We start from the raw sequence: 57,671 nt of genomic DNA on the forward strand, positions 1-57,671 counted from the left end.
TCAACATACCAATTTCTTTAAGTGCGCCTACAAGTAAAAGCACACCTACAAAAAACAATAATGTGTCGTATTCTATATCGCGAACAAAATCGATTATGTCTTTGTTGATGTCTTTTTTGCGCATTAAAAATTGCGCCACTAAAAACATCACTGATAAGCCAAACAAAAAGGTGAGTAAAGGCGGTACGCTGTAAACTACACTCAGCATAAGTGTGCTCACTACGGTAGATAAAAATATAACAGCAATGGTAATGTCGGTTTTTTCGATGCGGGTTTTACCTGCACCAGCAAACTCAACACGCCCTTTCATACCGATAGACAGTAACCCGGCTAGCAGCATAACGCTTGCAAGTGCTGGCGCTATAAGTAGTAATAAATGACCTATGGTTACTTTGCCATCTAAAAATATCATCAGTGTGGTTACGTCACCTGTAATTAGCGATACTCCACCTGAGTTAACCCCAAACACAATAAGCGTGGCGTATTTAATGAGCTTTTTAGGTTCAAGTTTTAACGACATAACAACCGCGAGCGATATAAGCGTAGCTGTTACGTTGTCTGAAATCGACGAAAACAAAAATGCAAAACCACCCACCAAAAACATGAGCTTTTTTTCGCTAATACTTTTTGGCATAACACGGTGCACAATATTTTCTATAAACCCCTTTGAATTTAAATACGCGACAAAGGTCATTGCAGCCATTAAAAATAGCCATAACGAGGCAATCTCTAAAATATTTTCGTTTAAAAGGTGTTGAATCGTATCGGGGCTTTGCCCGTGAAGTGGGTATATAAAAAGAAGAATCCAGCAAAGCGTACCAAAAAACAGCGTGGTTTTAGCTTTATTAACATGGATTATATCTTCTATAACGATCAGTAAAAATGCAATCGCTATCAGGGTTAGAATAATCGAGGAAACCATGGTAGTTAAACAACCTTTGATATAGTTTTAAAGAACACACAAATAACATTCCATTTCATGTGCCTATTTTCGGCGCGAATTTTAGCACTGCCTCTATGCAAAAACTATTATTAAATGGTCTTAAAAACGAATACTATATACAGACAAGGTTAATTAAAAATACGTAATAATGAGTCTTCTAAAAGAACTCAATAATAAAATACTAGGATGTTGTAACCTCTTATGATCCCAGCTAAAAAGCTACTAAACACCATAACTGAACATTGGGGTGTACTAGAGCTATTATTTAAACGTTTTAAAATGGCTGACTTTAGCCTGAAAGACGTACAAAACGCCATTAAACAAAAACAGCCTACTTGGTCAAACGAGCGTATTTATAAAGAAACAAATCGTTTGTTAAACCAAGATATTTTAATTCCGCTGGCTAAATCCTCTCAGCTTGAGATAAATCGTGCCATTGCCGATTTTGCTACTTTTTTACTGCAAGAAGAACATTTAGGTTTAGCGCAAGAAATTAGCGTATTAGTCGACGACCTCGCACGTTTAGGTAATCGCCTAGATAACGCTGGCGAAATAGAAGACTTTGACGATTTGCGCCGCTTTAGCCGTATTATGGATGATCGGGTGCGTAAAATAATGAAGCTCTACGCGCACAACGAAAACGCCATTTTAAATCTTGTTGAGCAAGCTAAATCTAATAATGCAGTGCAATCGCTGCAAAAGCGTTATAAAGCGGTAATAGAAGCCTTTGACGAATACATAGAGCCCATGCTTGAAATGGTTGATATTCGCGGCGAATTTCATGCGTGCTTTACCCTCATTGAAGAACAAATAAGTAAGCAAATTATTCATATTGAGCGATCGGGTAAAGCCTACAACGACAAACGAATGCTGGAGCAATTACGTACCCGTATATTAGAAATGCATTTAGTGGGCAGAGAAAGCTTACGTAAAAGTGCCGATATGCTTATGCCGCTGCGCGAAGAGCTTCGCCGTAATAACTTAATAACTCGCCAAGCAGCCAAAGTACTTGGGCTTGTGCGTAAAAATGGCGTAGACAACATGCTAAGTGCTGTGCAGCCACATTTTGTAAGCGACGCGCAGCGATACTCGCTTGGTCAGCAACGCCATATTGTGGCTTACATGGCAAGCTTGGTTGAATTTGAACACGAAGAATACCAATTGCCAGATCAACAAGACGTGCCTGCATTTGTTACACCTAATATTCCTGACTACAACGATGTTAAAACCAGCTTTGCTAAGAGCTTTAATAAAAAACGTAAAAAGCCGCAACCCTTGTTGCAATTTTTAGATGAAAGCTACCCAGATCTCGATGCCGACGAAATGCTATTTTTGTATCAAAAATTAGTCAGCGACAGCGATATTAAAATAATTCAAAGCGATGAAAAAGCCCGCGTAAAAATTGCCGGTCAACACTTTTCTTTATATCCATTTAATTCAGAGCCTCAGCCAGATCCAAAGGCAGGTAAATAAACTATGACACACATAAACTTAGACGAGCTAACCCATCTACAAGCCATTAATAAAAAATTAGTAGCGGGTTATCACATTTGTGAGCAAGACAACGTAATGTGGCAAGAGCTTGACCAACACATAGAAGACTACACCGCCCTATTTACCGCTTTAGGTAACGATTTAAAACGCGACAGCCGTGGCTTTTATTATTTTGGTAGCGACGAAAGCACACCCAATATGGGCAAAATATCTCGCGCTATCGCGCTCACTATTTACATTTTAATTGAACACTACGCCAATACGGGTAAAGACCCAATGCGCGCATTGTTTGACGACGTAAACGATTTAGAGCTTATGCAAACGCTGGTGCAAATTAACAAACATTTGTTTGATCAGCTTGAGATATTTTCAGGATCTGATTTGCGCAAAGACGTTTATCTGCGCATGGTGCGCTTAGGTTTAGCCCGCGAAGTAGAAGGCGGCTTTATGCTACAAGCGCCAATTCACCGCTACATAGATGCACTCATGGAAGTAAACGAAGAAACCTACATTACAGAGGACGAGGAATGAAAAATCTATACGGACTAAGTAAACTCGCCCTACTTAACACCGCAGGCTATGCAAAATGTGTGATCCCGCTTGATAAAAGCAGCTCTATTTGCGCGCCCAATAACACAGGTAAAAGCTCGGTTATTAACGCCCTGCAGTTTCCGCTTATTAACGATTTACGCTTAACAGAATGGGACGGACACGATTTAGATGAAACCCGAAAGTTTTATTTTTCATCCGATCAGTCGTACATTTTACTAGAAGCTAACTTGCCTCATGGCTCGGTAGTAATAGGCGTTGCGGGACTTGGTAAAATTGCCGGTTACGCGCATCAGTACTTTTGTTATCAAGGAAAGCTTGATTTAGAGCAGTACACGCAAGGTAAAACTATTATTAAATTTACCAAGCTGTTCAACCATTTAAAATCGCTTAATTACAATCCTATTGAGCTTAAAGCACAAGAGCTCAACGCGCTATTGACTGGCGGCGCAACGCCTTTTGACGGCGACATAAACCTAAAAATGATCCCGCTTAATAATGTGCAAGACTCTTCTATTTATAAAGAAATATTTAGACGTATTCTTAACTTACACAAATTAGGCGCAAGCGACGTAAAACGCTTTATGCTACGCGTGTTTGAACGCCATATGTCGAACTCTAAGGTCGACTTTTATGAAGTATGGCGCCGCTCGTTTGATAAAGTAAATCGCTCAAAACGCGAACTAAAAGCCCTTGAGTCAATGCAAGAGCCAATAGCCGCGCTTGAATCAATGCTTGAAAACCAAACCGTGCTTAAAGGTAAATTAGCGGCGTATGCACCTAAAATTGACCAAGCACTGATTGATTTTAATACTTATCAAGAGTCGCAACTTAATGAGCTGGGTATAGCGCTTGAAGATATAGAGCACGAAAAACACGAGTTTGAGCAAAAGCAAAGCCTATACGTACAGCAATCGCGCGACATAGAGCGCAGACAAACACAAATTGAGCAGTGGTTTTTAGATTACGATGCGCTTAAAAGCGAATTTGAACTGGTAAATAAAGCCACCCTTAAAACCAGCCTGACTCAGTTAAAGCAAGATTACGAGTCGCTTTCGCACTCTATAACCAGCGCACAAGGGCAAAGCCTACACACGCTTGACTACCGCATTAGCGAAACACAAAAACAAATTAAGAGCTTAAAGCTGCAACTTAAAAACCTTGAGTTTAATTTGTTTACCCGTATGCGCGAAGATCTCTCGTTAAAAGAAGTAGAAGAAATATCGCGGATTTTAAACCCTGATATTCTCTCATTTGCGACCACCACTAATGGCGATATAACCATTGATGACGAAGATGCGTTTGGTGAATTTTTATCGCTACTTAGCGAAAACGTTAAAGGCGGTGTACTAACTCTGCCAGGTGCGAGCATTAAGCTTAAAAAGCTCTCGCCTGTGCAAATGCAAAGCGGCGAAAACAAAGAGCAATTAACCGCTCAGCTCAGTGCACTTGAGCATTCACTTAAAGAATTTAAACAACAACGCGATGTTGCAGCAAACGTTGCCGACAAGCAAAAAGAAAAAGACGCGCTATACGATGAACTAATGAGCGCTGAGAGCGCCCTAAAACGCTTAGAACAGTTTGATATAATGCAGCAGTCGGTTGAAGCGCAAGCCATGCTAAAAGAGCAGTTATTAGCTGAGCGCGAACAAGTTGACGACTACCTGCAAGATATTCAAAAAAATAGTGGCTCAATTGCTGACAGACGCTCGTTAATTAAATCTAAACAAGAGCAAATTAATCGCCAAACTGAGCGCTTACGCCAAGTTAAGAGCGAGCGAATTGATCACACTCTTGATTTATACAGCGGTAAAGTAACCCCGTACATGATTGATATTACAGTCGACTTTGATAACTTAAGCGACCTTGTTCATCATTTTAATAAAGACTGCCAAGAGCTGCGTAATTTTGACATAAACGTACGCAACACTTATTTGCATGTATATAACGCGGGTATTACTAAATTCGACAACGAAAACGACGAATACACTAAATACCAAAAGCTAATAAGCGCCTTTCATAATATTGATAACGAACGCGATGCTGTTGAGCGCCAAGCTCGCGTTGCGCTTACCGAAGTGGCTGCGACCATTAAAGGCTTGCGAGAAGATTTAGACCGACTTCGCCGCGAAATGAACAGCTTTAATAAAGGCATAAGCCAGCACCGTATTTCAAATCTGCAAGCGTTTAAAATTAACGTAATACCGCGCAAAATGCTGGTTGATAGTATAGATACCATTATCAGCACGTCGCATCAGTTTGAACAAGGCGACACGCTTGATTTACTTAGCCAAGAACCGTACAGCGAAAGTGCGGTAAACGAAGCGAAAGATCACTTAATTAAACTCGCCTCAGATAAAGCGGGCTTAACACTTACCGATTTATTTGATATTCGATTTGAAGTGGTTAACCGTGCAGGTGAAACAGAGCACTTTGAAAAAATAGACTCAGCCGGCTCAAACGGCACACGTATTACGATTAAGTTATTGTGTGGCATGTTATTTATTCGCTACTTATTAAGCGATCAAGAACAAAACCTATACCGTATACCTATTTACATAGATGAAGCGGCCGACATTGACCCACAAAATCAAAAAGCAATTATAGAAACCGCATTAAGCTTTGGTTTTGTGCCTATATTTGCCTCAGTTAAGCCACAAATAAGTTGTGACTACATTGTGCCTATTCGTTCAGTAAAAGACGGTGCACAAAACTGGGTAGATGAAAAAGATTGGATTGAAGTTGAACATTAAACTTTTACTGATGACTAATTAACAGAGGTTAATTAGTCATTCAGCCATAGGGCGTGTTGATCTTTGTGGATTGAAATTTGTTCAATTTAGGGGCAATTTAATCGCAGCGTGAGGTTTGTAACCTAGTGGGCTAAGTAAAAACCGAGCAATAAAGAGTTAATTGCCCCTAGGCAGAACCCTTCGCGCAGCGCATGTTTGGCATTTATGCTGCGTTATCACCTATTTATGGGGAATAACCACACTACATAGGCTCTGCCTTGCCCAAATACCAAACATACTGCTGCAAATTCAACCACGAAAGGTCAACACGCCCTGACAATTAGACTAATATTTAGGACGTTTAAATAATACACATTTAAACTATGTGTGTTATTTTAAATTAATGCATTTTATTGGAGCAAACGTAATGAAAAATATACTTATTGTTGCAGCGCTAGCACTTCTTACAGCCTGTACACAAACCCCAGATTGGGATTACGATAAATCAGCTAACTTTAGTAATTTTAAAACATTTGCTTGGGTAGAAAACGCCAGCCTAACTAAAGACACAAATAACTATCAAATTAATGGCCTGATGGAAAAGCGTGTTCGCACTGCCGTTAACGCAGAGCTGAGCCAAACATTAGGTATGAGCTTAGTTGATGCAGCGCAAGCTGATGTACTTGTTAACTATCATGCATCGGTAGACAAAGAGCTTGAAGTAGACAACTTCAATATAAACTACCGCCCGCATTGGGGTTATTGGGGTACTGGTTTTCAACGCGATACAACTGCGCGTGAATACGAAGTGGGTACGTTAATTATTGATATTGTAGACCGTGAATCTAACCAGCTTGTATGGCGCGGCGCAAAAGAAGGCCGATTAAAGAAAAATCAATCGCCAGAACAACGTGAAGCATCAATTAATAAAACAGTTAGCGAAATATTAAGTAACTTCCCGCCGCAAAAGCAGCAGTAAGTTAAAATTAGCTATAAGTAAGTTTTAAAAGAGCTCACAGTACGTGAGCTTTTTTGTGGGTGTGTATTTTTGGAACTTTTAAAATAAAGTAATTACGAGCTACGCCCGTCACGTCAGCAAGCTGCACGTCTACAAAAAACACCGCGTCAAACTTTACCTGTAGGCGCTAAGCTTGCTTGCGCGAGAAGCGCAGCTTCTAATTACTTATCTGTCTCCAATCTAAATTACGAGCTACGCTCATCACGTCAGCAAGCTGCACGTCTACAAAAACACCGTGTTAAAGTTACGATTTATACTTATGCAGTAACTCAAGCGGTATATGACAGTAATCATCAGGGTGATTAGTTAAGCGGTCTTGATGCTCAGGATCGCTTGGCACGTAGTTAGTTAGCAGCTCTACCCCTACCACAATTTTATCGGCATCACTTCGCTGGCTTATATAATTGCTAGCGACCTTTAAATGATCTTGGCTTTTGCTATAAATGGCAGTGCGATATTTAGGGCCTACGTCATCCCCTTGTTTGTTAACGCTATACGGATCAATAATCTCAAAAAAGAAGCCAAACAGCTCGTTTAAGCTAACCTCTTTTGTACTAAATATTACTTTTACACACTCAGCATAACCGTCGTATTCGCCTTGTGTATTATCGTTTTTTCCATTAGCCCGCCCTGCTTCAGTACTTATTACACCAGGTAAGTGCTTTAAAAATTCTTGCACGCCCCACAGGCAGCCACCAGCAAAGTAAATAGTATCTTGTTGTTTTATATTCATAATAAATGTGACCAAGTTTGTTAGATGCATTAACTTTGCAAATGATTATCAAATGCAGTTTTTAATGAATTAATGTACAATCGCGCCAAAATCGCAGTTGTTTAATTGAATTATTTTATCACGCCTTAAAAGTGTGTTCTGAATTTAATTGTTACCGTAATTGCATATAAAAAAATGAGACACACAACATGAAATGGTCACCGCACTTTATACTCCCAGCACTGCTATGCAGCGCGAGCAGTTTTGCCTACGGCGAAGCTGTAACTGATAAAACTGAAACATTACCGGCAATCGAAAAAATAACGGTTGAGGCATCGCCCACTGCAAACACATTACCTGTAGGTACATTTGACTCTCCAGTATCTAATTTAGAGTATGACCCACGTGTTGATTTGCAATCACGTAATATGGCTGAAGCGCAAGCCGATGTAACTATACGTGGTGGTATTTTTGAAAATACCGGCTTTAGGGTTGGCAGTGCTACTTTACTTGACCCACAATCTGGCCATTACTTTGCTGAAATTCCTATTGCACCGCAAATGCTTACCGGCCCTTATATTTTAACAGGCGCAGACAATGCGCTTAATGGTGCTAATAGCTCTGTAGGCACTGTATCATTTGGCTGGAAACCAATTAGCACGGGCGGCAGTGTATCGGTAGGTACTGGCACAAACGATTTTAACTTACAAAGCTTACATGCAGGTGTAAGTATGCCCCTTGAAGGCGCAAAGGATTGGAAGCTTGGTTTTGAAGGCGAGATTTCTCACTCACAAAGCGATGGCACAATTGATAACGGCGATCACGACTTTACGCGTGCATCGGGTCGCGTTCAATTAGCTGGCGCTGATTCTCAAACAGATTTGTTTTTTGGCTCACAAGATAAGTTTTTTGGTTGGCCAAATTTGTACACTCCATTTGGCGTTAACGAAACAGAAGAGCTAGAAACCCGCTTATTAATGCTAAACCATAAGCAAAATTATGCGCAGGATAGTAACTTTGAAGTGTCGGCTTATTACCGCACACACAACGATCACTATATTTACTCTCGCGAAAACCCCAGTGCATTTGAAGCATTTCATAAAAGTGAAGTTAAGTCGTTAGGGCTATCAGGTCGCCATGCTCAAAGTGATGTATTTGCTGTAAATTACTCAGCGCAGTTTATTGACGATTCAATTGAATCGACCACGCTTGAAAACAATTTTACCTCGCGTAACTATTATAAAGTGAGTGTATTGCCAGAGTATAAAATGGCACTTGAGGGCAATAAACAACTTACATTTCGCTTAGGTGCTGCGTTTGACGATACAAATAGAGACGACTCTGAACTGTCACTTATTGGTGATATAACGCTTAATACACAAAACAGCAAAGGTTTTGAGCGCACGTTTTATTTATCGTACGCAGAGGCAAGCCAAGTAGCAGGCTATACCGCCATTGGCGGAAGTGATTCAGGCGGGTTATTTAGAAGTAATTACACCCTTGAGCGCGAAACGACTAAAAGCCTAGAGCTAGGTTTATTAGTTGATGAGCAAACTTGGCAACTTAATTCGGCTATTTTTTATCGTAAAGATGACAACTTAACCGATTGGACGTTTAATTTTGACTCAAGCTCTGCGCGATTTGCAAACCCTGTAGATATAAATACAACGGGCATTGAGTTCTTAGCAACTAAACACTTTGAAACAACCGAAATTGTAGCGAGTTACACCTACCTTCATAAATCAGAAAATTACGGTGCGGCAGATATTGATGCTAGTTTTTACGCATTAAACTTTCCTGATCACCGCCTAACACTCGGCGCAGTTTGGAATCCTACTGATATATTGCAGTTTAGAATAGATAACGAGTGGCGCAAACAGCACGAAAATGCGCTGCGCGGTAGTGACGACGATGCTTTATTTACCCATTTAACGTTAAAAATTACGCCGCCAATGCTAAAAAACTTATTTATTACTTTAGCAGCAGATAACTTATTGGGTGAATCGTTTGAAGAGATACCTGGTACACCAGGGCGAGGTGAGCAATATACGTTAAGCGCAACGTATCGTTGGTAGAATTGAGCTATCACATTCAAAGACCTGTTTATTTAAAACAGGTCTTTGAATAAATATTTAGCAAAGAATAAACGACATACTAAATGTTAAGAGCTTTGATTACTCAGCTTATATTGAACCAGAACGACATTGTCTTTTTCTTAGTTCATTATCAATTTGTAAAGGGCGACTAAGCTCATCTGTAAGAACCTGCGAAACAACCGTACCGGTTTCAACTTCTTGTATCCAGATTGATATTTTATCCCCTTCCCTTTTTCTATTTAGCATGTAGCTTTTATCAGAATCTAAATTAACGTTAAAATTAACAAAAGCTTCTTTTTGACTATTTAAAACATCAGGGTTTGAAACACTCGCCTTTACCCATAAATCATGCTCACCACTGATATACTGCTTTGGTTCAGCCCATTGTGTAGGTTTTTTGTTAAAGCACATCAAGTGGACATATTCTAGATCTACTCCCTGCTCTCTTTTAAAGTTTTCGAGTCTAAAGTGGCCTTCTTTAATATCGGTTTTAATGGGTAAGTTTGAACAACCTAATAAAGTCACACCTAATGTAAATGCTGTAAGTAAATTTTTCATTTTTCTTTCCTTTTAAAAATTAAGATTGAACGAAATCACCTATAAATGAGATTTATAAAAAGTATCTTACAATTTCCTATATTAGCAACAAAATTAAATATGTCTAATATTTCGCCATTAAATAAATTAACGACTGCTTTTAATAACCTTATGAAGATTTTTATTAATAATATATTGTAAATAGATGTGTATTAAAAACGAGGATTAAGTTAGCTCTTCAAGCTCTGTAATAAGCGCTAGAGCTTGTGCATTTGTTGACCCGCACACATCAAGCGTGGCGCTAAAATCACTACATACTTTAGGTCGGCTTGAATCACCAAATAACTTACATAAATTACGTTCATCTAGCTGAATACAGCGCTCTCCGGCCTTTTTACCGTTTGGCATTCCTGGTATTGGGGAGCTAATACTTGGCGCAATACAGCATGCACCGCAGCCTAATCTGCAAGTCATTGATTCTGTTTTCATAATATCCTCTGTATAAAAAACACTTACTTTTATTCCTTTTTAAGAACGTAATTAGCCACACGCTAAGTTGCAATACACATATGTAATGCTTTGTTACATCTTAAAACGCCTTGTAAACACTTTATTGCGTATTATTGCTCTGTCACCACCAATTATGAAGGAATGCCTTGTGGCTACTACAAAACAAATAATACTCCCAATTGCAGTTTTAGCAGGCGGTATTGCTTTAGCTTTCGCCTTTATGGCCATGAAAAAGCCACCAGAAGAAAAGCCTGAGCAAGACATTCGACCTTTAGTTGCGACCCAAAGCATACTCTTAGATTCTATAACGCTCGATGTTAAATCGTACGGCATAGTAAAACCAAAAGATCGTACCGAATTAATAGCACAAGTAAGTGGGCAAGTTATTTTGGTGTCAGATCAATTTGTTGAAGGCGCGTTTGTAAAGCAAGGCGATATTTTAGCACGAATTGATGCAAATGATTACGAGGCTGACTTTATCGAAGCGCAAGCAGGTTTAGCTCAAGCAAGCTCAGCACTTGAAATAGAACGCGCACAAGCGCATGTAGCGAAAGCAGAATGGGAACGTATTAAATCCGACTCTAGCGATGCTATTGCATCAGAGCTTTATTTACGTAAACCACAACTGGCCGAAAAGCTCGCGCGTTACCGCTCTGCTCAAGCAAGTGTTAAACGTGCAAGCCGCAACCTTGAACGTACTTATATTAAAGCCCCGTACGATGCCATTATTAACGAGCGCACAATTAGCTTAGGTTCAGTAGTAAACCCAGGTAATAGTTTTGGTGCATTGAGTGCAACCTCAGTTGCAGAGGTACGTTTACCCGTTGCCGACCAAGAACTGCAATATTTAAAAAATGGCGGCGTAGGCTCAAATGTTACATTTAACGCAGAATACGCGGGTAAGCAAACAATGTGGCAAGCCAAAGTAATTCGCACCGAAGGTGTGGTTGATCAAACAAGCCGCATGAGCTATTTGGTAGCACAACTGGCAACACCTTACGGCGATAAAACGCGCCCTCTTCGTTTTGGTTCGTACATTAATGCTACCATTGAAGGTCGCCCGCTTGATAACGCAATTATTGTTGCGCACCACTTAGTTAAAGATAATAAAATTGTAATTTTAAATGACGATTTAACATTATCGTTTAAAACTCTCAATATTATACGCGAACAAAACGGCATGATTATAGCCAGCCAAGGGCTAAAAAATGGCGAGCAAATTGTTACCTCAGCGCTTGAGTATCCAACTGAAGGTATGGCAGTAAAAGTTGAAGATATTGCGCCTGATAAAACTGATGTAACTCAACTTGCGCTGAAAGAGGAATAATCATGAACACTCGTGAAACAGGGTTAATAGCATGGTTTGCCCGAAATCCCGTTGCTGCCAACCTACTAATGATATTTATATTAGTGGGCGGTCTTTTAATGGCGATGACCATTCGCAAACAAATGTTCCCACAATTTGAAAGCAACTGGATAAGCGTACAAGCAGTTTATCCTGGGGCTGCCCCGCAAGAGGTTGAAGAAGGAATTACGATTAAAGTTGAAGAAAACCTTGAAGGTCTTGAAGGCATTAAACGCCTAATTACCTACTCTAATCGTGGTTTTTCTCAAGCGTGGATTGAAATAGAAGAGCAATACAATCCACAAGAAGTACTTGATGAAATTAAAGTACAAGTTGATTCAATAAATACCTTTCCTGCAGGAATGGAACGCCCTGTTGTTCGCCGTGATAAGTTTGAGCAAGAGGTAATGATACTCGCGCTTTATGGCGACATGAGTAACTACCAGTTAAAAGAGCTTGGCAACGATATAAAAGATGAGTTACAAGCGCTGCCTCACGTTAACCTGGTTAATTTTAACGGCGGTTTAGAGTACGAAATTGGTATAGAAGTCAGCCCAGATAAACTGCGCGAATATGGCTTAACATTTAGAGATATTGCAGGCGCTGTGCAAAGCTTTTCGGCAAATATGTCGGCGGGGCAAATACGCTCTGAAAACGGTTATATTTCGATGCGTGTAGAAAAACAAGCCTACCGTGGCTTTGAGTTTGAAAGGCTCCCACTTATTACCCTTGCTGATGGCGCACAAATTTACTTAGGCGATGTTGCAACTATTAATGATGGCTTTGAAGAAGGCTTACAGTATTCAAAATACAATGGTAAAAATTCACTCTCGTTTGAAGTTAACGCATCAAAAGATCAAGACATTACCGATGTAGCAAAAGTCCTTAAAAGCTACATGGCCACTAAAGAGCCACTTTTACCTGCAGGCGTTAAGCTCTCCCCTATTGTTGATTTAACCTACTACCTTGAAGGTCGACTCGATATGATGGTCGATAACATGATTTGGGGTGGCTTGTTAGTAATGATAGTGCTGGCACTATTTTTACCGCTACGCTTAGCATTTTGGGTAATGATGGGCTTACCGGTTTCGTTTTTAGGCGCCTTTTTGTTTATGCCTATTGGCTTTTTAGACGTAACTATTAACCTAGCCTCTCTTTTTGCCTTTATACTTGTACTCGGGATTGTTGTTGATGACGCCATAGTTGTGGGCGAGTCAGCCAGCGCCGAAATTGAAAAGTACGGCCACACTCTTGATAATGTTGTACGTGGTGTTAAACGTGTTGCGATGCCAGCAACCTTTGGTGTACTAACGACCATTGCGGCATTTTTACCACAAACAATGGCAACAGGCCCTGGCGCTGCTTTTTCTAAGGCAATTGGTGGCGTTATTATTTTATGTTTGATTTTTTCACTCATAGAATCAAAGCTTATTTTACCTGCGCACATTGCAGCAATGAACCCACGTAAACCAAATCCTAAAAATCTATTACACCGCTTACGTATGGTGATTGATAGTGGCTTAAAAGGCTTTGTGAACAACTACTACCTTCCTTTTGTTGGCCGCTGTATTCACTATCGCTATACCGTAATTGTTGGCTTTATGTGTTTGCTTATTGTAAGCGCAGGTATGTTTGCAGGTGGTTTAGTTAAATTTGTACCAAACCCTAAAATACCGCACGACTTTCCGCGTATTGATATAGAAATGAACCTTGCTTCGTCTGAGCAAGCAACGCTTGAAACCGCACGTAAAATAGAAGGCGTTTTGTTAAAGGTCGATCAACAATTACAAGAGCAATACGGTAAACCGATGATCCGCGATTTATCGGTAAGTCTGCGCGGCAGAACGCAAGCAAACATTATGGCCATTTTAGTAGAGCCTGATTTGCGTCCTATCGACACCTTTGCCCTAAGTGCATTATGGCGCGAACAAATGCCCGCTTTACCTGGCGTTAAGACCATGACCATTCAAGACAGTATAATGAATGGCGGTCGAGATGATGGCGACGTTAGCTTTAAACTTGAAGGCAAAAATGCTGACGAACTAAAAGAAGTGGCAGGTAAATTAAAAGCCAAATTACAAACAATCGAAGGTGTTGGCGACGTAAACGACTCAATGCAAAGCGCCACTGACGAAGTACAACTTGATTTAAAACCACTCGCTTACAGCATGGGTTTAACGCTTGCTGATGTCGCATCGCAAGTAAGCTTTAGTTACTACGGCTTAGAAGCGCAGCGAATATTGCGTGAAGGCGAAGAAATTAAAGTCATGATCCGCTACCCAGAAGACGAACGTAACTCAATAAGTGACATTGCAAGTGTGCGTATTATTACACCTACTGGCGCTGAAGTTCCGCTAAGTGAAGTAGCCGAAGTTAAACTAGTTGACGGTGTAAACCGTATTCGCCGCGAAAACTCTAAACGTACTGTAAACGTATGGGCTGCGGTAAATACCGACCAAGCCGAACCCTTTGCTATTGCAGAAGAAATTCGTGATGAATACTTACCTACACTACTTAAAAGCTACCCTGGGGTTACGAGTGATGTAGCTGGGCGCATTCAAGAAGAGATGGACAGCGCCTCAGAGCAGCTTCGTGATTTTGGTATATCAATGATGATTATATTTGCGTTATTAGCGATTCCACTTCGTTCTTACTCGCAGCCACTTATTATTATGTCGGTTATTCCGTTTGGTGTAGTTGGCGCTATGTTTGGGCATATGATTTTAGGTATGACCATGAGTAGCTTATCGATGTTTGGGATTATTGCTGTAGCGGGTGTGGTTGTAAATGACTCCCTCGTTATGGTTGATTTTGTAAACAAAGCACGCGCCGAAGGTGTCGCAACTAAAGACGCTGTAATGCAAGCCGGTGCACGTCGCTTTAGAGCGATACTACTGACTTCAATCACAACCTTTATTGGGGTAATGCCAATTATTTTTGAAACGAGTTTACAAGCTAAAATAGTTATCCCAATGGCCGTATCACTTGCCTTTGGTGTGTTATTTGCCACCGTAATTACACTGATACTTATACCGTGCCAGTACGTTGCGCTAGAAGATGCTAAGCGATTAGTACGTAAAATGCGTGGCAAGCCGCCACTTGTAGATGCCCAACCAGCGCCTACTAATAGCTAAATTAAGTAATATCCCAACCAAAAAAGCTCGGCATACTCTATGCCGAGCTTTTTATTTTTATCTTAAAAATGATATTCACCTATTTCCTTCTATTACTTATTTTTTAGCACATAGACTCCATCAAAAGTCCTAATAATTGAGAGAAATATTGCTCGTTTTTTATCCCTAATACGTTATGGTATTTAAATAATAAATAAACATAATAAAATTAAGGAACAGCCATGAATACCTCGCAATCAGATCACATCCCTCAAGAAGCCTTTGATTGGTATGACGAATACGCACACGGTTTAATGGACCGACGTACGTTTATGAAAAAACTCGGTGGTTTAGCTGCGCTTGGTTTTTCGATGGCTGTACTTACATCAGCGCTATTACCTAATTACGCGCTTGCTGAGCAAGTCTCGTTTAATGATGACGATATTACGGCAACGTACGAAGAATTCGATTCACCAGACGGATATGGTAAGGGCAAGGGATATTTAGCCGTACCTAAAAACGTAGAAGGTAAGCTCCCTGTTGTACTTGTGGTACACGAAAACCGTGGATTAAACCCTTACGTAAAAGATGTAGCAAGGCGCTTAGCTAAGGTAGGCTTTATTGCGTTTGCACCCGATGCGTTATTTCCACTAGGTGGCTATCCTGGTAACGACGATGAGGGTCGTGCTATGCAAAAAACAATGGATCGCGCTAAAATTCAAAACGATTTTGTAGCCGCTGCACACTTTTTAAAATCGCATGCTAACAGTAATGGGAAGCTAGGCGCTGTTGGTTTTTGTTTTGGTGGTTATATTGTAAATTACTTAGCCGCTGTAGATAGCAACTTACTCAGCGCCGGCGTGCCTTTTTACGGCACTCCTGCAAGTGAAAGTTTACGTAAAAATATTAAAGCGCCGTTAATGATTCAATTAGGCGAGCTGGATAAACGTGTAAACGCATCGTGGCCACAGTACGAGCAAGATTTAAAAGCCAATAACGTTGAATACACTATGCATATGTATAAAGGGGCAAATCATGGTTTTCATAACGACTCTACAGGTCGTTATGATAAAGACAATGCTGAGCTTGCATGGCAGCGTACTATTGAGTTTTTTGATAAAAAGTTAAGCTAAGTTAGCGAATAAAAAATAATGCCACCTGCTCAAAGTAGGTGGCATTATTAAAAAGTGCTTAGTTATTTTTGCTTTAAACTTTTTTGCTACGCATAACTAATAACGACAACAAAACGAGCAAATAAATACTCAAAGAGCCACCGCTGCTAGAGCCATCTTTATTTTCGACTTTTGCTATTTTCTCTTCTTTAACACGTGTTTTAAACCTTGCTAGCTCTGCATCTAAATTAGCGGTCATATCTGTAACAGCGAGATTAAAACCTTCTGCCGACTTTTCAAATAACGTTTCATCAATACCTATTGCGGTTGTTCTTTTTTCAAGCTTGCTTATACCAGGCGCTCTAAACAGCATTTTTCTACTTTTAATGTCAAAAACAGCTGTATCCACAAAGGTTTGAATTGTATTTTCATTCCCCGGAATAACGTACATACCCACTATCGTCCAATAAAGTAAGGCGGCATTATTTTCATACGATTGCGTAACTTGATCATAAGAAACCAGTGCCATTACATCTACATCGTAAAGCCTCCCGACTTGCTCGAGTGTTGCAAAACCTTCACCACCCTTTAAATAGGTGCTTGGTATAACTTCAATGCGGTCAATATAATCATATTGTAAAAATGACTTTTTTACTTTTTCGAGCAGTTCGACTTGGTTTTGGGTCTCTAACCCGTCTGGCTGCCAGTTTTTAGAAGGTACAAATGCAATTCCGACGGTAACAGGGAGTTTTAAAACAGGTATTTCAGGTTTATAGGTAGAGCGGCTTTGTTGATCAGGATATAAGAAGTCCATTAAGCTACTAGATTGTGTATTTTTACCTGTATTGTTACTCACAAACGAACTACAAGAAGCAAGTAAGACCGCCATCAAAATGATTATATATTTATTAAATTTCATATTTATTCCTTTTTATTTTTAATTTAATTCAGTTACATGTCAAAGCATATCTAAGGCCTAGGGAAGTAAATAATCTTTCCTTAATTAGCTCAGTACGCTTTTATCAATAATTCCTTTATTTACCAACTGCTGCAGAATAGCTTGGGATTTTGCTCTGCATGCATCACGTAGTAAACGTACGGCAGGCGTTATTGACTGCCTACTTGGGCAAATAAGCCATAATTCGCCATTAGTGTGTTGATAACCTGGCAAAGCAGTAACCACCCTATCATTGAGTAAATCATCGGCTATATCGAGTGCTGACTTTACTGCTAAGCCTTTACCCGCAACACACCATCGCCTCACTAGGTCACCATCGTTAGACGCGCGCCGACCATCCATTTTAACTTTATATTTTGTCTCGCCATCGGTGAATTCCCACGTGTTATTTATAATATCTTGCAGTTGATAAAATAAGCCTTGGTGATTAGCTAAGTCGTCTGGATGTTCAGGAGAGCCATTTTGTAATAAATATTCTTGAGTTGCACATAATAAGCGCGGTACGTTGCAAATTTTAAAACCGTAAACGCTAGCGTCACTTGGCGAGCCATAACGAAGTGCTATATCAACTGAATCACGATAAAAATCAATATTACTGTCACTTATATGCGCTCGGAGGCTTAACTTAGGATAATTATCCATCAGCTCATCAATCCATGGGATAACTAAATTTCGCCCCAAATCGGATGAAAGAGCAACACGTAATTCGCCTTCAATTTCGTCATGCTCACCTTTGAGGTTATGCTTTGCTTGCTCAAGTATTGCTAAAGCTTGTTCGCACTGAGGTATATAGCGCTCCCCAGCGGCTGATAACCTTAAATGACGTGTAGTACGTACAAACAGTTCACTGCCCAGTGCTAACTCAACACGCTTAATTACCGCGCTCGCAGTTGCTGTGCGCATATCTAATTTAGCAGCTGCAAGCGTAATACTTCTAAACTCAGCTACTTTTAGAATAAGTTTTAAATCTTCTATGTTCATATTATCTATATATATTTGATAATGTTTCAATGATTATGATGTTTATTAAATGCAAAGCAAGCGCTATTATCAAATCCGTAAAATATTCTTATTTAAAACTGATTGGTCACTATTGAATTATTTAAATTCAAACCAATTAATAACAACTCGCTCAATTTATTTATTTGGAAAAATAATGACTCACCCAATTATTAGTGATTTAGAAAAACGCTACACAACTAAACGTTACACAACTAAGCGTATTCCTCAAGATGACCTAGACGTAGTATATGAAGCTATGCGTCTTTCTCCTTCATCAATTAACTCGCAGCCTTGGAAGTTTGTTGTAATTGAATCTGATGAAGCAAAAGAACGTATGCATACTACCTTTGCTAATAAGTTTCAATTTAATCAGCCTCATATTAAAACAGCGTCGCACGTTATTTTATTTGCTTACAACCCTAAATATACACGTGACGATTACGCACAAGTAATTGATGCAGACATTAAAAACGGTCGTACTAAAGCAGAAAACCGCGAACAATCATTTGGTGCTTTCGCGTTTGTTGATATGAATACTGATGAGCAAGGCAATAACGCAACGTGGACTAAAGCGCAAACTTACATAGCGCTTGGTAACACAATGCATGCAGCAGCACGCTTAGGTATTGATTCAACTCCTATGGAAGGCGTTGATGCACAGCTTATTGGTGAAGTTTTTGAAAAAGAGCTAGATGGTTACATTTGTGATGTAGCATTAGTACTTGGCTACCATGATGACGCTGAGGATTATAATGCTAAATTACCTAAATCTCGCTTAGCAAAAGAGCAAGTTATTCAGGTTTTATAATTTTTCAAACCAAGCAGCTGGTGTATGTCAGCTGTTATTTTTCGCTTATACATTTATAAATACAAATCATATTCAGTCAAGGATCTAAGCATATTACTCTGTACTAATGTGCTGCAATAACTGTTAAGGCCACCTTAATATGGTAAGAAAAAGTATTAAACAAAAAATACAGCTATAAAACAATTGCATTACAGTGAAGGAAAACACATCGTCGGTTACAGTCACTATACCGTATCTAGATAGTGTCCAGCCATAACGAAAAGAATGCAATAAAGGCAACCCCACCATAAGTAAAAGTACCACGCTGTAAAATTGATTAATCGTGCTTAAAATCGACAGTTCAGCGAACAACATTAAGGGTAAACTGATACACAAACCAAATAAAAACACACCCGCTATTCTTTTATTAGAGCAGCTGGTCATTCGTAATATTTTTTTAGCCTCAGCCTCTTTTTCTATCGCATCATTATAGTGTTTTAATTCGTTTTCTCTTTTTAAAAATTCAGCCATTAATGCATTGAAATTCTCAGTGTATTTATCTTTATCTATATTAGCTTTTACATCGAACAATTCTTCAAGTGTATAGTTAGAATAATCTATTTTAATGGGGTAATTCCTTATAGAGTACTGTTTATAGCGGCTACAGAAAGTGCAATTCCTTCGCTAACCTTCTTAAATAACGTCAATAAAAACAAGTGACTATTACATTTCAAGTGCAAGTTAGACCCATAAAAAAACACGCAACAGATGCGTGCTTTATAATATATCTAAGGCTGACAAAATAGTAATTTAACCTACTTTAAGCTGCGCAGCTTGAATGTATTGCACGAGATCTTCAATAGAAACCACGGTCATATTATGCTTATTAGCATAATCACTCACTTCAGGTAAACGTGCCATTGAACCATCGGGGTTGGTAAGTTCGCAAATTACACCAAATGGTTTTAAGCCTGCAAGTTGCATTAAATCAACCGATGCTTCGGTATGACCACGGCGAACTAGCACACCGCCAGTTTGTGCTTTTAAACCAAATACATGGCCAGGGCGCGATAAATCACTTGGTTTTGCATTATCGGCTGTAGCAGCTTTAATAGTAGTCACTCTATCAACGGCAGATACGCCGGTTGTAACACCGTGCTTAGCTTCAATAGTGACAGTATAAGCGGTGTTATTTTGACTGGTGTTATTGGTTACCATTTGCGGTAGGTCGAGCTGTTTAATACGCTCCTCTCCCATGCATAGGCATACAATACCACTGCCTTCGCGGATCATTTCGGCCATTTGTGGGGCCGTTAAATGCTCAGCTGAAAAAACAAAGTCGCCTTCGTTTTCGCGGTTTTCGTCATCAACAACAAGTACGCCTTGCCCTTGCTGTAATGCAGCAATTGCGCTTTGTACACGGATATGGCTTTCGCCGAATTGAGTAAGTAGAGACTGAATCATCATTATATTCCAAATAAAAAATAATAGATTCAGGACACAGAAAGGCATGGCAAAGCCATACAAATAAAATCGTATGGATTAAACCAAAACAGCATTAAAAATGCTCACCAAAAAGCTACGTTTTGGTGTACATAAATAAGCTATATTCTCTTTCATCCGGACTCTAACCGTCGGCTCTGGCATCTCACCAGATCTGCTTGACCTTTACTTAACCTATTTAAACACTGTAAAAACAAGTTAAATAAAGCGCTCGCGGGCTCATTTAAGTTACAAATAACATTAAACATACCGCCGGTGGGGAATTTCACCCCGCCCTGAGAATTAACAGTAAGCGTTAGCACTTACTGCAAGCATATTATACGCCTGTATTTACTTGTTTTTCAAAACTAAATGCCATAAATACTACGAAAGTTGAATGTTTACCGATGCACTGTTTACTATACCTTCATTTATATCAGCAATAAGCGAACACATAGCACCGTTAACTAAATTTAAGTTAGGTTGAACGTGCCCTATGTCAGCATCAAAAATAACGGGAAATAAACACCCGCCTAATGCAACATCAAGCGCATGACGATAGTCAAAGGCATCATAATGACTTTGTGTAATTTCACTTCGCCCTAAAACCAAGCCATTGATGTCGTCAAATATGCCCGCTAATTTTAATGACAGTAAAAATCGTGCAACCGTGGTAGGCGTTAGCTCTGAGTTTTCGAGGTATAAAATAAGCCCTTCGGGTGCACTGTCCTTTTTAAATTCATGCAGTGCTAAAAATGGTGAGTCGAGCAATAAGCCGACTGTATCTAAACATCCACCAAATAAGCGGCCTGACATTTCTATGGTGCGTTTATCTGTATAGTTTAAACATTGCCATTTTGTGGGCTCACTAGGGCTTAGTAATTCATTCGGGTTTTGTGCGTAATTAGGCTTGTTTTTTTGATATAAAGAAGAAGGCCCTTGCTCAAATTTACTACCGGCTTCGTAAGTAAGAGTTTCGAATATTTGTAGGCTATACGCGTTTTTTTCATCTGGATGGAGCTGCATAAGGTTAGCGCTGTGAAGTGTTGCCCATTGGCACTTAGCGGTGAGTGCACATGCAATCGTGCTCACATCAGAAAACCCAACTAGCCATTTAGGTTTGGCTTGTTTAATCGCGTTAAAATCAAGTAGTGGCAATACCTCCATTGCCAGCTCACCACCCATTGGCGGCATAATGGCATCTATTTCATCATCTAGTAATAAACCCATTAGTTGCTCGGCATGGGCTTTAGCATTAAGCTCATTACGTGGTCTGTTTTGGCGTAAAAACTCCCCCTCTACAACCTCATAGCCACGGTGCTTTAATCCCTCTATCACAATATCTAATCGCCCGTGGTATTTTTCTTTTAGGCCTGATGACAGCGAGCAAATTGCAATTTTAGAGCCTACTTTTAAAGGCGCTGGGTAAAGAATATTAGCCATGGGTGTTCCTTTTTAATAAAGTGATTATGTACCTATATCAACACGTACACTCTTTATACAATATGAATGTATAAATGAGCTAATGCTTTGAGGTCAGCAAAATAATAATACCAATTCCATTAAGTATGTGATCTGAATTTTACGCCGAAAAAACAATTCAGTTCTAGGCGTAAATTGATGTAAATGGTTGTTCCCTTTACGAAATTAACAACAAATAAATGGGTTATTTTAGCAAGTAAAATAGATCAGCTATTTATTGGAATTGGTATAAGTTTTAATATTAAATTTCAGGCATAAAAAAACCGATGTAATTACATCGGTTTTTATTTAAAACGTTAAAGTGAGTTATACGTTAAAGATACTCAACTTCAATGATTTCGAACTCAACAATACCTTTTGGTGTTTGAATAGACACTGAGTCGTCCATTTGTTTACCAATTAAGCCACGCGCTATAGGTGAGTTAACAGATATTAAGTTATTTTTAATATTTGCTTCATCATCGCCTACAATACGGTATTTTACTTCAGCATCGGTTTCTACATTTACAATAGTCACCGTTGTACCAAAAATAACTCTACCGGTATTTGGCATTTTAGTTACGTCGATAATTTGAACATTTGAAAGCTTAGCTTCAATTTCTTGAATACGACCTTCGCAAAAACCCTGTTGCTCACGTGCAGCATGATACTCAGCGTTTTCTTTTAAGTCACCATGTTCACGTGCAACCGCAATATCACTTACGATTTTAGGACGGGTAACTGTTTTTAATTCGTTAAGCTCTTTACGCAGTAAATCTGCGCCACGAACTGTCATCGGAATTGATTGCATACTTTTCTCACTTAACACCAAGGCCCTAGTTGGCCTTGGCACATTTCCTTAGTTCAATCGCAGGTGTAGCTCTTGAACTGACGTCACTTTACTGCGGTCATCTGCTTTGTTAGCAGTACAGTTAGCGAATGCCGCGTTCAAGGTTGTCGTATAGTTGGTTTTATTTTGCAATGCACCACGACGTAACACCTTCGAATCTTCGATCGCTTGGCGACCTTCGGTGGTATTAACAATATAGCTGTACTCTTTATTCTTAATATAATCAAGAATATGCGGGCGGCCTTCATATACTTTGTTTACACGTCGTACTTCAATGCCAGCTTCTTCAAGAGCTTCTGCCGTGCCACCAGTTGCGTCAAGTTCAAAACCTAAGTCGGTCATGATTTTGGCTAATTCAACAATACGTGGCTTATCGCTATTACGAACAGATAATAACGCGCGACCACCGCGTGGTAAAGTATTGCTTGCACCTAATTGTGCTTTTGCGAATGCTTCGGCGAAAGTATCGCCAACACCCATCACTTCACCTGTTGAACGCATCTCAGGACCACGGATTGGATCCACACCTTGAAACTTAGCAAACGGCAGTACAACTTCTTTAACGCTGTAGTAAGGAGGAATCACTTCTTTAGTAATACCTTGGCTTGCTAAAGACTGACCAGCCATACAACGTGCAGCTACTTTTGCAAGCGCTACACCCGTAGCTTTTGATACAAACGGTACAGTACGTGCAGCACGAGGGTTGACTTCGATTAAGTACACTTTGTCTTCTTTTACTGCAAACTGTGTATTCATCAAGCCAACAACACCAAGTTCAAGCGCCATGTCGGTTACTTGCTTGCGCATTACGTCTTGCACTTCTTGTGATAAAGAATGTGCTGGTAATGAACAGGCTGAGTCACCCGAGTGAACACCCGCTTGCTCAATGTGCTCCATGATACCGCCGATGATTACTTGCTCGCCGTCACAAATTGCGTCAACGTCAACTTCAATCGCGTTATCTAAGAAACGGTCCAGTAATACAGGTGCTTCGTTTGATGCTTGTACAGCTTCGGTCATGTAGCGACGTAAATCATCTTCGTCGTATACAATTTCCATTGCACGACCACCTAGTACGTACGACGGGCGAACAACGAGTGGGAAGCCAATTTCAACTGACTTAAGTAAGGCTTCTTCAGTTGAAGTTACTGTTGCGTTTTCTGGCTGAAGTAAGTTTAAACGCTCAACAAGTTGTTGGAAACGTTCGCGGTCTTCTGCACGGTCAATCGCATCTGGTGAAGTACCAATGACTGGCACACCATTAGCTTCAAGCTCACGCGCTAGCTTAAGTGGTGTTTGACCACCGTATTGTACGATAACGCCTTTTGGCTTTTCAACACGTACGATTTCGAGTACGTCTTCAAGCGTAATTGGTTCAAAGTATAAACGATCCGAAGTATCATAATCGGTAGATACCGTTTCAGGGTTACAGTTAACCATGATGGTTTCATAGCCGTCTTCACGAAGCGCAAGCGAGGCATGTACACAACAGTAATCAAACTCAATACCTTGACCGATACGGTTTGGACCACCACCAATAACCATGATTTTATCACGATCAGTTGGGTTAGCTTCACACTCTTCATCGTAAGTTGAGTACATGTAAGCTGTGTCTGAGCTAAATTCTGCAGCACACGTATCAACACGTTTGTATACTGGCACTATGTTTAATAAATGACGCTTTTTACGAATTTCAGCTTCAGATACACCTGCAATTTCTGCTATACGCGGATCTGCAAAGCCTTTGCGTTTAAGTTTACGTAGGAAGTCAGCATTTAAACCCGCCATGCCTACTTTCGCTATTTTTGCTTCGTCTTTTAAAATATCTTCTATTTGAACTAAGAACCAACGGTTTACTTTAGTCAGCTCGTAAACATCATCAACGCTCATGCCATGGCGCATTGCATCGGCAATGTACCAAATACGCTCAGCGCCTGGCTCGCGTAGTTCGCGGATGATTTTTTCTTTTGCTTTAGGGTCATCAAGTGCCACTATTGGGTTAAAACCTGTAGCGCCTACTTCAAGACCCCGTAATGCTTTGTGTAGTGACTCTTGTTGATTACGACCAATTGCCATTACTTCGCCAACTGATTTCATTTGCGTAGTTAAACGGTCGTTTGCACCGGCAAATTTTTCAAAGTTAAAGCGAGGAATTTTTGTAACAACGTAATCGATTGAAGGCTCAAAAGACGCAGGTGTTTTGCCACCAGTAATGTCGTTTTGAAGTTCATCAAGCGTGTAACCTACAGCTAATTTTGCAGCAATTTTAGCAATTGGGAAACCCGTTGCTTTTGATGCTAGTGCAGATGAACGTGATACACGTGGGTTCATCTCAATGATAACCATACGGCCATCTTCTGGATTAATACCAAACTGTACGTTCGAACCACCGGTTTCTACACCAATTTCACGTAATACTGCCATAGAGGCGTTACGCATAATTTGGTATTCTTTGTCAGTTAGCGTTTGCGCTGGTGCAACAGTGATTGAATCGCCAGTGTGAACACCCATCGGGTCAAAGTTTTCAATGGTACAAACAATAATACAGTTGTCGTTTTTATCACGTACAACTTCTGTTTCGTACTCTTTCCAACCAATTAGTGATTCATCAATCAATAATTCGCTAGTAGGCGATAAATCTAAGCCGCGTTCACAAATTTCTTCAAACTCTTCTAAGTTATACGCCACACCGCCGCCGGTGCCGCCCATAGTAAAAGAAGGCCTGATAATACATGGCAAACCAATGCGCGTTATGATGTCTTTGGCTTCATCCATAGAATGAGCAATCTCAGCACGTGGACATTCAAGACCAATATTTTTCATTGCTACGTCAAAGCGTTCGCGGTTTTCTGCTTTGTCGATTGCATCAGCCGTTGCACCAATAAGTTCAACGCCGTGCTTAGCCAATACACCGTGCTTGTCTAGTTCAAGTGCACAGTTTAATGCTGTTTGACCACCCATTGTAGGCAGTATTGCATCAGGCTTTTCTTTTTCAATGATTTTTTCTACCACTTCCCAATGAATGGGTTCGATGTATGTTGCATCGGCCATATCAGGGTCTGTCATGATAGTTGCAGGGTTTGAGTTAACTAATATAACTCTGTAGCCTTCTTCTCTAAGTGCTTTACACGCTTGAGCACCAGAGTAGTCAAATTCACACGCTTGACCAATTACAATTGGGCCTGCGCCTAAGATAAGAATGCTTTTTATGTCGGTACGTTTTGGCATTATTACTCCAGTTAAATTAGTGTTTACGCGCTTGCATCAAATCGATGAAGTGGTCAAATAATGGTGCTGCATCGTGTGGACCAGGGCTTGCTTCAGGGTGACCCTGGAAGCTAAACGCAGGTTTATCTGTACGATGAATACCTTGAAGCGTTCCGTCAAATAACGATTTGTGCGTGGCACGAAGCGTACTTGGCAGGCTTGACTCTTGCGCTGCAAAACCATGGTTTTGAGCTGTGATCATAACTACATCGCGGTCTAGGTCTTTAACTGGGTGGTTAGCGCCGTGGTGGCCAAATTTCATTTTTTCTGTTTTAGCACCTGAGGCAAGGGCTAATAACTGATGACCTAAACAGATACCAAAAATTGGTGTGTCGGTTTCTAAAAAGGTTTTAATTGCATCAATAGCGTAAGTACATGGCTCAGGATCGCCAGGGCCATTAGATAGGAAGATACCATCAGGGTTTAAAGCCAGTACGTCAGCGGCAGAGGTTTGCGCTGGTACTACTGTAAGTTTACAACCACGGTCTACAAGCATACGTAAAATATTACGCTTTACACCGAAGTCGTAGGTAACAACATGAAACTTTTCATCAGCAGCATCAAGAGTTTTAAATCCTTCGCCTAATGTCCAGCTTGATTCGCGCCACTCAAAATTTTCCTTGGTTGAGACAACTTTTGCTAAATCCATACCTTTTAAGCCTGGGAAGGCTTGCGCGGCTTGTAGCGCTTTACTTTCGTCTAGCTCGTCGCCAGCAATAATACACCCGTTTTGTGCGCCTTTATCACGCAAAATTCGAGTTAACTTTCTGGTGTCGATGTCCGCAATACCTAAAATATTACGTTCTTTTAAGTAATCATCTAACGATTGCTCGTTACGAAAATTACTTGCTAGCAGTGGCAAATCACGGATCACTAGGCCTTTAGCCCAAATTTGATTCGCTTCTTCGTCTTCGCTGTTGGTACCCGTATTACCGATATGTGGGTACGTCAAAGTTACGATTTGTTCCGCGTATGATGGATCAGTCAAAATTTCTTGATAACCAGTCATAGACGTATTGAATACTACTTCACCGACTGACATGCCGTCAGCGCCGATTGCAGTACCGCGAAACACTGTGCCGTCTTCTAGGACTAACAGAGCGGATTTAGTCAAGTTAAACCTCCTAACAGTAAAAAACGGGAGTAAGCAATTGCTTAACACCCCGCCAATACCCAGAGGGATCGTCAAAACTAGATTTTTGTGAGCTTAAATAGTTTTACGCAGTCTTAAATGATGCCGATATAAAACGCTAAACCTTCAATCATTTTTTCTTGCCTAAAACTATTTTTATTCCCACTGAAACCCAGGATTTACTAGCCATTTGGGTATAATTGGAAACACGCATTTAGTAATTTTTGGCAAATTGGCTGCATATTACATGAAGTTGCTATTTAGGTCTAACACTTTTTAGTAAATTGTTACAAACAAGTCACTGTAGGTGAAATTAGACCCAAACAGTTAAAAAAGTAACTAAACTACTTAAGATCTAGCACATCTTGCATATCATAAAGTCCTGCAGGTTTGTTTCTCAACCAGCTTGCAGCCCTTACAGCACCTAGAGCGAACGTCATTCTTGAACTTGCTTTGTGGGTTAATTCAAGCCTTTCGCCCATTGTAGCGAAGTATGCAGTGTGTTCACCTACTATATCGCCCCCTCTTAGTACCGAATAACCAATCTCATTTTGCGATTTAGCTGTTTCCACTTGGCTGCGGTTGTATACAGCAACTTCGTCGTGATCCCAGCCTTTAGCTTGTGCAATTGATTCACCAATGGCGAGTGCTGTGCCTGATGGTGCATCTATTTTATGACGATGATGCGCTTCAAATATTTCGATATCTAAGTCGTCACCAAACTTAGTTGCCGCTGTTTGTACTAGGTTTAATAGTACATTTACGCCAACACTGTAGTTTCGGGCAAATACAATTGGAATATGTTTGGCTGCATCGTGTAGTAGCACCATATCCTCGGTTGTTAAACCCGTTGTACCAATAACCATAGGAATTTTTTGTGCTACAGCGGTTTTTAAATGATTTTTCATACCTGCAGGAAGCGTAAAGTCGATTAAAACATCTACATTATCTATTGTGGTTTCTTCGCTAAAGCTAACACTGTTGTCGGCTGCGCTATTTACTTGATTTACATTAATGCCTAATAACGATGAACTACCACGAACGTATGCACCTGTAAGTTGTGTTTGCTCTTTAATTGTCGCTGCTTCTAATAGAGCTAAGCCCATTCTGCCATTAGCACCAAAAACGCCTATTCGATTTGTAGTCATTGTTTTTACCTAATTTAATTTAAATCCATTTTTTACTAATCTGAGTATATATCCGAAGCATTGCAAATACGCGCTTGGGCATTTTTATGCAGTTGGACAAATATTAATCGCTGAAAATAGCGTTACTTTGTAGATATTATCTAAAAGTCATGCAATAGTCAGGTGACCTTTTAATTTAATAATAATAACAATACCAGTTTACTTTAGCCATCTATACATTTAAACTTCTCTTTCGCGTCGATTTGGTCTTTGGCTTGCGGGCGCTGCGGTCTTCTTAATTAATAAAATAAGAGTGACTCGCTAAATTCAGCTAAAAGAGGAGTTTTTGGCTGTTGTATTACTAAACTGTTTACGAGGAATATGATGCAGCCATCATTTAATAAAAACAAAGCTATACTTTCTTTACTTCCCCTACTGACCTTTGTAGCACTATTTTTAGGCTCTGGTTTGTACTTGCAATCGCAAGGGGTTGATTACGCTTTTTATCAACTTCCTGCTCCCGTAGCTATACTACCCGCCATTATGCTTGCGTTTATTTTAAACAAGGGCACGGTAAACGAATGCGTTGATACTTTTATTAAAGGTGCTGGGCACAATAATATTATAACCATGTGTTTAATCTACCTACTTGCAGGTGCGTTTTCAGCCGTGGCTAGTGCAACCGGTGGTGTTGATGCGGTAGTAAATGCAGGTTTATCACTTATTCCTCCCGCTTTGTTGCTCCCAGGATTATTTTTAATTGCTGCTGTAGTATCTACAGCTATGGGCACCTCCATGGGAACAATTGGTGCTATTGGCCCTATTGCTTATGCGGTGTCTATTAAAACAGGTATAGATCCAGCATTAATGGCAGGTACGATTGTATCAGGCGCTATGTTTGGCGATAACTTATCAATTATTTCAGACACGACTATTGCAGCCACACGTACACAGGGCTGTGAAATGAAAGATAAGTTTAAAGAAAATCTTAAAATTGCAGTCCCTGCTGCAATACTAACTATTGGCTTGTTGTTTTATTTAACACCCGCAGCGCAAGTTGTTGAAACCAAGGATTACGATATTTGGTTAGTACTTCCGTATGCCTTTATTTTAGTGTTAGCAGTTGCTGGCCTAAACGTATTTGTGGTGTTGTTTAGCGGTATTATTTTTGCTGCATTAATGGGCTTTACAGGAAGCTATGAAGGCGCAAGCTTTGTAAAAGATATTTACAAAGGCTTTACCGATATGCAGGAAATATTTTTACTATCAATGTTTATTGGTGGCTTATCTGAATTCATTCGTATTAATGGTGGCCTTGATTACATTGCTCAAAAAATTCAAGCAATTACTAAAATCATTGCAAAATGGCATCGTAAAGTGGCCGACCAATTAGGTATTGCCGCACTCGTTATGACAAGTAATATGTGTATTGCTAATAACACCGTATCTATTATTGTTGCTGGCCCTATTGCTAAAAAGCTTGCCGACGACGGTGAAATAACCGGAAAACGCTCTGCAAGTTTACTTGATATTTTTGCTTGTGTAACGCAAGGCTCACTGCCTTATGGCGCTCAAGCACTATTGTTAGGTGCAACCTTTAAAATTAGTCCGTGGGAAGTATCAACGTCTTCTTATTACTGCTTTATTTTAGCCTTTACTGCAATTGCTATTATTTGTTTACGTCGTAATAAAGCATAATAAATTGATTTAGTGCATGTTGCAGCTTATTAAGTAGGCTGCAACATGTGTTAAATTAGCGATCAACTAATCAATCTCTTCTGCTATAATCTTCGCTTCCGCGTGTCACTAAAATTATAGTTATTAAACAGTTATGAAATTTAAAAAATTACTCCCTTTTATTACCCTTACTTCTCTTGCTTTATCATCATCTGCTTTTGCTGCCAATTGGAGCAGTACAGCAGTACATATAAATAATGGTAGCCAAAAAAATCCATTTTCTAAGCAAGAGTCTGATACTACTGTGTATTCAATCCAACATGCCTCTGGTCATGACTACGGCGATAACTTCTTTTTTATTGATTACAGTAAAGACGATACAACTGATGGCTACCAAGATAGTGACTTTTATGGGGAGTGGTACTCAACCGTTAGCTTGTCTGCCATTACTGGTAAGCAAATTGGCTCTGGCGCATTATTAGATGTTGGCTTAACGGGCGGTATTAACGTTGCTGGTGATGCAAAAGTAATGAAGTATCTACCAGGTGTAAAATTAAGCTGGGATGTACCTGGGTTTAACTTTTTTCAAACTTTAGTAACTGCCTACATTGATGACAGTGAAGGTGTGGCTAAAGGCGGCGCACCTATTGAAACAAATAGCTGGATGCTTGATGTAGCGTTTGAATACCCTTTTACCATTGGCTCGCAAAAGTTTAGCTTTAAAGGCCACGCTGAGTACATTGCTGAGCGTGAAGATGAGTTTGGCAACGATGTAGAAGCTTGGATACTCGCACAGCCTATTTTAGTGTGGGATATGGGCCACTCTCTTCAAATGAAAGAAAACACACTCCTATTGGGTATGGAGCTTCAGTACTGGCACAATAAACTAGGTACTGAAGTCACTGAATCGGTTCCGCAAATACATGTTGAGTGGACTTTTTAAACACCTCGTATCCATTTTAAATAATATGAATTTTAAGCGGAGCTATACTTTTAGCTCCGCTTTTTTGGTTAACCTAAAACATTCAATTGAACAGGTTTAAATACTTAGTTATTGTTGTACTTCTTTTTAAGCCAACTTTTAAGCCAAGCGCTCGCCTTTAATAGGAGTTACTGAATGTCGTCGATTAAAGTTATTTGTTTCTCTACTTTATTAGTACTAACAAACAATGCCTTAGCTGGCCCTTCTCAAGATACATCCGCCCTTTCTTATGATGCACTATTAAGCAATTACGAATACGATTTTAAGGTAAATTACTTTGCACTTGAGTCGCAAAAACAATCATTAAAAATGGCTTATATTTACTTAAAGCCAACTAAAGCCGATATGCCTACAGTTACACTTATGCATGGCAAAAATTTTAACGCCGACTACTGGACTACAACTGCGCAATACCTGCAATCTTTAGGTTATGGGGTATTAATCCCTGATCAAATTGGTTTTGGCAAGTCGTCTAAGCCAACTAATTACCAGTATTCGTTTGCGACGCTTGCTCATCATACTCACGCGTTAATAGATTCACTTAATATTAAAGAGTCGATTGTACTTGGGCACTCTATGGGCGGGATGCTAGCGAGTCGTTTTGTATTAATGTACCCAAACGCCACTAAAAAGCTAATTTTATTAAACCCTATTGGGCTTGAAAACTACTTGCAGTATGTTGATTATAAAGATACTAATTTTTTCTATAAAAACGAGCTTTCAAAAACACCGGAAGGTGTAAAAAAATATCAGCAAAAAAATTACTACGATGGTAAGTGGAATACAACATATTCAGCCTTAACTGACTTTATAACAGGGCAAATACAAGGCCCAGATAAAGAACAAATGGCATGGGTGAATGCAAAAACATACGATATGATTTTCACTCAACCTGTAATAACCGAATTTAAAGATTTAACTGTGCCGGTTAAATTAATTATTGGTACACGCGATAGAACCGGTCCAGGCCGTAACTGGAAAAAAGAGGATGTTGATTACGAGCTTGGTCGATACGATAAGTTAGGTAAACATGCTGCATCACTTATTCCTGACGCACAATTATTCGAACTAGATAACTTAGGGCACCTGCCGCACATTGAAGATTTTGAACGCTTTAAAAATGTATTACAAAAAGCGCTTACAACTAAATAAAGGTGAGTACTGAATACAAAAACCCCTGTAAGTAATTACTCACAGGGGTTTTTATTTAGTAATTAAACTAAATTATACCAATCTGCTTATATATGGGGTCTATTTAACGTTAAGAAAATTACGCTAGAACTAGGCAAAAATTTTTGTATCTAGTTGTTCTAAATAAAAAATTTTTAACGACATTATAGTGCAATTTAATTCGTTAAATTGATCAAAGATTTATGCAGGTTGGTATTACAACTTACATTGTGGGTTTTTACCCTGTGCTTTAGCTGTACTTTGCTCACTAAGTGCTTTACTCATTTGTGCTTGTAAGTCTTTAATACGACTGCTTGGCGCTGGGTGAGTTGATAAAAACTCAGGTGTTGTACCACTACCTGCTGCACTCATATTTTGCCAAAGGGTTACTGATTCTTGTGGATTAAAGCCTGCTTCAGCCATTAAATATAAGCCAATTTCATCAGCTTCTGACTCGTGCGAACGGCTAAATGGCAAAACAACACCATACTGTGCGCCTAAGCCTAGACCCTGCATAATTTCATTACGGTATTGAATGTTACCCATTTCAAGTGCTGCACTACCAAGTTGCATACCGGTATCTAAAATAGAGCTTTGTGAAACACGTTCATTAGAATGCTCAGCAATTACGTGCCCTACTTCGTGCCCTAGCACTGTTGCTAGTTGGTCTTGATTGGTGGCTATTTTTAATAAGCCCGTATGCACCCCAATGTAACCACCAGGTAGTGCAAATGCATTAGCAGATTCATCTTCAAATACAACTACTTCCCAATTTTGCGACGCGTATTCTTTTGGTAATACAGCCACTACTTTTTCAGCAATGCAATTTACATATGCATTTGTTTTTGCATCTTTATTAATTGGTTGGCTTTTTTTCATATCTGCAAAACTAGCAGTGCCCATTTCACTCATTTGTTGATCTGAGTAAAGCGCTATTTGAGTGCGTCCTGTTGGTGACGTTTTGCAACCGACTAAAACGGCTGTCGCTAATACTGCAAGTACTAGTTTTTTCATGATAATTCTCTTAAGTAATGAATTTTTTATTGCTTGTAGAATAGCAAACACAGTACCAATTTAAAATATTTGCTTTATATACCTTTATATTAAAAAGATACGATGAGACGATAAACTTAGCAGGCAAACTAAGTTTATCCAAATACAATGCCCTGTTACACTATAGCCCTTGTTTTTAGTGATTGTTGAGTTTACACATGGACGCCTCAGCCTCGTCTTTTAATACCCGTATTTTATTGCCTTTATTAGCCAGTATCGTGGCGATTACTCCTTTGGCTATTGATATGTATTTGCCCGCCATGCTGGTAATTGCAAGCGATTTACAAACTAATATGCCAAATGTACAAATATCGTTGAGTATTTACTTAGCGGGTTATTCATTGGGGATGTTATTTTTTGGCCCTATTGCCGATCAAATTGGCCGCCGTAAGCTCGCACGTATTGGCTTAACCCTATTTGGCGCAAGCTCACTTGCACTCGCATTTACAACCGAAATCCATGCGTTTTGGACTCTTAGAGCAGTGCAAGCATTTACCGGAGCGGCAGCAACCGTAGTCGTACCGGGTATTATTCGCCATATTTATCAGCAAAATACAGCTAAGGGAATGTCGTATGTGTCGATGATCATGATGGTAGCACCGTTAGTAGCCCCCTCTGTTGGTTCGTTTATTTTAGGATTTTCTGTTTGGTCAACCATATTTTTGGTTCTTGCTGGATATAGCTTTTTAATATTAGCGTTTGTACAAGTGTATTTAATAGATATACCTATTCATAAAAATGAGAAAAAAGGCCTCGCTCTATTTTTTGACAGCTATAAAACAGTACTGAGTAATAAAGACGCACGTGCGGATATACTCAGTTCTATGTTTGTATCGTTTGGATTTTTTTGCTTTTTGACCTCAGTACCATTTATTTATTTAGATTTATATGAAGTGTCAGAACAGTTATTTGGTGTGTTATTTGCGTTTAATGTAATGGCGCTTATGTTTGGTAACTTTTTAAATACGCGAATTGTACCAAGGCTGGGCTCTCGAAAAATGCTCTATATTGGGCTTGTATGTGGGTTTGTATCGGGGCTTGCGCTGTTAACATTTAGCTTATTGCACTTATCACTTTATTATATTGTGGCTGCTATTGCGCCATTAATGATGAGTTTAGGTGTCACTGCAAGTAATGCTGATTCGCTAATATTAATGAAGTTTGAAAGAAACACAGGTACAGCAACGGCCGTAATTGGCACACTTCGTTTTGGTAGTGGTGCATTAGTTGGCCCGTTACTCGCCATTATGCATGCAAAAAGCGCAGTACCATTTTCAAGTTTAATGTTTAGTGCTGTGTTACTCACTATGCTCGTACAGCTAATTCACTATAAAAAAGACAAAAAAAATGCCTCAATATGAGGCATTTTTATCAAAGCTAATAACCTTAAATTAATTAAGCGTCTACAGCTTTAGAAACCATAACCATTGCAGGGCGTAATAAACGACCATTCAATGTGTAACCTTTTTGCATAACAGCAAGTACTGTATTAGGTGTTACATCGTTACTTGGTTGAATTGACATTGCTTGATGAAAATCTGGATTAAACTGCTCACCTTGTGGGTTTACAATTTCAACACCAAATTTAGAAACAGCGTCATTAAAGCTCTTAACCGTCATATCGATACCTTCAAGCAACGGCTTTAGTGTCTCATTTTCTTTATCAGAAAATTCAATAGCACGTTCAAGGTTATCAATTACAGGTAGTAATTCGTTAGCAAATTTTTCTAGTGCAAATTTATGCGCTTTTTCTACATCTTGTGCTGCACGACGACGAATATTATCTACATCTGCTGCGGCACGAACAACACCGTCTTTTTGATCAGCAATTGTTTGCTTTGCAGCTTCAAGCTCTGCATATAACATCGCAATTTCTGCTTCAGGGCTTTGTTCTTGTTCTGCATGCTGATCAGCGGCTTCTACTGCTGCTTCTACATCAGCCTGCATTTTAGAAATTTCTTCGTTTAATTCTACTTCTTGCTCAGGGTTTTGTGTCTGCTCAGACATAAAATACGTGCTCCAATTCTTTACAACTGCGGTAATTATGGGGATTGAATAAAAAGATTCAAGAGTTAGATACCTCAATTAATTTAAATTCTTGAATTATTTCTTCAATCTGCGCTGATTTAGGACAAATTATACAAAAACGGCTTTGATATTCTTGATTTTTAAAGTACGGCACGCTTATTACAATTAATTCATCGCACTCAGTAAAAGGTAATTTTTCGCTATTAAGTACCGATACACCATTTTTAAAAGCAAGCTTATCTTCTACATAATTTAAAAACGAAACACCAATATTTAAACTTTGTTCGCAGTCTATTTGTTTGTAGAGGTAATTTTCACCAACAACAATACTATTATCTGAGCCTAATTTTTGGCTTAGTTGTCGCGTCCATTGATTAAGCGAATCATGACAATTTCGAGGCGCTGTATTTGCCATAGCTTGCATACGGTACAAACCTTCCATTAAGGTTTGTTGGCTAAATACAGTGTTCAACCAAGTGGCAAATTGATAACGAACAGAGTCTGACGAATCATGAGGTTTATCAATACAAATATTGTGACTCTGCCCTGCCCTATCTATTAATAAAATAAGCCAGTCGGTAGAATCAAAATCAAGCACTTCTACTCTAAACACTTGCTGTGAACTGGCTTGAGGTAAACCAACACAACAACATACTTGGTATTTTTGGCTCAAACCATGCGCTAGCTCAACGAGTTGTGACTGCTGTGGTTGCCAATAATTAGCAATATCAGCAAGCACAAAAAATTCGTCAAACCAATAATCAAACCCTTCATTTGTCGGCACTCGCCCTGCGGATGTATGAGGTGAATACAATAAGCCCACTTTTTCTAAGCGAGCCATAGCATTACGAACCGTAGCCGAACACACAGCCATGCCTTTGAGCTTGGCAATTTTTGTTGATGGAACAGGCAAGCCTTCACCATTACAGTACATGTTCATAACAGCTGAAAAAATTTGCTGATCTCGTGGGTTTAGTTTCATGGTATCTACATCTTGTTGCATGAAAGAGATATCGGGGCGTTTAGTTCTTTTTCAAGTCGTGCGGCTAACTCACAGTGAATAAAACTGATGGTTTATAATATTGCTATAATCTGTATTTTCAAACACTTCTGTTTTGAGTTACTCTACAATTATTAAATCTCTTTGTGCGTACATTATGGACTCTCCTTTTAACACCATAGGCCTAATTGGCAAACCTAATCATCCGGGAGCAGCGGCTACTCTGCAGCGTTTACATACCTTTTTACTTGCGCTTGGCTTTGAGGTAATAGTAGAAAAACGCACAGGGAGTCAGTTAGACGATATTCCGCATGACAAACTTGTTAAGTTAGTCGACTTAGGTGAACAAGCCGATTTAGCCATTGTTGTAGGCGGTGACGGTAACATGCTTGGCGCAGCTCGCGTACTTGCGCGCTTTAACATTGCTGTAATTGGTGTAAATAGAGGCAACCTTGGCTTTTTAACTGATTTAAACCCCGAAGGGTTTGAAGCGAGCTTAGAGCAAGTACTCAGTGGTGAGTATCTTGAAGAAAAACGTTTTTTATTAGAAGTAGAAGTATATCGCCACAACGAATTAAAAAGTGCAAACTCAGCCGTTAACGAAGCGGTACTTCATGCCGATAAAGTAGCGCACATGATTGAATTTGAAGCTTTTATAAATAATGACTTTGTGTTTTCTCAGCGCTCCGATGGTTTAATAGTATCAACCCCGACAGGCTCTACGGCGTATTCACTTTCAGGTGGCGGTCCAATATTAACGCCAGAACTAAATGCTATATCGTTAGTACCTATGTTTCCTCATACCTTATCTAGCAGACCTTTAGTGGTAGATGCCGATAATGAAGTTCGTTTAAAGCTAAGCCTAGAAAATACAGATAGCCTACAGGTAAGCTGCGACAGCCACGTAGTGCTAGCCGTATTACCCGGCGATGAGGTAGTAATTAAAAAAGCCGATAAACAATTGCGCTTAATTCATCCAAAAAATTACTCTTACTACAACGTTTTACGTACAAAACTGAATTGGGGTAGTCGTTTGTACTAGGACCTGTTTATCTTTCGAGGTTAAATTTGCAGCTGTATATTTGGTATTTAGGCAAGGCAGAGCCTATGTAGTGTGGTTATTCCCCATAAATAGGCGATAACACAGCATAAAGGCCAAACATGCGCTGCCCTAAGGGTTCTTTCTAGGGGCGATTGACTCTTTGTTGTTCGGTTTTTACTTAGCCCACTAGGTTTCAAACCTCTCGCCGCGATTAAATCGCCCCTAGATTGAACAAATCTTAATCCTGAAAGGTCAACACGCCCTATTCTTATTGCCAAATTTGGTACTATAAAGCAAAATGGCGACTTAAAATAATAATCAACTAATTTAGGAACGAGTAGCAATGACTTATGTAGTATTCTTTGCTTTACTGCTATTAATTACACTTTTATACAGTTACCTCAAAATTGAGAGTAACCGTAAAAAAGCGATAGAAGCTAGAAAAAAGCTATTTAATGAACGTGTTTCGCATGTAAATACGCGCCTTAAAGCAAAGCTTAATGATCTACTTGATGCTAAAATAATTCGCCCAAAATACGTTCCTCGCATTCAAGCTATTGTAAATAATTTTTTTGTTGTTCAATCACATACAGACGAGAACTTGCAACAGCTTGAAGATACCGCCGACCTACTAATTAATACGTTGTCCAACGAGTTAATTAAAATCAATCAAACAAATATAATTCAACCATTGATTGATAATATACAGTACTTTGTATCTGAGTTGCCCCAGCAAGGCATTTTATACAATAAGAGTTTTTATATTAATACATTACCTCCCCTCATTGCTCTGCTTAAAACCGAAGAGAGTATACAACCTACTGATATTGTTGATGATCAAATTGATGCATCTTCCCAAACTTCCGATACACAGTTTACTCAAGATGTAAGTGTTGCTTAAATAATAAAAAATTAATTTGCAAAAAACCAAAACACTGTATAAATTAACAGTTAATTGACTGGATGGATAAACAGTATGTTAATTGGTTTAGAAGTTAAAAATTTTGCAATCGTAAGTAATTTAAGCACAGAATGGCGCAGCGGTATGACTGCGATCACAGGTGAGACAGGTGCTGGTAAATCTATTGCTATTGATGCCTTATCGCTATGCTTAGGTGAGCGCGCTGAAGCATCAGCAGTTCGCCCAAGCTCTGATAAAGCAGAAGTATGTGCACAATTTGACTTAACAGATCTACCGCTTGCTCAAGCATTTTTAGAGCAACATATGCTAAGCACTTCTGACAACGAGTGCTTATTACGTCGTGTTGTTTGTAAAAATGGCCGTAGTAAAAGCTATATTAATGGTAGTGCAGTTACCGCATCACAATTAAAAGAACTTGGTCAATATTTAATATCTATTCATGGACAACATGCCCACCAATATTTATTAAAAGCTGAGCATCAGTTACAGCTTTTAGATGCCTATGCAGGGCATCACCACTTAGTAAACTCAGTAAATAAAAACTATAAACAGTTTGCTAACTTACAAAAAGAATTTAAACACTTAGAACAACAACAGCAGCAACAAGCAGCGCAAAAACAATTGTTAGAGTATCAAGTTGCTGAGCTTGATGAATTTGCATTACAAGAAAATGAGTTTGATTTAATTGAGGCTGAGCATTACAAACTAAGCAATAGCCAAACAATATTAGAATCGTGCCAACGTGAGTTACAACACTTATATGAAAGTGATGAGCAAAACGCTTGCTCATTACTACAGCACAGCGCTCAACAATTTACCGAACTGGCTCAATATGACGAAAGTTTAGCAAGCGTAGCTGCTATGCTTAGCGAAGCCGCTGTACAAGTTGAAGAAGCAAGCCGCGAAGTGCGCAATTACACTGAGCAAGCAGATTTAGACCCGGCACGCTTAGTTGAAGTAGAAAATAGGCTAAGTGGAGCGATGGATTTAGCGCGTAAGCATCATATAAAACCACAGCAGTTAGTTGAGTTTCATCAATCGATTGCTCAAGAACTTGAGTCAATAAGTAATAATAGTAATCGTCTGGAGCAGCTTGAGTCAGAAATAGAAAGCGCGTTACTTAGTTACAAGCAAACTGCTGATGAATTAAGTAAAAGCCGCTGCGAGTATGCTAATACACTTAACACACTAATAAGTGAAAGCATGGCTAACTTATCAATGGAAAACGGTGTTTTTGAAATAGCCTTAACTCAAGAGAGTAATCGTACACCAAACAGCCTAGGCTTTGATAATGTCTCGTTTTTAGTATCAACTAATCCGGGACAACCACTTCAACCATTAGCTAAAGTAGCATCAGGTGGTGAGCTTTCTCGTATAAGTCTTGCTATACAGGTAATTATTGCCCAAAAAGTAACAACCCCAACGCTTATTTTTGATGAAGTTGATGTAGGTATTTCTGGCCCAACGGCATCTGCTGTAGGTAAGTTATTACGCCAATTAGGTAAATCAACTCAAGTAATTTGTGTTACTCATTTACCACAAGTTGCCAGTAGTGCACATCAGCAATTTTTTGTAGCTAAAGAAATAGCACAAGGCGAAACGTTTACTCATATGCTGCCTTTAAATAAAGATGGCCGTATTAATGAAATAGCCCGTTTACTTGGCGGCGATAACATAAGCAAAACAGCTAAAGCAAATGCTAAAGAACTAATAATGGCTCACGCCTAATGTGTTAGTAAATAACGTCTTCAAGGATTAAATAATGCACAGTACTTTAGTTGATTTTTGTATAATTTTAAGTTGGTTGTTATTAGTACTAAGCACCTGTTTAATTATATTTAGTAAATATAAACATACTTGTTTTAAACAACGTTTATTTAAGTTTTTAAATAGCTTTTTAGTTTTTCAACTAATCGTTGTGGCCTATTACTTTACTAGCGAAAAAATAAATGGACTAAGTGATTTAGGTGTTAGTTATTGGGTTTTAATTACAATGCAGATTGCGTGTATTGTAATATGCTACATGAGCTTAAAACGTAGAAAGGCTAAAATAAGGCCATCCCTTGATTCGTTTTCAATGGATTAAAGTAAATAAACATTTAAAAAGAGCACGTTCTGTTTTTACCTTGCTCTTTTGCTTTATAAAGTAGTTCATCAGCATGCTTAATATCTAGGTCAATTGAGCGTTCAGCGTTTGCAGCTGTGATGCCAATGCTTAGCGTTATATTTACACTATCTGAAAATAAGCTTACAGCTGAAGCTTTAAGGGCATTATGGATTTTTTCTGCAACGAGCTCGCCATCATCAACGGTTACATTTGGAATCACAATTAAAAACTCCTCACCGCCCCAACGTGAAGCAATCGCATTTTGCGGAATATTATTTTCAAATATTTTGGCTAAATGGATAAGAGCTTCATCGCCAAAATCATGGCCGAATTGATCATTAATTTTTTTAAAATTATCTACATCAGCTAATAATATTACAAACGGAATATTATTATTTTTAAGCTCATTTTTAAAAGCTATAAGCTTATTCATAGTGAAACGACGGTTTGGCAGATTAGTGAGTGGATCTATAGTTGCTAAAAATTCATTTTTTTGGCTTAAAGCAATTAATTTACTGCTGTATTTTTCTCTTGAAAATTCGTAATAACCACTCAGCGATGCAACAATTATAAAAGCGAGTATGATTCTGACTGGAAACTGCTCAGGATTGTAGTCATATATATTAAATGTATCAGCGCAATAGAAACCGAGAACAATTGCCGATAAAAATAAAACAATATCAAACGTCCCTCGTTTAAGCCCTCGAATTGAATAAGTAACAGGAGAAACTATAAATATCCATATAGGCCCTGTACCTTGTGCTCCTCCTGTAAGTACCAGATAAAACATAAGTGCATACAGGTTATATAAAATTACAGTTGCAGACTTCTCTACACCTCTACCTATATTAAACGCAGATAAGTAAACAAACGAAGAAACAACCAAAGTAAATGCTAATAAATAGCTGCTGTTAATAAATGCTAAGCTAGCCATCGAAAACGTTGCTATAAAGCCTATTGAGGAAAAGAACCGAACAATGAGCTTCCTTTCTAAATTGTTTGAATATTCGTACATAATTTCTATTTATTTATTAATGTATAAAAGCAAACTTATAGATATAAAGTAAGCAAACCGTAAACAGCGTGCAATAATGAACCTACTTTATATTTAAATCAACTATTAAGGTTAGTAATTAGCACTGACAATTGTGCACATATTTTTAGCCTCTTGCATTTATCTCAGGTAAGTACATTTTTACGATATTAAATTGCTTGGCACTAATACCATTTGCTAAATTATATAAGTACGCCCTTTTATTCCTGCAATAATCGAACTGACTGGTAGTCAAAAAATAATATAAACCTGCACAGTTAAAGATGGTAGTAACTATTCTATGAATTGTGCCTGGACCGAGTCAACAACACATTAATCAATAAAAGTGCCGCTACAAAAAATACACACACTATACAAATCCGCGATAATACTCAATCAATTTCAAGGATTGAGCTTGGCGCTAACTGCGTTAAAACTTTCGAGATACGACTGCATGAATACAAAGCAATGTAGAGGTAATTGCCGAGAACACCTAAGTAGCGAAACTTTAGCCTCATTATCGACATAATTTTGTTATCTCAAAATAGATCACTTAATTAAGCGAATTGGTATTAGAGTATATAAACGACATAGAAGAAAGAAGTGTCGATAACGTTTATATATATGAAACGAGTCCTGAAAGCCGCTTAGTAGATACCTAAAGAAATCGCATTTGGCTTATAAAGAACAACCCATAATGGCAAAGCAGTTTCTTTGAAAGTTACTATATAAGGTTTCTACATGAAGTTACTAACAAAAGGTGTTGTTCAAGAAAGCCATACAAAAGGTGGTATAAATATAGCCCCATTTGTCACTAATTATGTTGACATTACATTTGGATAAAACAAATAAAAAAGCAAGCCACTTGGCTTGCTTTAAATATCGTTATTTTAACACGAAAAATTAAACTTTTAAGTAATCCATAATACCTTCTGCAGCGTTACGTCCTTCAAAAATAGCAGTTACCACTAAATCTGAACCACGTACAATGTCGCCACCAGCAAATATTTTAGGGTTAGTAGTTTGATGTGTAAACTCACCTTGTTCTGGTGCGTTAATACCGCCCCAGTTGTTTATTTCTACATCGTATTTTTCTAACCAATCCATTTTGTGAGGCTGGAAACCAAACGCCATAATAACTTGATCAGCTTCAATAACATGTTCTGAACCAGGTACTTCTTCAGCACGGCTTCTGCCTTTTGCGTCAGGTTCACCTAATTTAGTTTTAACCATTTTAACGCCGGTCACTTTACCTTTATCGTTCAGTACAATGCCTTTAGGCTGAACGTTATACGTAAATATAACGCCTTCTTCTTTCGCGTTTTTAACTTCACGTTTAGAGCCTGGCATATTTTCTTTATCACGACGATAAGCACACGTTACTTTTGCAGCATTTTGTCGAATAGACGTACGCACACAGTCCATCGCTGTATCACCACCGCCAAGTACAACTACTTTTTGATTAGCCATATCAATACACGGTTGTTTTGTCTCGTCGTAGCCCATTACACGGTTCGTGTTACCAATCAAAAACGGCAATGCATCGTGAACACCCGCTGCATCTTCATTTTCAAGACCTGCACGCATACTCTGATACGTACCAACCCCTAAAAACACAGCGTCGTAATCAGCTAAAATTTGGTCAAGTGTAATATCAACACCTACTTCAACATTTAACTTAAATTCTACGCCCATTTCAGTGAAAATTTCACGGCGCTTTTGCATTACTGATTTTTCAAGTTTAAAAGAAGGAATACCAAATGTGAGTAGTCCACCTATTTCTGGGTGACGATCAAACACCACTGGTTTAACACCGTTACGCACTAAAATATCAGCACACCCTAAACCTGCAGGGCCCGCACCAATAATGGCTACTTTTTTGTCAGTCCATGTTACATAAGACATATCAGGCTTCCAGCCCATTTTAAATGCCTCATCAGTAATGTATTTTTCAATATTACCAATTGTAACCGCACCAAACTCTTCATCGAGCGTACACGAGCCTTCACACAAGCGGTCTTGTGGGCAAACACGCCCACAAACCTCTGGTAAGCTATTTGTACGATGAGAAAGCTCTGCCGCCTCTATAATACGGCCTGTGCGTATTAACTTTAGCCATTGTGGAATGTAGTTATGTACTGGACATTTCCACTCACAGTATGGGTTACCACAATCTAAACAACGGTCAGCTTGTGAGTTAACCTGATTCTCTGAAAAGGGTTCGTAAATTTCTACGAAAGATTTTTTACGTGACGAGATTGGTTTTTTGCGTGGGTCTACACGCTGCACGTCTATAAATTGATATACATTTTCGCTCATACTGCCCCCTTATTGCGCCTGAACACGTAGTTCGGCACTACTGCGAGCGCGATGCCCGAGTAAACTTTTTACGTCACTTGATATTGGTTTTACTAATTTGAACATCGGTAAGTACAATTCAAAGTTAGCCAAAATACTTTCTGCTCTGCACGAACCCGTAAGCTCTAAATGCTCAGCAATTAAGCCGCGTAAATGTTCTTGATGCGACGTTAATTCGTCTAGTGTTACTATTTCGACAAGCTCTGGATTAATGCGTTTTTCAAAATCATTTCGCTCATCTAAAATATAAGCAAAACCACCTGTCATACCCGCGCCAAAGTTAACGCCTACATTGCCCAGTACACATACAACGCCGCCCGTCATGTATTCACAACAGTTGTCACCTACACCTTCAACAACCGCTTGCACACCTGAGTTACGAACTGCAAAGCGCTCGCCTGCACAACCTGCAGCAAACAGTTTGCCGCCTGTTGCACCGTATAAACATGTGTTGCCTGCAATTGTGGCTTTGTGACTTTCGAACGACGAGCCAAGTGGTGGACGAATAACTAACTTGCCACCCGCCATGCCTTTACCTACGTAATCGTTTGCATCGCCAACCAGTGTCATTTCAAGGCCGCCGGCATTCCACACGCCAAATGATTGACCCGCAGTACCGTGTAGCTCAATTGCTACAGGATCTGCCGCCATTCCTTGGTTACCATATTTATCAGCAATATAGCCAGAAAGCATTGCACCTACCGATCTGTCGGTATTACAAATACGACTTACTAGTGAAATACCGCTTGAAGCATCAATTGCTTCTTGCGCCTTAGCAAGTAGGCTCTCATTAAGCTTGCCTAAATAATGTGAGCTATTAGGCGCACTACAATAAAGTGTTTCGCCAGTTGGGTTATTAGGCTGAGCAATTACTGAAGATAAATCAATTTTCTTCTGTTTTGCTGTTTTGCCTTCAATTGCTTCAAGCAAATCTAAACGACCGATTAAATCAGTTAAGTTTACAACACCCAAGCTAGCCATGATTTCACGTGCTTCTTGCGCTATAAACTTAAAGTAGTTCATCGCCATTTCTGGTAAGCCGTGGTAATGCTTTTGACGAAGTGTTTCGTCTTGTGTTGCAACACCGGTCGCACAGTTGTTTAAATGGCAAATTCGTAAGTATTTACAACCAAGCGCAACCATTGGGCCGGTACCAAAGCCAAAACTTTCTGCACCTAAAATGGCTGCTTTAATAATATCTAAACCCGTTTTTAAGCCACCATCTGTTTGCAAGCGAATACGATGACGCAGTCCATTTTCAACAAGAGCTTGCTGCGTTTCTGCAAGTCCTAGCTCCCATGGGCTACCTGCATATTTAACTGAAGTAAGTGGGCTTGCGCCTGTACCGCCGTCGTAGCCAGAAATAGTAATTAAATCGGCATACGCTTTAGCAACACCCGTTGCAATGGTTCCTACGCCTGGTTCTGAAACCAGTTTTACAGAAATAAGTGCTTTAGGGTTTACTTGTTTCAAATCGAAAATTAGCTGTGCTAAATCTTCAATTGAGTAAATATCGTGATGTGGTGGTGGCGAAATTAATGTAACACCTGGAACAGAATAACGAAGCTTAGCAATATACGGGGTTACTTTTTCACCCGGTAATTGACCGCCTTCACCTGGTTTTGCACCTTGCGCTACTTTAATTTGAATAACGTCAGCACTGCGTAAGTAATGCGGGGTTACGCCAAATCGACCTGAAGCGACTTGCTTAATACGCGAGTTTTTCTCGGTACCATAACGCAGCTTATCTTCACCGCCTTCACCAGAGTTTGAACAACCACCTAAGCGGTTCATTGCAATTGCTAGAGCCTCATGCGCTTCTGGCGATAATGCACCAATACTCATTGCTGCTGAATCGAAACGCTTGTATAGGTTTTCTGCAGGCTCTACATCATCGATGCTAATGCCTTGCTCTGGAATTTTAAGCGCAAGCATGTCACGTAAAGTGGCAATAGGGCGCGTATTAACAAGTTTTGCATATTCACTGTAATCACTATATTCACCAGAACGAACTGCTTTTTGCAGGGTTTGGATTACATCAGGATTATAAGCATGATACTCGCCGCCATGTACGTACTTAAACAAGCCGCCGTGGCTTAATAATTTACGCTTACTTAGAGCGAGTTTGTGTAAGCTTTGCTGATCGTCATCAAAGTCGGTAAAGCATGCGCCCTGTATGCGACTTGCCACACCTTTAAAGCACATTTGTACAATAGCGTCAGATAAACCAACCGCTTCAAACAACATTGAGCAGCGATATGACGCAACCGTACTTATGCCCATTTTAGACATGATTTTGTATAAGCCCTTGTTAATGGCTTTACGGTAAGCAAGAGTTACTTCGCAATACGACTTATTAATAATTTTGCTGTCGCTCATCGCAACTAACGATTCATACGCAAGGTATGGATAAATTGCCGTAGCACCAAAGCCTAATAACACAGCAAACTGATGCGCATCACGCACGCTACCGGTTTCAATGATAATGTTTGATTCACAGCGAAGATTGTTATCAACTAATCGTTTTTGTACCGCACCTACAGCCATAGCTGCTGGAATCGGCAAATTTGCTTCATCAAAGTTACGGTCAGTTAAAATAAGCATGATACAACCAGCGGCTGCTTTTTCTTGTGCTTGGTCACAAATACGCGTTACCGCATTTTCTAAACCTTCTTCAACTGTGTAGGTAATATCAATTTTACAGTAGCTGTAATGCGCTTCATCAGCATTTAATAGCTGCTGCATGTCTGCGTACATTAAAATTGGCGTATCAAACTGTAGGCGCTTAGCGTGGCCTGTTGTTTCGTTAAATACGTTTTGCTCACTACCAATACATGTCGCAAGCGACATTACATGATTTTCACGCAGTGGATCGATAGGTGGGTTTGTTACTTGCGCAAATTTTTGGCGGAAGTAATCATAAAGCGAACGATGCCCTTCACTAAGCACTGCAAATGGCGTGTCATCACCCATTGAGCCGGTTGCTTCTTGGCCGTTTTCACCCATTACACGAATAACACTATCAAGCTCTTCGTTGGTATAACCAAACATTTTTTGATATTTAGCTAGCGTTTCGTCATCAAATGAGCGATTACCCGCGTCTTGTTCCGTCAGCTCTTCAAATGGGACTAAACGCTTAACGTTCTCCTCAAGCCATGACTTGTAAGGATGGCGAGACTTTAAATCTTGATCGATTTCATCTGAGTGCCAAATTTTGCCAAGCTTAGTATCAATAACTAATAATTCACCTGGACCAACACGGCCTTTTTCAACTACTTCATCGGCAGTGTAATCCCAAATACCCACTTCTGATGCAAGCGTAATAAAGCCATCTTGTGTAATTACATAACGCGCTGGGCGAAGTCCATTACGGTCAAGGTTACAAGCCGCAAAACGACCATCCGACATAACAATACCTGCCGGGCCATCCCATGGTTCCATATGCATAGAGTTAAAGTCGTAAAATGCACGTAAATCGTCGTCCATTGCACGGTTTTTCTGCCATGCAGGTGGCACGAGCATACGCATAGCGCGGAATAAATCCATGCCACCAGCTAAAAATAGCTCAAGCATATTATCTAGGCTTGATGAATCAGAACCGGTTTCGTTTACAAACGGCGCTGCGCTTTGTAAATCAGGAATAAGCGGTGACGCAAACTTGTATGAACGTGCGCGTGCCCACTGGCGGTTACCTTCAATAGTATTAATTTCACCATTGTGTGCTAAATAGCGGAAAGGTTGAGCTAAAGGCCAACGCGGCTGAGTATTAGTAGAAAAGCGCTGATGGAAAACACAAATCGCACTCGTCATACGAATATCAGCTAAATCTAGGTAAAAATTTGGTAAATCTGCAGGCATCATTAAGCCTTTATAGATAGTTACCAAACCAGATAGACTTGCGATATAGAAAGCTTCGTCATCAACAATGCGCTTTTCAGCGCGGCGGCGTGCTACATATAAGCGACGCTCTAAGTCTTTAGAACGCCAACCTTCTGGCGCGCTAACAAAAATTTGTTCAAAACCTGGTAATTGCTGTACAGCAATAGGACCCAACATAGATGGGTCAGTTGGCACAACGCGCCAACCTAAAATATTTAACGTTTCTTTTTCTAATTCTTCGCTAAGTATTTGTTTTGCAGCTTGCGCTAAAACAGGGTCTGAATTTAAAAATATCATACCCACTGCGTAGTTTTTGCCTAAGTGCCAGTTATGTTCACTAGCAATAGCACGGAAAAAGCTATCTGGTTTTTGTAATAATAAACCACAGCCATCACCTGTTTTACCATCGGCAGATATACCACCACGGTGCTGCATGCGATCAAGCCCCGTAATAGCAGTACGAATAAGCCTATGACTAGCTTGACCATTAACTTGAGCTATTAAGCCAAAGCCACAATTTTCTTTTTCTAACTTTGAGTCGTATAACATAGACCCCTCCCCTTGCTGCACTGTTAGCGTGGATGAACTGCTCGACGATTTGCTAACAGACGGACAAAACTAGCCTCTATCTTAAATAGAGTCAATAGCACTTTGAATACATATTCACATTCTTGAATATTTCTCACTTCATAGCAAGATTTCTTTTTATCATTATTTTTAACATTTAGCGTTATTTTAACCACTATTTTTTCATGACACTGGTGTCAAGTTTAACATATTGTAAAAAACACGAGCCTTCAGCGCGCCAGCTTACGTAAACGTAAAGGTAACCGAAAGTGAATAAGTATTCAGCACTAGAGGGGCTATTCAGTTAACATTTAGATAGTTTTATGCTATTTCATTACTTTAATGGCTTAACATCCCCGATTATTGCTGCTCATTAGTATAGTTATGAAAGTTCATGTCATTTTTTGTACGTTAATAGTGAATTTTTATTTAAAACTATGTCCGATGCGGACACATAAACTGTCCGCGGACATGAATTTCAATAACAAAAAAATAAAATCACTTAAATATCAATAAGATAATAGTTGGCATATTAATCGTATAGCTTTATATATAATCGCTAATTGGAATTACTATGTTTACTCTAAGCTTATTTTTACTCTCTCCTATTGCCGCTATTTGCACAGCAGCTTTATTACTGCTGTGCGAAAAATACATAAAAGCAATTTAGGGGAAATTAAATGATTAAAGATACCAGCGCACAAGACATAAAAGTAAAGGCACCTATAAGCTATAAAAAATACGCGATAATCACTGCGATTGTTTTCATTGTGGTCTCTGCAATTGCTTATATTTTTTTAACGAGCCATAGCGCTAAAAGCTCTATTAGCCGCTCAAAAGTACAGATTGCAAAAGTACATGTTAAAGCGCTCATTCGAGACATTGCCGCCAGTGGTAAAATTGTTGCTGCTAATGCTCCTAAAATCTACAGTCCAGAACGGGGATTTATAGATTTAAAAGTAAAGGCCGGCGATACAGTAAAGCAAGGCAACACACTTGCCCTGCTGCAAAGCCCTGAGTTAACTAATGAATTAAAGCAACAGGAGTCTGTACTTAAAAGACTTGAAGGCGAGCAGCAAAGGCAGCATTTGCAAGCAAGACGCCAAACACTCACTTTAAATAAAACACTCGATATGGCAGAGGTTGAGCTTAACGCCGCTGAGCGCGAAAATCGTCGCGCACAGTTATCAATACAAAAGCACTTAATTAGCCAAATTGATCTAGAAAAAGCAGTTGATGATTTATCCCGAGCTAAGCTCTCCTATAAGCATGCGCAGCAAGAGGTATTGCTTGCCAAAGACACGCTCGCTTTTGAACTACAAGCTGCTAAAAGTGATGTGACCCGCCAACAACTTATTGTTGATGACTTAATCCGAAAAGTAAGCAACCTATCTATTAAGGCTACCGTTACAGGGATCGTGGGTAACCTATTAGTGCAACAAAAAGCCGCAGTGACGCAAAGCCAACCTCTTATGACTCTCGTCGACTTAAGTAATTTTGAAGCCGAACTCCAAGTTCCTGAAAGTTACGCAAACGAATTAGGGCTCGGTATGGAAGTAGAGCTTAAGTTAGGCAATGAAACAGTGATGGGGAATTTATCCGCCATATCACCAGAAGTTAATAATCGTGAAGTAACAGCACGCGTCCGGTTTAAAGGTGTTACTAACAACATTCGTCAGAACCAACGCTTAACTGCACGTATTTTACTCGACAACCGAGAAGGTGTAATGCAAGTAAAGCGTGGTGCATTTATGCAGCAAGGCGGAATTATAGCTTATAAAGTCGATGGCAATATCGCAAAGCGTATACCTATTACAATAGGCGCCACCAGCATTAATGCGGTTGAGCTTTTAAGTGGACTAAAAGAAAACGATGAAATTATTATTTCAAGCTACAGCGACTTTAAGCAAGCCAACACGATTTTATTAAATTAAACAGACGTTCTCAACCAACGCTAAAAATAATTAGGAACAACGATGTTACAAATGAACAATGTAAGTAAAGTATACCAAACAGAAATGGTACAAACCCATGCGCTTCGAGATTTTAATCTGCAAGTAAACGAAGGCGAATTTATTGCTGTTACTGGTCCTAGCGGCTCAGGAAAAACAACCTTTTTAAATATTGCAGGTATGCTCGAGCCTTTTAACGAAGGTGAATACCTGCTGGATGGCGTTAATGTTGGCAGCCTAAACGATAACCAACGTGCTGATTTACGTAATCAAAAAATTGGCTTTATATTCCAAGGCTTTAATTTGATCCCCGATTTAAATTTATATGAAAACATAGAAGTTCCTCTTCGCTACAGAGGGATTAAAGCAAATGAGCGAAAACGTCGAATTGAGCAATGCCTTGAACAAGTTGGCTTAGCATCTCGCGCTAAACACTTACCTCAACAACTCTCTGGTGGCCAGCAACAACGTGTGGCAATAGCCCGTGCGCTTGCTGGTGAACCTCGTTTTTTACTTGCCGATGAGCCAACAGGTAACCTTGACAGCTTAATGGCTCGCCAAGTTATGGAGTTACTTGAACAAATCAATCGCGACGGTGCCACTATTGTAATGGTAACTCATGATAGCGAATTAGCCCGCCGTGCTCCGCGTAATATTCAAGTAGTTGATGGACAACTTGCCGACTTTACGCTTTATCAGGGCGCGCAAACTATAAAAACAGCATCGGGGGTTTAACTAATGTTTATTCATTATTTAGATTTAAGTTGGCGCAGCTTCAAGCGCACCCCATTGGTTAGCTTTTTAATGGTACTTGCCATTGCGATAGGTATAGGCATAACAATGACCAGCCTTAGTGTTTATCACATGATGTCGGCCGATCCTATTCCAGAAAAAAGCAGCCAACTTTACAGTGTGCAATTACAAACAATGGACGATGGTAGTACGTGGTGGACAGAAGATAACATGCCACTGCAATTGACCTATCAAGATGCAGAGAACTTATTAAACGCACCCACGTCAGAGAAAAAAGTGGCTATGATGCGTACCGGCTTTTCAGTTTATTTAGACTCCGACAAAATAAAACCTTTTATAGGTAATGCTCGCATGACAACGCCTGACTTTTTTAGCATGTTTAATTTGTCATTTCTATACGGAGGGGCTTGGAGCAAAGAGCAAGAAAACTCAGCCGCACCTGTGGTTGTTATTACCCAAGAGATAAACGATAAACTATTTGCAGGACAAAACTCCGTCGGAGAACTGATTTACTTAGATGATGCAAGCTATCAAGTAGTTGGTGTTATTAACCATTGGCCTCTCAATATTAAATATTATGATTTAAATAACGGTGCATTTAATCAAGTAGAAGAATTATTTATGCCCTTTAGCTTAATAAAGGCAAAAGAGCTCGTAAGTTGGGGCAATAGCAATGGATGGAAACACGAAAACACACCAACCTTTGCAGATAAACTGCAATCTGAGCAAGTATGGATCCAGTTTTGGGCAGAGCTAAATACGCTTGAACAAAAACAAGCCTATCAAAATTACTTATTAGCCTATATGCAAGAACAACAAAAACGTGGTCGATTTAATCGTAAAGAACTTGAGTATAAACTTCGCGATGTAAACCAATGGATGCAATACAACAACGTCGTCACCGAAGACAATAAAATTTTAGTGGGCCTGAGCTTTATGTTCTTAGGTGTCTGCTTAGCCAATATTTTAGGTTTACTTTTAGCCAAGTTTTTACGCAGAGCGCCAGAAGTAGGTGTAAGACGCGCATTAGGCGCTAGTAAAAGGCAAATATTTTTACAGCACTTAGTTGAGGTCGCCATGCTTGGCTTTATAGGTGGCATGCTAGGAATTGTACTAGCACAACTTGGCTTAATGGGCGTAGTGCAAAGCTACGACTACTATGAAAACTTAGCAACAATGGATTTGACCATGCTATTGAGCGCCCCATTGATTGCAATTACAACCTGCATTTTGGCTGGTTTGTACCCAGCTTGGTTAGTGTGTAAAACCAATCCTGCTATTTATCTTAAGAGCCAATAAGGAATTTAACAATGTTAGAAATAAAACCTATATTTAACGCCTTATGCCGCTCAAAGGTGGGCGCTGTATTACTGCTAATTCAAATTGCAATTACCACAGCTATAGTCAGTAATGCTGCATTTATCATTCAAGACAGAATTAGCTATTTAAATCAAGAAACGGGCTACCCTGAGCAAGATATATTTAAGTTTAATGTAATGACCTTTGGTACTGATATTAACTTAAGCCAGCAGTTTGAGCTTGATGAAAGCATGCTTAGAAAAATGCCAGGCGTAGTTGATGCCGCATTAAGCAGTAGTATCCCGCTATCAGGCAGTGGCAGCGCTTCGAGCTTTAATTTACAACCCGCTCCACAAGAAGGCCTAAGTGTAAGAACTGCTTATTTTTTTATAGATGACCACGCAATTAATACCTACGGCGTTAACTTAATTGCAGGGCGGAACTTTACCGAAGATGAAGTGCTAGTTACAAACGAAATTACACAAAAGCGCACCAACGTCACTATAGTCACTAAAGCCTTACTTGATGAGCTCTACCCTGATGGAGATGGTTTAGGAAAAATAGTTTATTTTGGTGACCTACCACTTAAAGTTATTGGCGTGATCGGAAACATGAAAGGCCCGTGGCTCAAAGACAGTAAACCCGATAATCTTGCGTTTATTCCTTATATTAAAGCAGCAAGTTATGCACAAGTTGCCGTTCGTACAGAGCCTGGTCAGCGAGCAGCTGTAATGAAAGAAATAGAAAATGCCATGCTCGAAAATTACAGCAAACGCGTTATTAATAACATTAAAGGACTTGATGAATTAAAAAATGAGTATACCGCTAAAGACCGCCTCATGATGCGCATGCTCATAGCATTAATCACTATTTTAGTGCTTATAACCGCTCTCGGTATTTTTGGCTTAACCTTATTTAATATTAGCAAACGTACTAAGCAAATTGGCACACGCAGAGCACTTGGTGCAAGAAAGTCAGCTATTGTTAGCTACTTTTTAGTAGAAAATGCATTAATTTGTAGCCTAGGTTTAGCCTTAGGTGTGGTAACAGCAATACTACTTGGGAAAATGTTAATGCAGTATTTTTCTGTAGCCGCACTACCGCCAAGCTATATAGCCGTTACCGCCATTGTCGTATTATTAATGAGCTTACTTGCGGTATTAGGGCCGGCTAAACGCGCTGCTAATATTTCGCCCAGTATCGCAACTCGCACAATTTAACCTAGAATCCGCTTGAGGTAGATTTATTATCCAGAGTTTAGGTTACTAAATCATGTAAAAATCACTATGCTACACTGATTAGTAAGGCAGTGTAGCCATTAAAAAATTATAAAAATAACCTATGACTCATAAAATACTCATTGTTGATGATAACCAAGCAGTACTCGATGCACTTTCATTGTTGCTCGAGATCCACGACTTTTCGGTAGTGACTGCAACAAACCCGTTTGATGCTCTGCAAATAGTTCGCTATCAGCGAATTGAGCTTGTAATTCAAGACATGAACTTTACCAGCGACACAACCTCTGGCGAAGAAGGTAAAACGTTGTTTTATGAACTACGAGAAATAAACCCACACCTCCCTATTATACTTATTACAGCCTGGACCGAACTTGCTACCGCTATTGAGCTTGTAAAAGCCGGTGCTGCCGATTACTTACCAAAACCCTGGGATGATGCAAAACTACTAGTTTGTATCAGTAACTTAATAGAGCTAGGCAGTGCTAAAAAAATAGTGGCGACACATAATCGCCATCAACAAGAGCGTGAAGGTACATTTAAAAGCGCAGACCTTGCCGGGCTAATATTTAAAAGCACGGCTATGGAACGACTGGTCACTATGGCGCTACAAGTAGCTAAATCTGATATATCTGCATTAATTACAGGCCCTAATGGAAGTGGTAAAGAGTGCATTGCGCATATCATTCAAAAAAACTCCCCACTTGTATCGCAACCTTTTATTAAGGTAAACGCAGGCGCACTACCACAAGAACTTATAGAAGCCGAACTTTTTGGCGCTGAAGCTGGCGCATACACGGGGATAACTAAACAACGTATTGGTCGATTTGAAGCAGCTGATGGCGGTACGTTATTTTTAGATGAAATTGGTAATTTACCACTCTCAGGACAAATAAAATTACTACGCGTAGTACAAACCGGCGAGTTTGAACGTTTAGGCTCAACACAAACACAAAAAGTAAATGTGCGAGTAATATCGGCTACTAACGAAAACTTACTACAAGCAATTGAACAAGGTCGATTTAGGGAAGACTTATATTATCGCCTTAATGTAATTGAACTCAATGTGCCTGCCCTTAGCGAAAGGCAAGATGATGTTTTAGCACTTATTAGCCATTTTTTACCTCACCGAGAGCTGACTATAAACACAGAGCAAGCACTTCAACATTATAAATGGCCAGGTAACGTTCGAGAGCTAGAAAATGCTTGTAAACGTGTAGCGGTGCTAAAACCAACAGGTGCGCTTACAGTCGATGACTTTGCACTTTCGTCATCGGTTACTGCTCAACAAGAAGCAAAAGCAGAACCGACCAAACAGGAAATAGAACACGCAATGCGCGATCATCAAGGTGTTATAGCCAAAGTGGCCCGTGAATTTGGTTTAAGCCGACAAGCTCTTTATCGTCGATTACAAAAAATGGGTATTGATTATTAATGCCAAACATTATTAGCCACTTTACCCTAAGCCAAAAGGTTGTGTTAATTTGCGCACTTTGTAGCGCGCTGCCTGTTTTTATTATTGCCGCACTTAGTGGTTTTGATATGTACTACACTCTGTTTTTAATATTACTAACGCTTGCATTTAGCACCTTGCTTTCAAGAGCTCTCACCAAACCAATAAAGCTTGGCATGCAATCGCTCGAAACCGGGTTGCTTAATTTTAAAGATGGTGAGCTCTCCAGCTTACTAGCGTATAAAAGTAATGATGAACTTGGAAAACTATGCCGACTTTATAATCAAACCGCTAAACAGCTTCGCCAAGAAAAACAATGGATTTACCAGCGCGAGTTAATGCTTGATAAAGTATTGCAAAGCTCGCCGCAAGCGTTATTACTGGTCAATGATAATAATACGGTGGTATTTAGTAATTTAATTAGCCGTAGTTTATTTAATAGCGCAACCCGCCTTGAAGGTATGCAGCTAAGTAAATTGCTCGAAAATTCGCCCCTGCAATTAATAGCAGCTATAGAGCACGGTGTTGATGGCCTCTTTAATATAGAAATAGAGAATCAAGACTCGCAAACTTGGCATTTAGCCACCGGGGAGTTTTTACTCAATAACCAAAAGCATCATTTATATATATTTAAACAATTAACCCGTGAGCTTAGTCGCCAAGAAGTTGCCGTGTGGAAAAAGGTAATACGCATTATCAGCCACGAATTGAATAATTCACTCGGCCCTATGTCGTCCATGTTACACAGCGCACAATTGCTCGCAAATAAAGTTGATGAGCCCCGCCTTGCCCGTGTATTTGCAACTATTGATGAGCGAATTAGTCATTTAACTGAATTTGTACAAGGCTATGGCAAGTTTGCTAAATTACCTCAGCCACAAAAAACACGGATTAACTGGCAAAACACACTCAATAATTTAAAAAATCACTGGCAATTTAGCTACGAAATAAAAAATTCACACAATGAATTACAAGCTGATCAAGCCCAACTCGAGCAGCTGCTCATAAACCTATTAAAAAATTCACACGAGTCAGGCTCCAACTCCAATGAAATACATATTCAGGTCGAATTTGTACCCCAAGCTTGTGTTATAAATGTGAGCGACTGCGGCAAAGGAATGAGCGAGCAAGTAATGGCAAATGCTTTAGTGCCCTTTTATTCTACAAAAAGTACGGGGAGTGGTTTAGGGCTAGCCTTATGCAGAGAAATAGCAGAAGCGCACCAGGGGCATATAAGTTTACATAACAAAATAGAGGGCGGCTTAAACGTACAAGTGAGCCTTCCTTATTCGTAAATTCACAAAAATTAAAAACAATAAAGCCACTTAAAAAGTGGCTTTGTGTTTAAAGAGCTTAATAACCTGATAGCAGGTTGAGTAATAAATTACTCTGCGTCAGCTTCTTTATATTTAGCAGCAGTTTCTGTAATTAACGGCTGTAATTCACCGCGTTGAAACATTTCGATAATAATGTCACAACCACCAACTAATTCGCCATCTACCCATAATTGCGGGAATGTTGGCCAATTTGCGTATGCTGGAAGCTCAGCACGAATGTCTGGATTAAGTAAAATATCAACGTATGCAAATGGTTCACCACATGACATTAACGCTTGCGATGCTTGTGAAGAAAAACCACAATTTGGTAATTTTGGTGACCCTTTCATGAAAAGGATTATTGGGTTTTCTGAAATTTGCTGTTTAATTTTATCAATGGTTTCCATCTACAACCTCAAAGTAACGATAGCTAAATATATTTAGGTCTTGAAAATAACTCATCGTGACCACAAATATATAACTTAAAATGGGCAAATAAAGCCGCAATTGAAATAGTCTTTCGCAATAGCATTGCTGTTTGCTTAAACTTGAGTAAAATACTCAACAATTATAGTAACACTATATTACCGCTTGGTATAGGTAACTGCTCTGTTTCAACAGGCATTACGTATTACCAAATGGACTATCAACCAAAGAAGATGGAGATAAAAAAATGGCATTTGAACTACCGTCACTACCATATGCAATCGACGCACTTGAGCCACATATTTCAAAAGAAACACTAGAGTTTCACCATGGCAAACACCACAACACTTACGTGGTTAAGCTTAATGGTTTAATCCCTGGTACTGAGTTTGAAAACAAATCTCTAGAAGAGATCGTATGTTCATCAGAAGGCGGCGTATTTAACAACGCAGCACAAATCTGGAACCATACTTTTTACTGGAACAGCTTATCTCCAAACGGCGGCGGCGAGCCTACTGGCGCAGTTGCTGATGCAATCAACGCTAAATGGGGTTCTTTTGATGCGTTTAAAGATGCATTAAATGACAAAGCAGTAAATAACTTTGGTTCAAGCTGGACGTGGTTAGTTAAGCTTGCTGATGGTTCACTAGACATCGTTAATACATCTAACGCTGCTACACCATTAACTGATGATGGCGTTACTCCAATCCTTACAGTGGATTTATGGGAACACGCTTACTACATTGATTACCGTAACGTTCGTCCAGATTACCTTAAAGGTTTTTGGTCGCTTGTTAACTGGGAATTCGCGAACGCTAACTTCGCTTAATTAGCCTTTAAACGCTAATGTAAAAAAGACGCTTAGGCGTCTTTTTTTGTTTCTTATTTATCACACCCAAGCGTCTCATCATTTAATAAAACACTTTTAGTAACATGATCTTTTTTCACTTAAATTTTTAATTTTATTGCACAAAAATACAGATTCGTGACTAGACTTTAAAAGGTAAGCACCTTTTTACAGCGGGTTTCGGAGGTTATTATGACGATTTTTGAGCATTACCAAGCACGATACGAAGCGGCACAGGAAGAAGAATACAGTATCGCTGAATTTCTTGAGATTTGTAAAACCGATAAGTCTGCCTACGCCAGCGCACCAGAACGCCTACTCATGGCAATTGGCGAACCAAAC

At 39.5% G+C, this 57,671-nt stretch carries 44 protein-coding genes and 1 riboswitch (2 of these 45 cut by a window edge); of the genes, 24 read left to right on the forward strand and 20 right to left on the reverse strand.

Annotation, left to right across the window (positions count from 1 at the left end; translation table 11 throughout):
• Positions 1–922, reverse strand: the 5' portion of a protein-coding gene (gene nhaD / locus I6F48_RS03760) for a sodium:proton antiporter NhaD (RefSeq protein WP_197118854.1). 326 nt of this gene lie to the left of the window's left edge; only the first 922 of its 1,248 coding nucleotides appear in the window; it begins with the start codon at positions 920–922; the stop codon falls past the left edge of the window.
• A 222-nt stretch (positions 923–1,144) separates the two neighbouring features.
• Here nhaD and I6F48_RS03765 point away from each other — a divergent pair, with 222 nt between their 5' ends.
• The 4 genes from I6F48_RS03765 (at position 1,145) to I6F48_RS03780 (ending at position 6,697) form a co-directional block, all read left to right on the forward strand.
• Positions 1,145–2,416 carry a hypothetical protein gene (locus tag I6F48_RS03765; RefSeq protein WP_197118855.1) on the forward strand — a complete coding sequence of 424 codons (1,272 nt, stop codon included), beginning with the start codon at positions 1,145–1,147 and terminating at the stop codon, positions 2,414–2,416.
• A gap of 3 nt (positions 2,417–2,419) precedes the next feature.
• Entirely contained in the window at positions 2,420–2,968 is a 549-nt protein-coding gene (locus I6F48_RS03770) for a condensin complex protein MksE (protein ID WP_010553432.1), read from the forward strand.
• Positions 2,965–5,739, forward strand: a complete 2,775-nt coding sequence (locus I6F48_RS03775) for an ATPase (protein WP_165739880.1) — start codon at positions 2,965–2,967, stop codon at positions 5,737–5,739. Before I6F48_RS03770 ends, I6F48_RS03775 begins: the two co-directional genes overlap by 4 nt.
• 406 nt (positions 5,740–6,145) lie before the next feature.
• Positions 6,146–6,697 (forward strand): DUF4136 domain-containing protein, encoded by a 552-nt coding sequence (locus I6F48_RS03780; protein ID WP_008134542.1) that lies wholly within the window; start codon positions 6,146–6,148, stop codon positions 6,695–6,697.
• 283 nt (positions 6,698–6,980) lie between these two features.
• Here I6F48_RS03780 and I6F48_RS03785 read toward each other — a convergent pair whose 3' ends face one another.
• The gene (locus tag I6F48_RS03785) at positions 6,981–7,469 is read right to left on the reverse strand and encodes a peptide-methionine (S)-S-oxide reductase (protein WP_024607556.1); all 489 of its coding nucleotides are present in this window, start codon (positions 7,467–7,469) and stop codon (positions 6,981–6,983) included.
• 188 nt (positions 7,470–7,657) lie between these two features.
• Between I6F48_RS03785 and I6F48_RS03790 the strand changes: the two genes are divergently transcribed.
• On the forward strand, positions 7,658–9,523 hold the full coding sequence (locus tag I6F48_RS03790) for a TonB-dependent receptor plug domain-containing protein (RefSeq protein WP_197118856.1): 1,866 nt from the start codon (positions 7,658–7,660) through the stop codon (positions 9,521–9,523).
• Between the two features lie 108 nt (positions 9,524–9,631).
• Here the strand turns inward: I6F48_RS03790 and I6F48_RS03795 are convergent, their stop codons facing one another.
• Both I6F48_RS03795 and I6F48_RS03800 read right to left on the reverse strand, forming a co-directional pair.
• On the reverse strand, positions 9,632–10,102 hold the full coding sequence (locus tag I6F48_RS03795; RefSeq protein ID WP_165739874.1) for a hypothetical protein: 471 nt from the start codon (positions 10,100–10,102) through the stop codon (positions 9,632–9,634).
• A gap of 204 nt (positions 10,103–10,306) precedes the next feature.
• The gene (locus tag I6F48_RS03800; RefSeq protein WP_165741452.1) at positions 10,307–10,570 is read right to left on the reverse strand and encodes a YkgJ family cysteine cluster protein; all 264 of its coding nucleotides are present in this window, start codon (positions 10,568–10,570) and stop codon (positions 10,307–10,309) included.
• Between the two features lie 169 nt (positions 10,571–10,739).
• Here I6F48_RS03800 and I6F48_RS03805 point away from each other — a divergent pair, with 169 nt between their 5' ends.
• The 3 genes from I6F48_RS03805 to I6F48_RS03815 all read left to right on the forward strand — a co-directional run bounded on the left by I6F48_RS03805 (position 10,740) and on the right by I6F48_RS03815 (position 16,182).
• Complete coding sequence (locus I6F48_RS03805; protein ID WP_197118857.1) at positions 10,740–11,918, forward strand: efflux RND transporter periplasmic adaptor subunit; 1,179 nt, start codon at positions 10,740–10,742, stop codon at positions 11,916–11,918.
• A gap of 2 nt (positions 11,919–11,920) precedes the next feature.
• The gene (locus I6F48_RS03810) at positions 11,921–15,070 is read left to right on the forward strand and encodes an efflux RND transporter permease subunit (protein WP_197118858.1); all 3,150 of its coding nucleotides are present in this window, start codon (positions 11,921–11,923) and stop codon (positions 15,068–15,070) included.
• A 221-nt stretch (positions 15,071–15,291) separates the two neighbouring features.
• Positions 15,292–16,182 carry a dienelactone hydrolase family protein gene (locus I6F48_RS03815; RefSeq protein WP_197118859.1) on the forward strand — a complete coding sequence of 297 codons (891 nt, stop codon included), beginning with the start codon at positions 15,292–15,294 and terminating at the stop codon, positions 16,180–16,182.
• A gap of 73 nt (positions 16,183–16,255) precedes the next feature.
• On the opposite strand, the gene rhlP is transcribed toward I6F48_RS03815, so the two are convergent.
• A complete protein-coding gene (rhlP, locus tag I6F48_RS03820; protein ID WP_197118860.1) occupies positions 16,256–17,080 on the reverse strand; it encodes a rhombotarget lipoprotein in 825 nt (274 codons plus the stop codon).
• Positions 17,081–17,164: 84 nt separating this feature from the next.
• Positions 17,165–18,100, reverse strand: coding sequence for a LysR family transcriptional regulator (locus tag I6F48_RS03825; RefSeq protein WP_197118861.1), 936 nt, complete (start codon positions 18,098–18,100; stop codon positions 17,165–17,167).
• A gap of 175 nt (positions 18,101–18,275) precedes the next feature.
• Between I6F48_RS03825 and I6F48_RS03830 the strand changes: the two genes are divergently transcribed.
• On the forward strand, positions 18,276–18,929 hold the full coding sequence (locus I6F48_RS03830) for a nitroreductase family protein (protein WP_197118862.1): 654 nt from the start codon (positions 18,276–18,278) through the stop codon (positions 18,927–18,929).
• A gap of 123 nt (positions 18,930–19,052) precedes the next feature.
• Here the strand turns inward: I6F48_RS03830 and I6F48_RS03835 are convergent, their stop codons facing one another.
• The 7 genes from I6F48_RS03835 to dapB all read right to left on the reverse strand — a co-directional run bounded on the left by I6F48_RS03835 (position 19,053) and on the right by dapB (position 28,248).
• Positions 19,053–19,439, reverse strand: a complete 387-nt coding sequence (locus I6F48_RS03835; RefSeq protein WP_165728247.1) for a hypothetical protein — start codon at positions 19,437–19,439, stop codon at positions 19,053–19,055.
• A gap of 279 nt (positions 19,440–19,718) precedes the next feature.
• Complete coding sequence (gene ribB, locus I6F48_RS03840) at positions 19,719–20,372, reverse strand: 3,4-dihydroxy-2-butanone-4-phosphate synthase (protein WP_165728274.1); 654 nt, start codon at positions 20,370–20,372, stop codon at positions 19,719–19,721.
• Between the two features lie 140 nt (positions 20,373–20,512).
• Positions 20,513–20,698, reverse strand: a riboswitch (FMN riboswitch).
• Between the two features lie 76 nt (positions 20,699–20,774).
• Positions 20,775–21,833: a S66 family peptidase gene (locus tag I6F48_RS03845; RefSeq protein ID WP_166420692.1), complete on the reverse strand. Its 1,059-nt coding sequence runs from the start codon at positions 21,831–21,833 to the stop codon at positions 20,775–20,777.
• A gap of 352 nt (positions 21,834–22,185) precedes the next feature.
• Positions 22,186–22,662, reverse strand: a complete 477-nt coding sequence (greA, locus tag I6F48_RS03850; RefSeq protein ID WP_165741007.1) for a transcription elongation factor GreA — start codon at positions 22,660–22,662, stop codon at positions 22,186–22,188.
• 48 nt (positions 22,663–22,710) lie between these two features.
• Positions 22,711–25,929 (reverse strand): carbamoyl-phosphate synthase large subunit, encoded by a 3,219-nt coding sequence (gene carB, locus I6F48_RS03855; RefSeq protein WP_197118863.1) that lies wholly within the window; start codon positions 25,927–25,929, stop codon positions 22,711–22,713.
• Positions 25,930–25,945: 16 nt separating this feature from the next.
• A complete protein-coding gene (gene carA, locus I6F48_RS03860; RefSeq protein ID WP_165741051.1) occupies positions 25,946–27,082 on the reverse strand; it encodes a glutamine-hydrolyzing carbamoyl-phosphate synthase small subunit in 1,137 nt (378 codons plus the stop codon).
• Between the two features lie 362 nt (positions 27,083–27,444).
• Positions 27,445–28,248, reverse strand: a complete 804-nt coding sequence (gene dapB / locus I6F48_RS03865) for a 4-hydroxy-tetrahydrodipicolinate reductase (protein ID WP_165741050.1) — start codon at positions 28,246–28,248, stop codon at positions 27,445–27,447.
• A gap of 363 nt (positions 28,249–28,611) precedes the next feature.
• On the opposite strand from dapB, the gene I6F48_RS03870 reads away from it, so the two are divergent.
• From I6F48_RS03870 to I6F48_RS03880, 3 genes are all read left to right on the forward strand, one after another.
• The gene (locus I6F48_RS03870; protein WP_197118901.1) at positions 28,612–29,925 is read left to right on the forward strand and encodes a Na+/H+ antiporter NhaC family protein; all 1,314 of its coding nucleotides are present in this window, start codon (positions 28,612–28,614) and stop codon (positions 29,923–29,925) included.
• Between the two features lie 133 nt (positions 29,926–30,058).
• Entirely contained in the window at positions 30,059–30,847 is a 789-nt protein-coding gene (locus I6F48_RS03875; protein WP_197118864.1) for a nucleoside-binding protein, read from the forward strand.
• A gap of 174 nt (positions 30,848–31,021) precedes the next feature.
• Complete coding sequence (locus I6F48_RS03880) at positions 31,022–32,038, forward strand: alpha/beta fold hydrolase (protein WP_197118865.1); 1,017 nt, start codon at positions 31,022–31,024, stop codon at positions 32,036–32,038.
• 234 nt (positions 32,039–32,272) lie between these two features.
• On the opposite strand, the gene I6F48_RS03885 is transcribed toward I6F48_RS03880, so the two are convergent.
• A complete protein-coding gene (locus tag I6F48_RS03885; protein WP_197118866.1) occupies positions 32,273–33,070 on the reverse strand; it encodes a M48 family metallopeptidase in 798 nt (265 codons plus the stop codon).
• Positions 33,071–33,267: 197 nt separating this feature from the next.
• Between I6F48_RS03885 and I6F48_RS03890 the strand changes: the two genes are divergently transcribed.
• Positions 33,268–34,470, forward strand: coding sequence for a Bcr/CflA family efflux MFS transporter (locus tag I6F48_RS03890; RefSeq protein ID WP_010553412.1), 1,203 nt, complete (start codon positions 33,268–33,270; stop codon positions 34,468–34,470).
• A 34-nt stretch (positions 34,471–34,504) separates the two neighbouring features.
• Here I6F48_RS03890 and grpE read toward each other — a convergent pair whose 3' ends face one another.
• Both grpE and I6F48_RS03900 read right to left on the reverse strand, forming a co-directional pair.
• Positions 34,505–35,116 (reverse strand): nucleotide exchange factor GrpE, encoded by a 612-nt coding sequence (gene grpE / locus I6F48_RS03895; RefSeq protein ID WP_197118867.1) that lies wholly within the window; start codon positions 35,114–35,116, stop codon positions 34,505–34,507.
• Between the two features lie 58 nt (positions 35,117–35,174).
• A complete protein-coding gene (locus tag I6F48_RS03900; protein ID WP_165728238.1) occupies positions 35,175–36,140 on the reverse strand; it encodes an HrcA family transcriptional regulator in 966 nt (321 codons plus the stop codon).
• A gap of 154 nt (positions 36,141–36,294) precedes the next feature.
• Between I6F48_RS03900 and nadK the strand changes: the two genes are divergently transcribed.
• From nadK to recN, 3 genes are all read left to right on the forward strand, one after another.
• Positions 36,295–37,179 carry an NAD(+) kinase gene (gene nadK, locus I6F48_RS03905; protein WP_004335384.1) on the forward strand — a complete coding sequence of 295 codons (885 nt, stop codon included), beginning with the start codon at positions 36,295–36,297 and terminating at the stop codon, positions 37,177–37,179.
• A 343-nt stretch (positions 37,180–37,522) separates the two neighbouring features.
• Complete coding sequence (locus I6F48_RS03910; RefSeq protein ID WP_007584558.1) at positions 37,523–38,080, forward strand: hypothetical protein; 558 nt, start codon at positions 37,523–37,525, stop codon at positions 38,078–38,080.
• Between the two features lie 75 nt (positions 38,081–38,155).
• A complete protein-coding gene (recN, locus tag I6F48_RS03915) occupies positions 38,156–39,829 on the forward strand; it encodes a DNA repair protein RecN (RefSeq protein WP_007584560.1) in 1,674 nt (557 codons plus the stop codon).
• Between the two features lie 371 nt (positions 39,830–40,200).
• On the opposite strand, the gene I6F48_RS03920 is transcribed toward recN, so the two are convergent.
• The 3 genes from I6F48_RS03920 to gltB all read right to left on the reverse strand — a co-directional run bounded on the left by I6F48_RS03920 (position 40,201) and on the right by gltB (position 48,027).
• Complete coding sequence (locus I6F48_RS03920; RefSeq protein WP_331458730.1) at positions 40,201–41,223, reverse strand: GGDEF domain-containing protein; 1,023 nt, start codon at positions 41,221–41,223, stop codon at positions 40,201–40,203.
• Positions 41,224–42,144: 921 nt separating this feature from the next.
• Complete coding sequence (locus tag I6F48_RS03925; RefSeq protein WP_007584567.1) at positions 42,145–43,560, reverse strand: FAD-dependent oxidoreductase; 1,416 nt, start codon at positions 43,558–43,560, stop codon at positions 42,145–42,147.
• A 9-nt stretch (positions 43,561–43,569) separates the two neighbouring features.
• Positions 43,570–48,027, reverse strand: a complete 4,458-nt coding sequence (gltB, locus tag I6F48_RS03930; RefSeq protein ID WP_007584569.1) for a glutamate synthase large subunit — start codon at positions 48,025–48,027, stop codon at positions 43,570–43,572.
• Positions 48,028–48,725: 698 nt separating this feature from the next.
• Here gltB and I6F48_RS03935 point away from each other — a divergent pair.
• The 6 genes from I6F48_RS03935 (at position 48,726) to I6F48_RS03960 (ending at position 56,035) form a co-directional block, all read left to right on the forward strand.
• Positions 48,726–49,979, forward strand: coding sequence for an efflux RND transporter periplasmic adaptor subunit (locus tag I6F48_RS03935; protein ID WP_197118869.1), 1,254 nt, complete (start codon positions 48,726–48,728; stop codon positions 49,977–49,979).
• 42 nt (positions 49,980–50,021) lie between these two features.
• Positions 50,022–50,732, forward strand: a complete 711-nt coding sequence (locus I6F48_RS03940) for an ABC transporter ATP-binding protein (protein WP_004335374.1) — start codon at positions 50,022–50,024, stop codon at positions 50,730–50,732.
• Positions 50,733–50,735: 3 nt separating this feature from the next.
• Complete coding sequence (locus tag I6F48_RS03945) at positions 50,736–52,049, forward strand: ABC transporter permease (RefSeq protein ID WP_165740303.1); 1,314 nt, start codon at positions 50,736–50,738, stop codon at positions 52,047–52,049.
• Positions 52,050–52,060: 11 nt separating this feature from the next.
• Positions 52,061–53,269, forward strand: a complete 1,209-nt coding sequence (locus I6F48_RS03950) for an ABC transporter permease (RefSeq protein ID WP_197118870.1) — start codon at positions 52,061–52,063, stop codon at positions 53,267–53,269.
• Between the two features lie 121 nt (positions 53,270–53,390).
• Positions 53,391–54,722 carry a sigma-54-dependent transcriptional regulator gene (locus tag I6F48_RS03955; RefSeq protein WP_197118871.1) on the forward strand — a complete coding sequence of 444 codons (1,332 nt, stop codon included), beginning with the start codon at positions 53,391–53,393 and terminating at the stop codon, positions 54,720–54,722.
• Positions 54,722–56,035, forward strand: a complete 1,314-nt coding sequence (locus I6F48_RS03960; RefSeq protein ID WP_024592689.1) for a sensor histidine kinase — start codon at positions 54,722–54,724, stop codon at positions 56,033–56,035. The genes I6F48_RS03955 and I6F48_RS03960 overlap by 1 nt, the downstream gene beginning before the upstream one ends.
• A gap of 89 nt (positions 56,036–56,124) precedes the next feature.
• Here I6F48_RS03960 and I6F48_RS03965 read toward each other — a convergent pair whose 3' ends face one another.
• Positions 56,125–56,463: a Grx4 family monothiol glutaredoxin gene (locus I6F48_RS03965; protein ID WP_004335359.1), complete on the reverse strand. Its 339-nt coding sequence runs from the start codon at positions 56,461–56,463 to the stop codon at positions 56,125–56,127.
• Positions 56,464–56,729: 266 nt separating this feature from the next.
• Between I6F48_RS03965 and I6F48_RS03970 the strand changes: the two genes are divergently transcribed.
• Both I6F48_RS03970 and I6F48_RS03975 read left to right on the forward strand, forming a co-directional pair.
• A complete protein-coding gene (locus I6F48_RS03970; protein ID WP_002960323.1) occupies positions 56,730–57,311 on the forward strand; it encodes a superoxide dismutase in 582 nt (193 codons plus the stop codon).
• A gap of 210 nt (positions 57,312–57,521) precedes the next feature.
• On the forward strand, positions 57,522–57,671 hold the start of the coding sequence (locus tag I6F48_RS03975; protein WP_166110754.1) for a PrkA family serine protein kinase. The gene runs 1,773 nt beyond the window's last position; the window shows 150 of its 1,923 coding nt (coding positions 1–150); its start codon is at positions 57,522–57,524; its stop codon lies beyond the right edge, outside the window.

The sequence above is a fragment of the Pseudoalteromonas sp. SWYJ118 genome (assembly GCF_015864505.1).
Taxonomy (GTDB): Bacteria; Pseudomonadota; Gammaproteobacteria; order Enterobacterales; family Alteromonadaceae; genus Pseudoalteromonas; species Pseudoalteromonas arctica.

Excerpts from the sequence above, each read along its gene's own strand:
- I6F48_RS03960 (WP_024592689.1), top strand. The coding sequence starts at position 54,722 with ATGCCAAACATTATTAGCCACTTTACCCTAAGCCAAAAGGTTGTGTTA.
- I6F48_RS03835 (WP_165728247.1), bottom strand. The coding sequence starts at position 19,439 with ATGGCTGAATTTTTAAAAAGAGAAAACGAATTAAAACACTATAATGAT.
- dapB (WP_165741050.1), bottom strand. The coding sequence starts at position 28,248 with ATGACTACAAATCGAATAGGCGTTTTTGGTGCTAATGGCAGAATGGGC.
- I6F48_RS03870 (WP_197118901.1), top strand. The coding sequence starts at position 28,612 with ATGCAGCCATCATTTAATAAAAACAAAGCTATACTTTCTTTACTTCCC.
- I6F48_RS03935 (WP_197118869.1), top strand. The coding sequence starts at position 48,726 with ATGATTAAAGATACCAGCGCACAAGACATAAAAGTAAAGGCACCTATA.
- I6F48_RS03920 (WP_331458730.1), bottom strand. The coding sequence starts at position 41,223 with ATGTACGAATATTCAAACAATTTAGAAAGGAAGCTCATTGTTCGGTTC.
- I6F48_RS03780 (WP_008134542.1), top strand. The coding sequence starts at position 6,146 with ATGAAAAATATACTTATTGTTGCAGCGCTAGCACTTCTTACAGCCTGT.
- I6F48_RS03955 (WP_197118871.1), top strand. The coding sequence starts at position 53,391 with ATGACTCATAAAATACTCATTGTTGATGATAACCAAGCAGTACTCGAT.
- I6F48_RS03770 (WP_010553432.1), top strand. The coding sequence starts at position 2,420 with ATGACACACATAAACTTAGACGAGCTAACCCATCTACAAGCCATTAAT.
- recN (WP_007584560.1), top strand. The coding sequence starts at position 38,156 with ATGTTAATTGGTTTAGAAGTTAAAAATTTTGCAATCGTAAGTAATTTA.
- I6F48_RS03785 (WP_024607556.1), bottom strand. The coding sequence starts at position 7,469 with ATGAATATAAAACAACAAGATACTATTTACTTTGCTGGTGGCTGCCTG.
- greA (WP_165741007.1), bottom strand. The coding sequence starts at position 22,662 with ATGCAATCAATTCCGATGACAGTTCGTGGCGCAGATTTACTGCGTAAA.
- I6F48_RS03800 (WP_165741452.1), bottom strand. The coding sequence starts at position 10,570 with ATGAAAACAGAATCAATGACTTGCAGATTAGGCTGCGGTGCATGCTGT.
- I6F48_RS03900 (WP_165728238.1), bottom strand. The coding sequence starts at position 36,140 with ATGCAACAAGATGTAGATACCATGAAACTAAACCCACGAGATCAGCAA.
- I6F48_RS03890 (WP_010553412.1), top strand. The coding sequence starts at position 33,268 with ATGGACGCCTCAGCCTCGTCTTTTAATACCCGTATTTTATTGCCTTTA.
- I6F48_RS03825 (WP_197118861.1), bottom strand. The coding sequence starts at position 18,100 with ATGAACATAGAAGATTTAAAACTTATTCTAAAAGTAGCTGAGTTTAGA.
- I6F48_RS03945 (WP_165740303.1), top strand. The coding sequence starts at position 50,736 with ATGTTTATTCATTATTTAGATTTAAGTTGGCGCAGCTTCAAGCGCACC.
- I6F48_RS03875 (WP_197118864.1), top strand. The coding sequence starts at position 30,059 with ATGAAATTTAAAAAATTACTCCCTTTTATTACCCTTACTTCTCTTGCT.
- I6F48_RS03940 (WP_004335374.1), top strand. The coding sequence starts at position 50,022 with ATGTTACAAATGAACAATGTAAGTAAAGTATACCAAACAGAAATGGTA.
- I6F48_RS03810 (WP_197118858.1), top strand. The coding sequence starts at position 11,921 with ATGAACACTCGTGAAACAGGGTTAATAGCATGGTTTGCCCGAAATCCC.
- grpE (WP_197118867.1), bottom strand. The coding sequence starts at position 35,116 with ATGTCTGAGCAGACACAAAACCCTGAGCAAGAAGTAGAATTAAACGAA.
- I6F48_RS03775 (WP_165739880.1), top strand. The coding sequence starts at position 2,965 with ATGAAAAATCTATACGGACTAAGTAAACTCGCCCTACTTAACACCGCA.
- I6F48_RS03950 (WP_197118870.1), top strand. The coding sequence starts at position 52,061 with ATGTTAGAAATAAAACCTATATTTAACGCCTTATGCCGCTCAAAGGTG.
- carB (WP_197118863.1), bottom strand. The coding sequence starts at position 25,929 with ATGCCAAAACGTACCGACATAAAAAGCATTCTTATCTTAGGCGCAGGC.
- I6F48_RS03925 (WP_007584567.1), bottom strand. The coding sequence starts at position 43,560 with ATGAGCGAAAATGTATATCAATTTATAGACGTGCAGCGTGTAGACCCA.
- I6F48_RS03795 (WP_165739874.1), bottom strand. The coding sequence starts at position 10,102 with ATGAAAAATTTACTTACAGCATTTACATTAGGTGTGACTTTATTAGGT.
- I6F48_RS03765 (WP_197118855.1), top strand. The coding sequence starts at position 1,145 with ATGATCCCAGCTAAAAAGCTACTAAACACCATAACTGAACATTGGGGT.
- I6F48_RS03790 (WP_197118856.1), top strand. The coding sequence starts at position 7,658 with ATGAAATGGTCACCGCACTTTATACTCCCAGCACTGCTATGCAGCGCG.
- I6F48_RS03910 (WP_007584558.1), top strand. The coding sequence starts at position 37,523 with ATGACTTATGTAGTATTCTTTGCTTTACTGCTATTAATTACACTTTTA.
- rhlP (WP_197118860.1), bottom strand. The coding sequence starts at position 17,080 with ATGAAATTTAATAAATATATAATCATTTTGATGGCGGTCTTACTTGCT.
- I6F48_RS03885 (WP_197118866.1), bottom strand. The coding sequence starts at position 33,070 with ATGAAAAAACTAGTACTTGCAGTATTAGCGACAGCCGTTTTAGTCGGT.
- I6F48_RS03845 (WP_166420692.1), bottom strand. The coding sequence starts at position 21,833 with ATGGCTAATATTCTTTACCCAGCGCCTTTAAAAGTAGGCTCTAAAATT.
- I6F48_RS03965 (WP_004335359.1), bottom strand. The coding sequence starts at position 56,463 with ATGGAAACCATTGATAAAATTAAACAGCAAATTTCAGAAAACCCAATA.
- ribB (WP_165728274.1), bottom strand. The coding sequence starts at position 20,372 with ATGATTCAGTCTCTACTTACTCAATTCGGCGAAAGCCATATCCGTGTA.
- I6F48_RS03830 (WP_197118862.1), top strand. The coding sequence starts at position 18,276 with ATGACTCACCCAATTATTAGTGATTTAGAAAAACGCTACACAACTAAA.
- I6F48_RS03970 (WP_002960323.1), top strand. The coding sequence starts at position 56,730 with ATGGCATTTGAACTACCGTCACTACCATATGCAATCGACGCACTTGAG.
- nadK (WP_004335384.1), top strand. The coding sequence starts at position 36,295 with ATGGACTCTCCTTTTAACACCATAGGCCTAATTGGCAAACCTAATCAT.
- gltB (WP_007584569.1), bottom strand. The coding sequence starts at position 48,027 with ATGTTATACGACTCAAAGTTAGAAAAAGAAAATTGTGGCTTTGGCTTA.
- I6F48_RS03815 (WP_197118859.1), top strand. The coding sequence starts at position 15,292 with ATGAATACCTCGCAATCAGATCACATCCCTCAAGAAGCCTTTGATTGG.
- I6F48_RS03880 (WP_197118865.1), top strand. The coding sequence starts at position 31,022 with ATGTCGTCGATTAAAGTTATTTGTTTCTCTACTTTATTAGTACTAACA.